Here is a 55857-nt window from a genome sequence, read left to right as displayed (position 1 = left end):
ACCGCGCTGGTCTTCGGCTTCGGCAAGGCGTCGGCGGGCGTGCTGCGCCGGACGCTGACGCTGCAGCTCGACCCCTACACGATGACGCCGCTGTGGCCCGACACCGTCTCGCTGGCCGCGCTCCAGGCGCGCCTCGGGCTCGACGCCGGGCTCTGGGACGAGAACGCTCTGGCCGAGGTCGTCAACCGGTCGCTGACCGATGCGGAGAAGAACGAGTACGCCGTCCGTGCCGGCGGCTCGTCGGTGGACGAGCTGCTCGCCCGGCCGATGTTCGCCGACCCGCTGCGCAAGCACGACTGCGCACCGGTGACCGACGGCGCGGCCGCGATCGTGCTCGCCGCCGGCGACCGGGCCCGCGAGGCCAACCAGCGCCCGGCCTGGATCACCGGGATCGCGCACAGCTCCGACGGCCTCCACCTCGGCACGCGCGACCTGACCGTGTCCGGGTCGGCCGAGCGGGCGGCCGCCGCCGTCGGCGGCACCGCGGGCGTCCAGGTCGCCGAGCTGCACGCGCCGTTCAGCCACCAGGAGCTCGTCCTGCGCTCGGCGCTCGGGCTCGGCGACGACGTCGCGGTCAACCCCTCCGGTGGGGCGCTCGCCGCCAACCCGATGTTCAGCGCCGGCGCGATCCGGATCGGCGAGGCGGCCAAGCGGATCTGGGACGGCAGCGCCGACAAGGTGCTCGGCCACGCGACCAGCGGGCCGGCCCTGCAGCAGAACCTCGTGTGCGTGATGGAAGGACGAAACTGATGGGCAAGACCCCAGCCGCCGTGGTCGGGATCGGCCAGACCCACCACCGCGCGAAGCGCGAGGACGTCTCGATGGCCGGGCTGTGCCGCGAGGCGATGGACCGGGCTCTCGAGGACGCCGGGCTGACCCTCGACGAGGTCGACGCCATCGTCCTCGGCAAGGCGCCGGACCTGTTCGAGGGCGTGATGATGCCCGAGCTCTACCTCGCCGAGGCGCTGGGCGCCGCCGGCAAGCCGCTGCTCCGGGTGCACACCGCCGGCTCGGTGGGTGGCTCGACCGCCATCGTGGCCTCCTCGCTGGTGCAGGCCGGCGTGCACAAGAGGGTGCTCACCGTCGCCTTCGAGAAGCAGTCGGAGTCGAACGCGATGTGGGCGCTGTCGGTGCCGATCCCGTTCGTCATGCCGGTGCACGCCGGCGCGGGCGGCTACTTCGCTCCGCACGTACGCTCCTACATCCGCCGCTCCGAGGCGCCCTCGCACATCGGCGCCATCGTCGCGGCCAAGGACCGCAACAACGCCCTGAAGAACCCCTACGCCCACCTGCACAACGAGGGCACCACGGTCGAGTCCGTGCTGGCCTCCCAGATGCTGTGGGACCCCATCCACTACGACGAGACCTGCCCGTCCTCCGACGGCGCCTGCGCGATGGTGATCGCCGCCGAGGACGTCGCGAAGACCTACGACGCTCCCGCCTGGATCCACGGCACCGCGATGCGCTCGGAGCCGACCTCGGCCGCCGAGCGCGACCAGGTCAACCCGCAGGCCGGCCGTGAGGCCGCGGCGGCGCTGTGGAAGGCGACCGGGATCACCGACCCGGCCCGCGAGATCGACTGCGCCGAGATCTATGTGCCGTTCGCCTGGTTCGAGCCGATGTGGCTGGAGAACCTCGGCTTCGCACCCGAGGGCGAGGGGTGGAAGCTCACCGAGGCCGGCGAGACCGCGATCGGCGGCAGCCTGCCGGTCAACATGAGCGGCGGCGTGCTCTCCTCCAACCCCATCGGCGCCTCCGGGATGCTCCGCTTCGCCGAGGCCGCCCTGCAGGTCAGGGGCCGGGCCGGCGAGCACCAGGTCGACGGTGCCCGCCGGGCTCTCGGGCACGCCTACGGCGGCGGGTCGCAGTTCTTCTCGATGTGGGTCGTGGGGTCGCAGCCGCCTTCCAACTGACCTCGTCGGGTCGGCTCGTCCTGACGAGCCGACCCGACGTGTGCTGAAGGAGTTCTGAGATGACGTATGTCGAGGTGGAGCGACCGACCGAGGACGTCGCGGTGGTGCGCCTCAACCGACCGGAGCGGATGAACTCGATGGCGTTCGACGTGGTCGTGCCGCTGGCCGCCCGGCTCGAGGAGATCTCGGCCGCCAACTCGGTGCGCGCGGTGATCCTCACCGGGGCCGGCCGCGGCTTCTGCTCCGGTGCGGACCAGAGCGGCGAGAAGGGCCGGATGCCGGGAATCGAGGGGCTCACCGCGGTGTCGGTGGCACTGCGGGCGATGGAGATCCTGGAGGACCTGATCCTCACCATCCGCACCATGCATCAGCCGGTCATCGCGGCGGTCAACGGCGCCGCGATCGGCGGCGGGCTGTGCCTGGCGCTGGCCTGCGACATCCGGGTGGCCGCCTCCTCGGCGTACTTCCGCGCGGCCGGGATCAACAACGGCCTCACCGCCAGTGAGCTGGGGCTCTCCTACCTGCTCCCCCAGGCCGTCGGCTCCTCCCGCGCCGCGGAGTGGATGCTGACCGGACGCGACATCGACGCCGACGAGGCCGCGCTCACCGGCCTGGTGTCCCGCGTCGTACCCGACGACGAGCTGATCGAGAGCTGCCTGGAAACCGCAGGCGCCATCACCCGATGGAGCCGCCCGGGCGTCGAGCTCACGAAACGTACGCTCATCGACGCGCAGAGCGCTGCAGGCTTCGAGCAGCACATGCACGGCGAGGGCCTCGGTCAGCTCCTGGTCCGCCTCCTCACCGGCAACTTCGAGGAGGCCGTGGCCGCGCGCCAGGAGAAGCGCTCACCGCACTTCCGCGACTGACCCGCAAGCGTTGCGTTGCGAGACAGGAGGCAGCGATGCTGGCGCTGACCCAGAGAACCTACGGTGGGCTCGACGCCGTCGAGATCGATGATCTCCCGGTGCCCGAGCCGACCGCCGATGAGGTGCTGGTCGAGATCCATGCCTGCTCACTGAACGGGTCCGACCGGGAGAACCTCGCCGGCTCGCCGTTCTACTCGCGCGTCGGCGGCCTGCGCAGACCCCGGCACCCGGTGCCGGGATCCGACATCGCGGGTGTGGTCTCGGCGGTAGGGCGGGAGGTGAGCGAGTTCTCCGTCGGCGACGAGGTCTTCGGGGAGCTGGCCGGTTACCGCGGCGGGCTGGCCGAGTATGTCGCCACGAAGCCGCGGCTGCTCGCGCGCAAGCCGCCCGGTTTGACGTACGTCGAAGCCGCCTCCCTCCCGCAGGCCGGTTGCATCGCCTGGCGCGCCATCGAAGGACGAGTGCATCCGGGCGACCGGGTGCTGGTCAACGGCGCGGGCGGTGCGGGCGGACCGCTCGTCGTCGGGCTGGCCAAGGCCCGGGGCGCAGAGGTCACCGCCGTCGACCGGGCCGACAAGGCCGACTTCCTGCACCGGATCGGCGCGAGCACCACCGTCGACTTCGAGGCCGAGGACTGGGCCGATCACGCCGACCACCGCGAACGCTATGACCTGATCGTCGACCTGGTCGCCCACCGCTCCCCCTTCCGCGTCCACCGCGCCCTGCGCCCGGGCGGCACCTACCGGATGGTCGGCGGCTCGACCAGGATCCTGCTCGCCGCCCTGCCTGCCCGCCCGCTCGTCAAGGCACGGACCGGCAAGGACGTCGGCGTCCTCGTCGTGCCCCAGTCGCGCGCAGACCTCGAGGCGATCACCGCGCTGGTGACGAGCGACGTCGTCACGCCCGTCATCGACAGCACGTTCCCGCTGTCCGAGGCGGTGGCGGCGTACGCACATCTCGCGAGCGGCGACAACCACGGCAAGATCGTCGTGACGATGCGCTGAGGCGCCACCCCCGTTCGGTCCATCTGAACCACGGCCTCCGATAACGTGCGGGGCCATGGAGTGCCGGACATGAGGGCGATGAACTTTGCAGGGCTCAGCAAGCTGCTCGTCGTGCCGGACGGGTTCGAGGCGCCGACGGTGCTCACCCACGGCGACCTGACGGCGCGGCCGCTGTCGCGCGAGTGCCTGGCCGATGACGTACGCGCCATCAACGCCGACATCGACCTCATCAACGCGACCCGGGGCGGCGGCTGGCCGACGGGCCCGACCTCGGAGGAGGAGGACTACATCGACCTCGTGTGGCACGAGGGCGAATGGAAGGAGAACAAGTCGTTCTCCTACGTCCTGGAGACCACGGACCTCGGCTACGTCGGGTGTGCCTATCTCTACCCGCTGGGCGTGCGGCAGGAGCTGAGCGAGGAGCTGGCGGCCCACGACGTCGACGTCAGCTGGTGGGTGACCACCGAGGCCTACGAGCAGGGGCTCTACGAGGTGGTCCATGAAGCGCTGAAGAAGTGGGTGCCGGCTCACTATCCGTTCCGCCGGCCCCACTTCTCCAACGTGGTACTGCCTCAGGCGTAGGTGACCGGAAGCTCCTTGATGCCGTTGATCCAGGCGTGACGCAGGCGGCGCGGGGCGCCGTTCGGCTTCAGGTCGGGCATCCGGTCGGCGATCACGTCGAACATGATCCGCACCTCCATCCGGGCCAGGTTGGCGCCGATGCAGTAGTGCGCACCGTGGCCACCGAAGGCGAGGTGGGGGTTGTGCTCGCGGGTGATGTCGAAGGTGTCGGGGTCGTCGAAGACGTCCTCGTCGTGGTTCCCGGAGGCGTAGTAGAGCCCGACGCGCTGCCCGGCCTTGACGAGCTGGCCGCCGACCTCCACGTCGTTGATCGCGGTGCGGTGGAAGACGGTCACCGGGGTCGCCCAGCGGATGACCTCGTCGACCATCGTGTCGGGCCGCTCCTTCTTCCACAGCTCCCACTGGTCGGGGTTCTCGAAGAAGGCCTGCATGCCGTGGGAGATCGCGTTGCGGGTGGTCTCGTTGCCGGCGACCGCGAGCAGGATGACGAAGAAGCCGAACTCGTCATCGCCCAGCGCGCCGCCCTCCAGCTCGGCGTTGACGAGCTTGGAGATGATGTCGTCCTTGGGGTCGGCCTTGCGCTCGGCGGCCAGCGTCATGGCGTACGTCAGGATCTCGATCGAGGCGGCCTCGGGGTCGGCGTCGTAGTCCGGGTCGTCGTAGGCGAGCATCTGGTTGGACCAGTCGAAGAGCTTGCGCCGGTCCTCCTGCGGGACGCCGAGCAGCTCGGCGATGGCCTGGAGCGGGAGCTCTGCGGCGACCTCGGAGACGAAGTCGCCCTCACCCTTGGCCAGCGCGTCGTCGATGATGCCGTTGGCCCGCTCGATCAGGCGCTCCTTGAGGGCATTGATCGCGCGCGGGGTGAATCCGCGGCTGATGATCTGGCGCAGCTTGGTGTGATCGGGCGCGTCGTGGTGGATCAGCATCGCGCGCTGCAGCTCGACCTGCTCGCGGGTCATGTCCGGCGCGAACCGGATGATGACACCGTTCTCGTTGGTGCTGAAGTTCTCGCTGTCCTTGGAGACGGCGAGGATGTCCTCGTGCTTGCTGACCGCCCAGAAGCCGGTGTCGAGGAACCCGGCTCGCGCCTCGGGCTTCTGCTCGATCCAGAAGACCGGAGCCGTACGTCGCAGCTCCATGAACTCCTGGAGCGGGACGCGCTCCTCGTTGAGCACGGGATCAGTCGGATCGAAATCCACGGGGAGAGCGGTCACGGGTGTGCTCCTTCGAGGTCTTTTCTGTAACACGTTCTAGTTTATCGTCACACAGTGCTCGCCGTCACACAAGAGGCTCGGTCCACAAGGGTTGCGCCAAACGAGAACACGTTCTACTTTGGGACAATCGAGTGTAACCGGTGTCACGTCATCAGGCGTGGCGGTGCGCTGCCGCGCACCAGCGACTTGTCGATACCCCCGAAGAGCGAGGTTCCATGGGCACGCCCGTCATCGTCGAAGCCGTCCGTACCCCCATCGGCAAGCGCAAGGGCTGGCTGGCCGGCCTGCACCCGGGCGTCCTGCTCGGTGCCGCCCAGGTCGAGGTGCTCAAGCGCGCCGGCGTCGACCCCGACCTGGTGGATCAGGTCATCGGCGGCTGCGTCTCCCAGGCGGGCGAGCAGTCCAACAACATGGTCCGCCGCGCCTGGCTCCACGCCGGGCTGCCGATCCACACCGGCTCGACGGTCATCGATGCCCAGTGCTCCTCGGCCCAGCAGGCCACGCACCTGATCAACGCGATGATCACCTCCGACCAGATCAAGGTCGGCATCGCCTGCGGCATCGAGTCGATGTCACGCATCCCGCTGGGCGCCAACGTGCCCAAGGACGCCGGCGACCCCCGTCCCGCGGACTGGAACATCGATCTGCCCAACCAGTTCGAGGGCGCCGACCGGATCGTGAAGAACCGCGGGTTCTCCCGCAACGAGGTCGACGAGTTCGGTCTCTGGTCGCAGGTCAAGGCGCGCCAGGCGCGCGACGCCGGCCGCTTCACGAGCCAGATCTTCGCCGTCGAGGCCCCCGTGCTCGACGAGGAGGGCAACCCCACCGGCGAGGTACGCACCGTCACCGAGGACCAGGGCATCCGCGACACCTCGCTGGACAAGCTGGCCGGCCTCAGCCCGGTGCTCGAGGGCGGCACCCACACCGCCGGCACCTCCTCGCAGATCTCCGACGGCGCCTCGGCGCTGCTGCTGATGGACTCGTCGGTCGCCTCTTCGCTGGGGCTGAAGCCTCGGGCGAGGATCGTGACGTCCAACCTCGTCGGCTCCGACCCCTACTACCACCTCGACGGCCCCGTCCAGGCGACCGAGAAGGCGCTGAAGGACACCGGGATGACGATCGGTGACATCGACATCGCCGAGGTCAACGAGGCCTTCGCCGGCGTGGTCATGTCCTGGGCCAAGGTGCACCAGGTGCCCGAGGAGAAGATCAACGTCAACGGTGGCGCGATCGCGCTCGGCCACCCGGTCGGCTCGACCGGCACCCGCCTGCTCACCGCGGCGCTGCACGAGCTCGAGCGCCGCGACGCGTCCACCGCACTGGTCTCGATGTGCGCCGGTGGCGCGCAGGCCACCGCGACGATCATCGAGAGGATCTGATCGTGCCCAAGTCCAAGGTCACTGAGGCCGAGTACGTCGTCGTCGGCGCAGGCTCGGCCGGATGTGCCGTCGCCGGCCGCCTGGCCGCGGCCGGCAGGTCGGTCATCCTGCTCGAGGCGGGCAAGAACGACAAGCACAACTACCTGGTCACCAAGCCCGGCATGATCGGTCCCCTGCACGCCGAGCCGCGGCTGAAGAAGCTCGTCGACTGGGGCTACCACACGGTCCCCCAGCAGCACGCCCGCAACCGTGAGCTCCCCCAGCCGCGCGGCAAGGTGCTGGGCGGCTCCTCCTCCATCAACGGCCTGCTCTGGGTCCGGGGCAACCGGGCCAACTACGACGCCTGGGCGGCCGAGGGCAACACCGGCTGGGACGCGGACTCGGTCAACGAGGCGTACCGGCGGGTCGAGGACTACGAGGGCGGCGGCTCCGACTACCGCGGCACGGGCGGCCCGATCAAGGTCATGAAGCACCCGCGGCCGACCGAGGCGTCGCTCTCCTTCCAGCGCGCCGCTGCCGAGACCCTCGACGTGAAGGTGCTCGACGACTACAACGGCGCCGAGCAGGAGGGCGTCTCGACGTTCCAGCAGAGCGCGATCGACGGGCTGCGCTACTCGGCCTCGCGGGGCTATCTCCACGACCAGGAGCTGCCGAGCCTGACCACGCTCACCCGTGTGCACGTCTCGAGGATCGTGATCGAGAACGGGCAGGCGAAGGGCGTCGAGATCCTCACGAAGCAGGGCCCGCAGACGATCTCGGCGACCCGGGAGGTCATCGTCTCCGCAGGCGTCTTCGGCTCCGCGCAGCTGCTGATGCTCTCCGGAATCGGTCATTCCGCCCACCTGGCCGAGCACGGGATCACCGCGATCCACGACCTGCCGGTCGGGGACAACCTGCACGACCACATGTTCGTGCCGACCACCTGGGAGATGCCGACCGCGCTGCACCACGGCACCGCCGGCTACTTCGGCAAGGCGGTCCTCAAGGAGCAGACGGTCGGGAAGTCGATCCTGGGCCACACCGTCTTCGAGACGGTCGGCTTCGTCCGCACCTCGCTGGCCACCGACGTACCCGACCTGCAGCTGCACGTCCTCCCCTGGGCCTACCCCTCCCCCAACCAGGACGCGCCGATCCGTCACGAGGTCGACCCGCGGGCGGCGCTGACGGTGATGTCGTCGCTGATCTACCCACGCTCGCGCGGGACGCTGCGGCTGCGCAACGCCGACCCGACCGCCGAGCCGCTGATCGACTTCAACTACCTCGCCGAGCCCGAGGACAAGCGCGTCCTGCTGGAGGGGGTGGAGATGATCCGCGAGATCATGGCCTCCCCCGCCTTCGGCGACCAGGTCAAGTCCGAGATCCACCCCGGCACGGCGATCGACGCCGAGGCGATGAAGGACGAGGTGACCAACCGCGCGACCTCGATCTACCACGGTGTCGGCTCCTGCCGGATGGGCGTCGACGAGCGCGCCGTGGTCGACCCGCAGCTCCGCGTGCGCGGCATCGACGGCCTCCGCGTCGCCGACGCCTCGATCATGCCGTCGATCATCGGCGGCAACACCAACGCTCCGGCGGTCATGATCGGTGACCGTTGCGCGACCTTCATTCTCGACGAAGATTCCTAGAGCCGTCCTCGACAACCGCTGATCGGAAGCAGACATGAGCACTGACACCGCGAAGACAGCAGGCGTACGCCGCCCCGACTGGATCACCGAGGAGCTGCTGACCGAGCTGGTCGCGCGGGTCCCGTCCTCGACGGGTGCGTCCTGGAAGCTCACCGAGGTCTACACCGGTGAGGTGCTGGTGGCGCTGCCGCAGTCCTCACCCGAAGACGTGGAGCGAGCCGCGGCCGCCGGACGGGCGGCGCAGCGCGAGTGGGCGGCGACCCCGCTCCCGCAGCGCCTGGCCGTCTTCAGGCGCGCCCACGAGCTGATCCTGCAGAACCAGCACAAGATCGCCGACCTCATCCAGGCCGAGTCGGGCAAGGCCCGCCGGATCGCGTTCGAGGAGGTCTGCGACCCGCCGATGGTGATCTCGCACTACCTCAGGCGGGCGCCGAAGCTGCTCAAGGACAAGAAGCGCCCGGGGGTGATGCCGGTGCTGTCGAGCTCGATCGAGCGCCACCCGCCGCGGGGCCTGATCGGGATCATCGCGCCGTGGAACTTCCCGTTCGCGACCGGCCTCTCCGACGCGATCCCGGCGCTCATGGCCGGCAACGCGGTGCTCCTCAAGCCCGACAACAAGACGGCGCTCTCGCCGCTGTTCGGGATCTCGCTGCTCGAGCAGGCGGGCCTGCCGAAGGGCCTGTTCCAGGTGGTCTGCGGCGAGGGCCCGGACGTGGGTCCGACGATGCTGGACAACGTCGACTACGCGATGTTCACCGGCTCGACCGCCACCGGCCGGGTGATCGGCGAGCAGGCGGGCCGCAACCTGATCGGCGCCTGCCTCGAGCTCGGCGGCAAGAACCCGATGATCGTCCTCGACGACGCCGACATCGACGAGACCGTCGGCGGCTCGATGTTCGCCGTCTTCGGCAACACCGGCCAGATCTGCATGCACATCGAGCGGATCTACATCCCGGACGCGATGTACGACGAGTTCCGCGACAAGTTCGTGGCCGCCGTCGAGGGGATGCGGATCGAGGCGGCGTACGCCTTCGGGCCCGACCTCGGGGCGCTGGTCTCACCCGACCACCTGGCGCGGGTGCAGTCGCACGTGGATGACGCGGTGACCAAGGGTGCCACCGTGCTGACCGGCGGCAGGGCGCGGCCCGACATCGGCCCGACCTTCTTCGAGCCGACCATCTTGGAGGGCACCACGAAGGAGATGCTGCACGGGGTGACCGAGACGTTCGGGCCGGTCGTCTCGCTGCACCGCTACTCGACGCTCGAGGAGGCCATCGAGCTGGCCAACGACACCGAGTACGGGCTCAACGCCTCGGTGTGGACCACGAACTTCAAGCGCGCGCAGGCGATCGCCGCGCGGATCGAGTCGGGCAACGTCAACATCAACGACGGCCTCGCCACCGCCTACGCCTCGAAGTCCACCCCGTCGGGCGGCATGAAGCAGTCCGGTGTCGGCGCTCGTCACGGCGACCAGGGGCTGCTGAAGTACACCGAGACCCAGAACGTCGCGACCCTGAAGAAGCAGGTCATGGGGCCGCAGGGCAAGCAGACCTTCGACGACTACGCCAAGCAGATGCAGATGTCGTTGCGGTGGATGCGGAAGCTCCACATCCGTTGACCCCCTCACGCTATGCCGAGCTGACGCGGGAGGAGCTCGCCGAGGTCGTCCGCGAGCTCCTCCTGGTCGGCCAGCTGATCGACCGCTCCGGGATGGCGTGGTGCATCTCGGCCTTCGGGCGCGAGGAGATGCTCCGGATCGCGATCGTGGAGTGGGCCGCGGCCTCGCCGATCTACACCCGGCGGATGCAGGCCGCGCTCGGCTACGCGCCGGCGGTGCCCGGGCAGGGTGACGTACCGACCATCTTCAAGGGGCTCCAGCTCGACATCGGCGCGCCGCCGCAGTTCATGGACTTCCGCTACACCGTCCACGACGCCCGCCACGGCGAGTTCCACCTCGACCACTGCGGCGCGCTGATGGACGTGGAGCCGATGGGCGAGGAGTACGTCCGCGGGATGTGCCACGACATCGAGGACCCCACCTTCGACGCCACCGCCATCGCGACCCATCCCCGCGCCCAGGTGCGTCCGGTGCACCGGCCGCCGCGGACGCCGGCCGACCGGACGCCCCACTGCCGCTGGACCGTGACCATCGACGACACCCATCCCGAGGCGGTGGCCATCCCGGAGCTCGCCGTCAACGAGCGCTCGCGGGCGGCTGGGCTGGAGCTGGCGCCGATCGACCCCGCCGAGGACGGCGCGGCCGACTATGCCGGACCGCTGGTCTCCGATCTCGACCTGGCCGCGTTCTCCCACTCCGCGCTGACCCGCATCGCCGACGAGGTGTGCCTGCAGATGGCGCTGCTCGACCGCGGCTTCACCCTCGCGCTGGAGCCACGGGTGACCTCGCCCGAGCAGCTCCTCGACATCCGCCGCAAGCAGCTGGTCGGGGTCGCCGGGATCGCCGGCTCCCGCCTGGCCCGTGTCCTCTCGCCGCCGCCGGACGAGAAGGGCGCGCTGCGACTGCTCGCGCTCCACCCGATGCTCAACCCGGCTGCGTACGTCTCGGTCGAGGCGGACGCGGACGCGCTGGTCGTGCGGCCCTCGGCCGCCGACGAGGACGGCGCCTGGGTCTCGTTGATCGGACCGGAATGGTTCGTTCCGCTCCAGGCGGCGGTGCAGGCGCTCGACCCTCACCTCGACGTCGAGGTGAGCGACCTCGAGAACGGCTGGCGGGTCGAGGTCCTACGGCGCCCCGAGCCGGCCGCCGAGGCCTCCGAGGTCGCGGTGGTGCGGTTCAGCACCGGCGCGGACTTCGCCTTCGAGCCGCGCCGGTCGCTGCCGATCACCCCGGTCTGAGCCTCGGCTCAGCGACGGCGCAGCGCGAGGACCGGGATGACCCGGTCGGTCTTGGCCTCGTAGTCGCCGAACCCGGGGCTCATCTCCTTGAACCGCTCCCAGGCCGCGTCGCGCTCGGCGCCCTTCAGCTCGCTGACCTCGACCTCGACGACGCCCTCGTCGGGGGTCTCGATCTTCGTCTCCGGGTGGGCCAGGAGGTTGTGATACCACGCCGGGTTCTCGGGCGCGCCGGCCTTGGAGGCGGCGATCAGCCAGGTGTCGGCGTCGGGATGGAGGTTGGCCACCGGCGAGACGCGCTCCTTACCGGTCTTGGCACCGGTGTGGTGAACGAGCACGAGCCCGCGCCCGAACGGCACCGAGGTCACGTTGCCGTCGTTCGAGCGGAACTCGTCGATGATCGACTGGTTCCAGTCCTTGTATGAGCTGTCTGACATGGAGTGCCTTTCCCCCGAGGAATCGGTTTTCACCCACTCTTGCAGACATCCCCAACGGGCACGGGTCAAACGCGGGCGAGTGCCGCGATCCGCACCTGCTCCTCCCGGTCGGTCACCTTCGCCCGCGGCCGGCCGATCTCCTTGCCGGACTCGCACTCGTGGGTGTCGAGCGTGTTCCAGCCGGTCTGGTCGACGACGATCACGCCGCGTTCCGCCAGCAGGTCGTCGAGGGGCGCTCCCGTGGGGTCGGCGAGCGAGCCGGCGGCGTAGTCGTCCAGGAGGGTGCGTACGGTCTCGGCGGCGCAGGCCCGGTTGGTGCCGATCACGCCGCTGGGGCCGCGCTTCGCCCAGCCCGCGGTGTAGGTGCCCTCGGCCCCGAGCACCCGGCCGGCCTCGTGGAGGAACCGGCCGGTGGCCTCCTCCATCGGGACACCGGCGACACCCGCGGAGCGGTAGCCGGTGGCACGGACGACCAGCCCGGCCTCGATCTCCTCGCCGTCGTCGAAACGCACCCCGGCGGTGGTCTCCGCGCCGAGGATCTCGGTCGGAGTGAGCCCGAAGCGGAGGACCAGCCGCTTCGCGGCGTCCGTACGCGGCCGGGCGGCCAGGTCGCGCAGCAGGTCGGCCTTCTGGAGCGCCGCGAAGGTGGCTGCACTGCGTTCGGTCAGGTCGGCCTCGGTCGGCAGGGCGCTCAGGTCCGCCTCGTCGACCACGACGTCGAGACCCGGGTCCTCGGCCAGCGCCCGCAGCTCGGGGCTGGTGAAGGCGGCGTGCTCGGCGCCGCGACGGGCGGTGACGACGACCTCGCGGATACCGCTGGCGGGCAGGGCCGCGAGCGCGGCCGGAGCCAGGTCGGAGGCCTTCAGCGCCGCCTCGTCGGCCAGCAGCAGCCTGGCCAGGTCGAGGGCGACGTTGCCGTTGCCGATGACGACGGCGCGCTCGTGGGTGAGCGGGAAGGTGAGCCCGGCACGGTCGGGATGGCCGTTGTACCAGCCGACGAGCTCAGCCGCCGACGTCGAGCCCGGCAGCTCCTCCCCCGGCAGGCCGAGGCTGCGGCCCTCGCCGGCGCCGGTGGTGTAGACGACCGCGTGGTGGGCGGCGAGCAGCTCCTCGTGGGTGACGTCGCGCCCGATCTCGACGTTGTAGCGCGTGCGCACCCGGCGATGGCGGGCCGTCTTGGCGAAGTCCGTGGCCACCTCCTTGGTGTCCAGGTGGTCGGGCGCGACGCCGTAGCGGACCAGGCCGTAGGGGGTCGCGAGGCGGTCGATGACGGTGATCTCGACGTCGCAGCGGCGGGTGGCGGCGAGCTCCTGGGCGACGTACCACCCGGCCGGGCCGGCGCCGACCACCGCCACCTTCAGCGGGCCGCCGGGGATCTTCGCTCCCTGGGGCGGCAGCGGCGCGGGCTCGTCCTGCTCACCGGTGAACTCGAAGAAGGCCGCGTTGATGTCGATGTAGGGCGCGAAGGCGTCCGGGACCTCGTAGTCCGGGAAGATCGCGTTGACCGGGCAGGCGTCCTCGCAGGCGCCGCAGTCGATGCACTCGTCGGGGTGGATGTAGAGCATCTCGGCGGCGCCGAAGCCGGGCTCGTCCGGTGCCGGGTGGATGCAGTCGACCGGGCAGACCTCCACGCAGGAGGCGTCGTTGCAGCAGGACTGGGTGATGACGTACGTCATGTGCGGCTAGGCCTCCTCGGCGGCGCTCTTCTTCGCGGCGGCCCGCTGGGCACGCCCGATGGTCTCCTCGACGACCGTGTTCATCCTGGCACCATCCGGCCACCCCGCGTAGTGACTCAGGAAGACCACGATCTCCCGGAGCTCGTCCTCGCAGAGCTCGCCGTTGGCGTACGCCGCGGGGATCTGGATCCCGAGCACGTCCGCGGCGCCCCTGCCGGCGAGCAGACCGATCAGCAGCAGCCGCCGGTCGCGCGTGGTCAGGCCGGGACGTCGCCAGATGTCGCCGAAGAGGTGGTCGGCGGTGTAGCGGAAGAAGTCGCCCTCGCCGTCGGCCATGTCGAAGCCGTAGACCTCCTCCATCTTGCGCAGGCCGTTGGCGCGCGCCTCGGGGAGGTCGGCGAACTTGTCGGTGCCCTCACTCATGTGTTCTGTGCTCATGTGTCCGTGGTTCCTTGTTCAGTGGGATGAGTCCTCGGGGAGACCGAGCCCCGGTGCCAGCCGCTCGAGCGCGAGCCGGGCGAGCGGCACCTCGACGCCGAGCTCGTCGGCGAGCGCGATCGCGAAGCCGAGGTCCTTCTCCCCCAGCGCGACCACGTGAGCGAAGACGCCGTGCCAGAAGTCGCCCTCCTCGATCGGCGCGGTGGTGTCGCGGTGCATGATCGCGCCCGGTCCTCCGGTGATCGCGTCGGTGTGGCGTACCACCTCGCCGAGCGCCACCAGGTCGAGCCCGGCCGCCTCGGCGAGGCGCTGGGCCTCGGCGGCGGCGGTGAAGGAGGCGAAGTGGAGCAGGTTGCGGGCCAGCTTGAGCCTGGTCCCGGCGCCGACCGGGCCGGCATGGACCACCTTGGAGCCCATCGCCTCGAGGACCGGGGCGGCCGCTGCGTACGCCTCGGGGGTGCCGCCCACGAGGATGGCCAGGGTGCCCTCAGCAGCTCCCATCGGTCCGCCCGAGACAGGTGCGTCGAGCACGTCGACGCCGTGGGGCTCAGCGGTCGCCGCGAGCTCGGCCGGGGTGTCCGGGGCGACCGTGGAGTGCACCAGGACCGTGAGCGGGTCGCCCTCGGGACGGTCGCCGACGGCGGCGAGCACCTCGGTGAGCACCTGGCGGACCTGGTCGTCGTCGCGCACCATCACGCTCAGCACGTCGACGGCCGAGGCCAGCTCGGCGACCGAGGCCGCGGTCTTGGCACCGGCGGCGCCGAGCTCGGCAACCGGCTCGGCGGCGATGTCGTGGACCCACAGCTCGATCCCGTCGGTGCCCGCCAGCTGGAGCGCCATCGGCCTGCCGATGTTGCCGAGCCCCACGAACCCCGCGCGGATTCCGGTCACGGGGTTCACAGCCGGAAGGTCCCGCCGCCGTCGACGGCGATGATCTGTCCCGAGATCCACGAGGACTCCTCGGAGAGGAGGAACTTCGCGGTCCCGACCATGTCCTCGGTGGTGCCGAGGCGCTTGATCGCCATGCCCTTCGTCATCTCTCGCGCCGCATCGCCGGCCTGGACCCGGGTCGCCTCGGTGTCGGTCGGCCCCGGCGCGATCGCGTTGACCCGGATGTTCATCCCGCCGAGCTCGTGGGCGAGCTGCTGGGTCAGGCCGTTGATGCCGACCTTGGCCAGGCCGTAGAAGCCGGAGTAGAGATAGGCGGCGGTGGAGGACTGGTTGACGATCGCCCCGCCGCCGCGCTTCTGCATCGCCGGGTAGACGGCTCGGGTCATCACCAGGGCGCCGTCGAGGTTCACGCCCATGAACTTCCGGTAGTAGTCCCAGTCGACGGTGATCAGCAGGTCGAAGGCCATGTCGCCGTAGATCGCGGCGTTGTTGACCAGCCCGTCGATGCCGCCGTACGCCTCGGTCGTCTCCGCCACCAGCGCCGCGGCCGACGCGTGGTCGGAGACATCGCAGCGGACGAACCTGGCGACGCCGCCGGCGGCCTCGATCTCCTTGGCGACCTGCTGCCCCTTCTCCTCGTTCAGGTCGGCGACGACGACGGCGGCCCCCTCGGCGGCCAGCCCCTTGGCGTACGCCTCCCCGATCCCCTGCGCCGCCCCCGTCACGACGACGACCTTGCCCTCAAACCTCATCCGTCACTCCTTCTTCTCCCCCGCCGAGTCGGCGCGTCCTGACATCAATCCCTGTCGAGTCGGCGCGTCCTGACATCGATCTCCGTCGAGTCGGCGCGTTATAACGAGCCGACTCGACGGGCATTTTCGTCAGGATGAGCCGACTCGGCTTCATGCGGGCTCCGCGATCAGCTTGGTCTCGAGGTACTCCTCGAAGCCTTCGACACCCATCTCCCGGCCGAGGCCGGACTGCTTGTAGCCGCCGAAGGGCGCGTCCGGTCCGAACCACTGACCGCCGTTGACACCGATCGTGCCGGTGCGGATCCGGGCGGCCACGGACTTCGCGCGCTCCAGCGACCCGGACTCGACCGAGCCGGAGAGTCCGTAGGGCGAGTCGTTGGCGATGCGTACGGCATCGTCGTCGCCGTCGTGGGCGATGACCGTGAGCACGGGGCCGAAGATCTCCTCCCGGGCGACGCGGGCGGTGTTGTCGAGGCCGGCGACGACGGTGGGCTCGATCCAGAAGCCGTCCGCCAGGTCGCCCGACCGGGCCGCGACGGCGCCGCCGGTGGCGAAGCGGCCACCCTCCTCCTGCGCGAGCGCGAGGTAGCCGAGGATCCGGTCGCGCTGGACCGCGGAGATCACCGGGCCGCAGATCGTGCCGGCATCGGCCGGGTCGCCCGCGCCGAGCGAGGCCATCGTCGCGGCGGCCGCCTCCACGGCCGCGTCGTAGGACTCGCGGGGCACCAGCAGCCGGGTGGTCAGAGCACAGCCCTGACCTGCGTGGACGGCGACCGAGAAGGCCGCCATCGAGGCGGCCGAGGCGACGTCGGCATCGTCGAGGACGATCGCCGCGGACTTGCCGCCGAGCTCGAGGAAGACCTTCTTCAGGCTGGGTGCCGCGGCCGCCATGATCGCCCGGCCGGTGGCCGTCGAGCCGGTGAAGGAGACCAGGTCGACCCGCGGGTCCTCGGCCAGCATCGCGGCCACCCGGTTGTCGCGCGGGGTGACGACGTTGAACACGCCCGGCGGGAGGTCGGTGTGCTCGGCCGCCAGGCGCCCGAGCTCTGCGGCCAGCCACGGCGTGTCCGGGGCGGGCTTGAGGATCACCGTGTTGCCCGCCGCCAGCGCCGGGCCGATCTTGGCCAGGTTGATCTGGTTGGGGAAGTTCCACGGCGTGATCGCCGCGACGACCCCGACGGCCTCCTTGCGCACCGTGCGGCGCGAGGAGATCCCCATCGTGACCCCGACACCGAGGTCGCGCTCCCACTCGTAGGACTCGGCCAGGTCGATCGTCCACCTCAACGTCTCGACGGGGGTGTCGAACTGGGGGCCGGCCACCAGGAACGCCGGCGCACCGACCTCGGCGGTGGTCAACTCACGCAGCGCCTCGGCGTTGTCGAGGATCGCCTGATGGAGCTGGCGCAGGCACCGGACCCGGAACGCCACGTCGCTCGACCAGTCCGTCTCGTCGAAGGCCTTGCGCGCGGCGGCGATGGCCGCGTCCATGTCCGCGGCCGTCGAGTCGGGTGCGCGCCCGATCTCGGCACCCGTGGCCGGGTTGAGGATGGCGTACGTCTCGCCGGAGCTCGCTACGCCGAGCTTGCCGTCGACCAGCTGCTGGGCGGGCGGGTTGGTGGGGTTCCTGGTCGTCACACGGGCTCCTGGGTCACGAAGTTCCCGGCCGCCACGGGCGGCGGCCAGACGGTCGAGGGCAGGTCGGCGAGGCGGTAGTGGCCGGGCTGCTCGATCCCGTTGAGCGACATCCGCTCCAGCAGCCCGGCGGTCGCCTTCTTGGCCTTGACGATGTCGAGGAAGGTGGTCGCCGTGGACCCGAGGTCGAACCAGTCCCGCTGCCAGGCGAACTCCAGCCCGTCGCCGTCGGGCCGCGGCGCGACGCCGAACCAGGAGCCGCCGATCCCGAGGATCTCGTACTCCTCCCCCGTCGCGTCGTCGACGATCCCGGCCCGCTGGCGCCAGAAGCCGATCACCATCGCGTTGACGTCGTCGATCACGGTCGCCTGGTAGTCGTAGTGCCAGCCCTCGAGGCCGGCCATCTCGGTGCCGAGCGCCCACTCCCGGATCTGCTCGCGGCCCACGGCCATGAAGTGCTCGTCGGGGGTGTACATCCAGCCGTACGTCGCGTCCTCGGCGTACGCATCGGCCAGCTGCGACCACTCACCCTCAACCTCAGCCTTACGGTTGAGAGCGAGCCAGTCGGCCCAGAACGCCTCGATCTCGGCGCGGTTCAGGTCAGGCATTCAGTCCTCCAGGGTGAGAGCGAAAGCAGGGCAGTACTTGACGGCCGCACGTGCCGCCACGAGCTGGTCGGCCGACGGCTCGGTGACGCGTACGACGACCTGGTAGCTGTCCTCGTCGTAGCCGAAGAGCTCCGGAGCCTCGGCAAGGCACTCCTGGTGCCCCTGGCAGAGTCCCAGGTCAGCGACGAGCTTCATGCTCGCCTCCGGTAGCGGACGCGGCAGGGCTGCTGGAGCTGGATCACCATCTTGGTGAAGTCGTCGGCGTAGGACTCCAGCGGCTGCGCGGCCTCGAAGGTGTAGTCGCGCAGGACGACCGAGAAGATCGCCTTCATCTGCATCATCGCGAACGCGTTGCCGACGCAGCGGTGCTTGCCGGCGCCGAACGGGATCCAGGTCCAGCGGTTCTGCATGTCCTCCTGGCGAGGGTCGAGGTAGCGGCTCGGGTCGAAGGACTCGGCCTTCGGGAAGTCGTCCTCGATCCGGTTGGAGACCCGCGGGGAGGCGGCGAGCAGGGTGCCGGCCGGGATCGTCTCGCCGAGCAGCTCGAAGTCCTCGCGCACCAGCCTCATCAAGATGATCAGCGGCGGATGGAGCCGCAGGGTCTCCTTCAGCGCCGCCTCCAGCACCGGGATCGAGCGCAACGCCTGGAAGCTCACCTCCGCACCGTCCGCGTAGAGGTCGTCGAGCTCGGCGACGACCTCGTCCATCACCGACGGGTTGCGGAGCAGCTCGATCATCGCCCACGACGCGGTCCCCGAGGAGGTGTGGTGCCCGGCGAACATCATCGAGATGAAGATGCCGGTGATCGTGTCGGTGTCCATCTCGATCGAGATCAGCACGTCGAGCAGGTCGCGCTCCTCGCGCGGCACCTTGCCGCGGGCGACCCGCTTGTCGATGATCGCCTGGACGAGCGCGACCAGCCTCTCCCGGGCGGCGTCGCGCATCCGGAAGTTGTCGATGTCGGCATGGGCATCGACGTACGCGATCGCGTCGGTGCCGTGCTCCAGCTCGTGGTAGTGCTGGGCGAAGGAGGAGTCCAGCTCCTCGCGGAACGGCTTGCCGACCAGGCAGGCCGAGGTGGTGTAGATGGTCAGCTCGGCGAAGAAGTCGAGCAGGTCGATCTCGCCCTCCTCGCCCCAGCCGGCGATCATCCGGCGGATCTCGGCCTCGATCGTCTGCGCGTGCCCGCGCATCATGTCGCCGCGCAGCGCCTGGTTCTTCAGCATCTGCTGCCGCTCCTCCGGAGAGGCGTCGAAGACGACGCCCTTGCCGAAGATCGGCGTCATGAACGGGTACGCCGCCGCCTGGTCGAGCACGTCGTCGGGCGCCCGGAAGAACGCCTCATTGGCCTCGGCCCCGGTGACCAGGACGACGTCCTTGTCGGCGAGGCGGAAGCGCCCGAGGTCGCCGCACTCGTCGCGGACGCGGGTGAACAGCGAGATCGGGTCGACCCGCATCTCGGGCAGGTGTCCGGTGCCGCGGATGATCTCGGGGACGCTCGGGTCCTGGTCGTCCAGGACGGTGGAGACGGTGGGGATCGTCATCGTGCCTCCTGCACAGGGGCTTCGGGGTTGACGTCGATGGTGCTGATGTGGATTCCGCGCCTGGCGGTCACGACCGAGGTGATCGCGTCGGCCAGCGCGCGGGCCTTGAGGAAGTGCGGGTGCCGCGCGAGACCCCATCTGACCCACTGCTCCAGGACGAACCCGCCGAGCTCGGCGGGCCACTCGTTGCCGATGTCGGAGTGGGTGGGGCCGGGGCGGACGATGGACGCTCTCACCCCAGTGCCTTCGAGCTCCATCTGGAGCGCGTTGACCATGCCTTCCAGGCCCCACTTGGAGGCTGCGTACGCCCCCATGAACGGCCGCGGCTTCACCGCCACGTCGGAGGAGAGGAAGACCAGGTCGCCGCGCTGCCGCTCGATCATCCCGGGCCCGAAGGCACGCAGGACCCGATGGGCGCCGAGCAGGTTGACGTCCACCTGGCCCGCGAAGGTCTCCGTGGGCACGTCGACGGTCGCTCCCGGGTGGGTGACGCCGGCGTTGCTCACCACGACCTCGACGTCCCCGAGGTCGGCGACCACCTTCGCGGCGAACTCGGCGACCGAGTCGTCGGAGGTCACGTCGAGCGGGTGCGCGACCGCCTCTCCCCCGTCGGCGCGGATCGCGGCGGCGACCTCCTCGATCCGCTCGACCCGCCGTGCTCCCAGCGCGACCGGGAACCCAGCGGTGGCCAGCGCCTTCGCTGTCTCCGCGCCGATCCCGGAGGAGGCGCCGGTGATCACCGCCGGGCGGCGCTCGGGCTGGGCGTACTTCATGCGTCCTCCCTGGATGCTGACCGAGCTACCTCGGTGAGCATCCGCCCCGTTCATCGCGTCCTCCAGGTGAACGTGACGGGCAGCTCGGCGAACCCGCGCACACTCGTGGAGTGCACCCGGACGGCGCGATCGGCGTGGACCTCGAACCCGGACGTACGCCGCACCAGCTCCGCCAGCACGACCTTGGCCTCGAGCCGGGCGAGGTTGGCACCGAGACAGAAGTGCCGGCCGACGCCGAAGCTCATGATCCGGCCGAGCTCGTCGGCGGGGCGGTGGATGTCGAAGACGTCCGGGGCGGTGAAGGCGCGCTCGTCGCGGTTGGCCGAGCCGAGCAGGACGAGCAGCTTCGACCCGGCCGGAACGACCTGGCCGTGGAGCTCGACGTCCTCGGCGACGTAGCGGGCAAGCATCTGACTGGAGGTGTCGTGGCGCAGGGTCTCCTCGATCCACGACGCCACCGGCGCGGTGTCCTCGGGATCGGCGAACACGTCGGCCAGCTGAGCCGGGTGGGCGCCCAGGTGGAAGAGCGCGTTGCCGAGCAGCTTGGTGGTGGTCTCGTTGCCGGCCACGACCATCAGGAACAGGAACGCGATCACCTCGTGGTCGAGCAGCCGCTCGCCGTCCACCTCGGCCTCGACGAGAGCCGAGGTGAGGTCCTGGCTCGGCTGCTTGCGCCGGTGCGCGACCATCTCGGCGTAGTAGCCGATCAGCTCCAGCGCGGCCGTCATCCCGGCCTCCGGCACATCACGTACGCCGTCCTCCCGGTGCACCACGAGGTCGGCCAGCCGCCGCACCTCGTCGCGGTCGGCGACGGGCACGCCCATCATCTGCGAGATCACGTCCATGGGGAGCTTGCCGGCGAGCTCCGCGATCCAGTCGGCCTCGGCACCCACCTGCGCCAGCGCGTCGAGGTAGTGGTCGGCGAGCTCCTGGATCTGCGGGGCCAGCTCACGGACACGCCGGGGCGTGAACCCCGCCGAGACCAGCTTCCGCAGCCGGGTCTGCTCCTTGCCGTCCAGAGCGAGGAAGGACATCACCCGGTGGGCGTCGGCGTTCCAGGCGCTGGCATCGAGGGAGACCCCCATCCGGTTGGAGAAGGTGACGTCGTTCTTCACCGCGGCGTGCACGTCGGCGTGACGCGAGAGCGCCCAGAAGTCGTCGGCAGCGTTGTAGTAGAGCGGGGCCTCGTCCCGCAGCCGGGCATAGACCGGGTAGGGGTCCTCGTGGAAGTCGTAGTCATAGGGGTCGAAGATCTCGGTGGTGGTGCTGGTCATCTCACTCCATCTCGACAGGCTCGATACGCGCATCTCGGCCGACGATGACGGCGACGACCGGAGCGAGCCGGTCGGCCATCTCGTCATAGGTCATCAGGCCCATGCCCGCCTGGAGCAGCGCCCCGGAGAAGGCGAGCAGCAGGGCTTCTCGCTCCGCCTCGGACGCACCCTCACCCAGCGCCGCCGCGAACCGGGCGGCGAACTCGGCCCCGATCCGCAGCCGCAGCCGCTCGACGGCGGAGTCGCTGCCCAGCAGCGCCGGCGTGACCGCCGCGGCGAGCGCCGGCTCCTCCGCGATCCGGGTGGTCAGGCTGCGTACGGCTGCCTGCACCCGCTCCACACGAGACCCGGTCTCCTCGACCGGCGGCGCCTGGGTCAGATGGCGCCAGAAGAGCTCGGCGAAGAGGTGGTTCCGGGAGGCGAGGTAGGTGTAGGCCGTGGCCGGGGAGACCCGGGCCCGCGCGGCGACCGACCGGATGGTCAGCGCCTCGTGGCCCACCTCGCGCAGCTCCTCCAGACCGGCAGCGAAAACTCGCTCGGTCGTCTCCGCCTGGCGGCTGCTCGTTGCGCTGGACACGTGTCCAGATTAGAACACGTTCTCGTTTCAGGCAAGGGGTGAACGGCACCGGATCCGGGTACCGCACCGGTATGCCGAGAACAGATGTGCTGGGCGAGGAGCTCCAGCGACAGCGCGACGTCCTCAAGCTGGTCGGCGCGACGCTGAAGGCCGCCGAGATCCCGTTCGCGCTGGCCGGCGGGTACGCGGTCTGGACCCGAGGCGGCCCCGAGAGCACCCACGACGTGGACTTCGTGCTCCCCCAGGAGTGCGTCGAGGACGCCGTGAGGAACCTGGTCGAGAACGGGATGGATCGGGTCGGCGCCCCCGAGGACTGGCTGGTGAAGGTCGGTCACGACACGGTGGTCGTGGACCTGATCCACCGGCTCCCGACCGGGCCCGTCGACGAGGAGCTGCTGACGCGGTGCACGGAGCTGCCGGTCGACTCGGTCACCATGCCCGTGATGTCCGCGACGGACCTGCTCATCTCGCGCATGCTGGCCCTGAGCGAGCATGCCTGCGACCTCTCCCCGATCCTCGGCTCCGCCCGTGCCCTGCGCGAGCAGGTCGATTGGCGGCTGGTGCGGCAGGAGGCGAAGCGGAGCCCCTTCGCGCAGGCCGCGATCGGCCTGCTGGACGCGCTCGCCATCATGGAAGGAAGCAGCATGGGAGGCGACGATGCCTGACCCGATTCGTGTGGCAGCAGTGGGTGACGTACATCTGGCCGACGACCTGCGCGGCCGCTACGCCCCGCTCCTCACCGACATCTCCGAGGAGGCCGACGTCCTGCTGGTCGCCGGAGACCTCACCCAGCACGGGACGGTCGAGGAGGCGCAGGCGTTCGCCGACGAGTTCGACGCCGCCGACGTGCCCGTCCTCGTCGTGCTCGGCAACCACGACTACCACTCCGGGGCCGAGCGGGACATCACCAAGCTGCTGGAGGAGCGGGGCGTGACCGTCCTCGAAGGCAGCTCGACCACCATCGACACCGATGCCGGCCGCCTCGGCGTCGCCGGCATCAAGGGCTTCTGCCTCGGCTTCGTCGGCCGGAGCGCCGCCGACTTCGGCGAACCCGAGATGAAGGCCTTCACCGGCCACGGCATCGAGACCGCCACCCTCCTGCGCGGAGCCCTCGACGACCTCGCCACCGAGGAGCCGGACGTGACCGTCGCGCTGTCGCACTTCTCCCCCGTCGACGACACGCTCGTCGGCGAGCCGAAGGAGATCTGGCCGTTCCTCGGCAACTACCGGCTCGGTGAGGCGATCGACGAGACGGGTGTCGACCTGGCGGTCCACGGACACGCCCATGCCGGGCGCGAGAAGGGCCTCACCCCGGCCGGGGTGCCCGTACGAAACGTCGCCCAACCCGTCATCCAGGCGGCGTTCCGTGTCTACGACGTCGTCCCCAGGAGGTCGGCATGAACGAGCAGAAGACACGAGATCTCGAGCGCGCGATCGCGACCGACCCGCGCACCCACGAGCTGGGCATCCGGGTCCAGGTACGCGGCGACCACCTCGTGGTCTCCGGCGAGGTGGCCTCCGAGGAGCGCCGGGCCACGGTGCTCGAGGTCGTCAGGGAGCACGAGCCCGGGCTCGACGTCGTCGACCACATCATGCTCAGCGCCGAGCCCGGACCGGGAGGGCCCGACCACGAGCAGATCGACCCACCCCGAAGGAGCTGATCATCGATGAACGGCACCATCGTCGCGGTCGTGGTAGGGATGATCCTGTTCTGGAGCGTCCTCACGCTCATCGCAGCGCTCCTCGACCGGCGCCGCAGCCGTCAGGTGGACGACGACCTGGCCGAGATGGACCGCAGACACCACCTGGTCGGCCGCGACCGGTACGGGAGCTTCGACCAGCGGACCCGCTGATCCCGCTCAAGCGCCCGGTGGCAGTCGGGTGAAGTCGGGCTCCCGCCCCTCGGCGAAGGCGACGAGCGCCTCGATGTTGGCGGGCCCGCCGAGCAGCTCGGCGAACTTGGCGTTCTCGAGCTCCCGAGCGGCCTCGATCCCGGGGCGCAGCGAAGCGGTCATCGTCTCCTTGACCGCCACCAGGCTGCTGATCGGCCTCGCGGCGAGCGTGGCGGCGTGGCTCCAGGCGACCTCGAGGAGCTCCTCGGGTTCGGTGACGCGCCAGACGAGCCCCATCTCGTGGGCCTCCTCGGCGCTGAACCAGTCCCCCGACATCAGCATCCAGGCGGCGTTCTGACGTCCGATCAGCCGCGGGAACAGGAAGCTGGAGGCCGCCTCCGGCGCCACCCCGAGCGTGGTGAACGGCGTCTTGAACCTCGCCTTCGTCGAAGCGAAGACCAGGTCGGCGAAGCCGAGGAGGGTCACCCCGATGCCGAGCCCCAGGCCGTTGACCGCGACGACCAGCGGCTTGGAGAACGCGGCCAGCGAGTCGACGAGGCCGATGAACCCGTGCGATGCGCCGTCGTCGGCACCCGAGGCGGTCTCCTTCATCTCGACGAGGTCGGTGCCGGCCGAGAACGCCCGACCGGTCCCGGTCAGCAGCACGACCGCCACCTCCGGATCCTCGTCGGCCTCGCGCAGCCCCTCGGCCAGGGCGACGTAGAGCCCCTGGCTGAAGGCGTTGAGCTGGTCGGGACGGTTGAGGGTCAGCGTGCGGACGCGGTCGCGGTCCTCGCTCAGCAGCAGATCAGACATGTGCGGGTCCTCCTAGCGGCCGAGGATCAGGTCGGCGGCGCGCTCCCCGATCATGATCGAGGGCGCGTTGGTGTTGCCACCGGTGATCGAGGGCATCACGCTCGCGTCGGCGACGCGCAGGCCGTCGATGCCCAGCACCTTCAGCGACGGGTCGACCACGGCGCGCTCGTCCGAGCCCATCCGGCAGGTGCCGACGCCGTGGTAGACGCTGTGCACGATGTTGGGCAGCAGCTCACGGGTCGCCTCCGGGGTGGCGTAGGACGGTCCCGGGGAGATCTCGCCCTGGCTATCCCCGAGACCCACCATCATCTCGCGCACCTTCGCGATCCCGTCCAGGAGCACCTCGGTGTCCTTGCCCGACGTCAGGTAGGCCGGGTCGAGCAGCGGGTGCGCCAGCGGGTCGGCGCTGGCCAGGCGTACGGTGCCGCGGCTCTCGGGGTAGATCAGCGTCGGCAGGATGCACAGACCGGGCTTGCTCGTCGGCGGCCGGATGGCCTTGTCGCCGTCCTGGTTCGGGAACGGGTAGACCCAGTAGAGGACGTGCAGCTGCAGGTCGGGGACCTGATCGGCCAGGGCGCTGCGTACGAACCCGAAGGCCTCGAACTGCGAGCCGGCCGCCCAGCCCTTGCGGGTGAGCCGCGACTTCGCGAAGCCGGCGGCGAAGTAGGCGGGCGTGGGCCGGCGCAGCGCCGAGTCCATCCGGAACGAGACCGGCACGAAGAGGTGGTCGTGGAAGTTGTCGCCCACCGGAAGGTCGGCGTGGACCTGGATGCCGTGGTCGCGGAGGTGGTCGGAATGGCCGATCCCGGAGAGCATCAGCAGGTGCGGGGAGCCGTAGACACCGGCCGCGACGATGACCTCACGGGTCGCCCGGATGGTCTGCTTGTCGCCGTCGGCCCCGACGACCTCGACGCCGGTGGCGCGCGAGCCCTCGATCCGAACGCGGGTGACCTGGGCCTTCGTCAGGACCAGCAGGTTGTCCAGGGGATCCTCGCGCAGGTACGCCTTCGACGCCGAGTATCTGCGTCCCTCCGACGCAGACAGCTGAACGACGCCGACCCCCTCCTGCTCCTTGCCGTTGTAGTCGTCGAGGGCACCGACCCCGAGCCGCTTCGGCGCCTCGTCGAGCCAGGTCTGCGTCGCCGGGGTGAGGTCCTTCTGGTAGCGCACCTTGACCGGTCCGCCCTCGCCACGGAACTCGTCCGCGCCGCCCTCGAAGTCCTCCATCCGCTTGAACGCCGGCAGCACGTCGTCGTAGGACCATCCGGTCGCGCCGTCAGCCGCCCAGTCGTCGAAGTTCTGGCGGTTGCCGCGCACCCAGAGCATGCCGTTGATCGAGGACGAGCCGCCCAGCACCTTGCCACGCGTCATCGGGATGACCCGGTCGAGGGCCGCGCTCTGCGGGACCGACTTGTAGCCCCAGTCGACCAGCTTCTTCAGCTGTGGCGTGGAGAGCATGGCCGCGACCGCTCCGGGGAGCTCGAGCAGGTTCTTGATCCCGAAGGCGGTGTCCTTGGTGCCCGCCTCGATCACGATCACGCTGGCACCGCTCTCGGCCAGCCTGCGGGCGGTGGCGCAGCCCGCACTCCCGGCGCCTACGACGATGTAGTCGGCTTCCATCTTCACTTCTCTCTCCCGGTGATCCCTTCCGCAAAGACTAGAACACGTTCTACTGTTGTGTCATGCGCCACGGCATCGTCCTGTTCACCTCGGACCGCGGCATCGCGCCCGCCGAGCTCGCCACCGCCGCCGAGGAGCGTGGCTTCGACACGTTCTACGTGCCCGAGCACACCCACATCCCGGTGCGCCGCGACGCCCTGCACCCCACTGGCGGCGCCGAGCTCCCCGACGACCGCTACCTGCGTACGCTCGACCCCTGGGTGACGCTCGGGACGTGCGCGGCCGTGACGTCGAGGATCGGGCTCTCGACCGCGGTCGCCCTCCCGGTCGAGTCGGACCCGATCACGCTCGCCAAGACGATCGCGACCCTCGACCACCTCTCCGGCGGCCGGGTATCACTGGGCGTCGGGTTCGGCTGGAACACCGACGAGCTCGCCGACCACGGCATCCCCGGCGACCGTAAGCGCACCGCCCTCAAGGAGTATCTGGAGGCGATGCGCGCACTGTGGACCGAGGAGGAGGCGGCCTATGACGGCGAGTTCGTCTCCTTCGGCCCATCCTGGGCCTACCCGAAGCCTCCGCAGGGCCGGATCGCGACGATCGTCGGCGCCGGCGGCGGACCCAAGACGCTGCGCTGGATCGCCCGCAACGCGGAAGGCTGGATGTCGACGCCGACCGAGGCCGGCATCGGCGACAAGGTGAAGACGCTGCAGGACGAGTGGGAGTCGGCCGGCCGCGAGGGCAAGCCCGAGGTCCGCGTGCTCGTCGCCAAGCGCCCCACACCCGAGGACCTGACCGAGTGGTCGGTGGCCGACGAGCTGATCTGGGGCGTCCCGGACGCCGAGCCGGCCACCGTCCTCACCTACCTCGACAAGCTCGCCGGCCGACTGGACCTGGCCTGACCGCCCGCCGACTCGGCGTCATCGGCTCGCGAGTACGTCATCGAGGAAAGTCACCACGCGGGCCAGGCCGGCCCGCGATGCGGGCGAGATCCCGGGCAGGGTGAGGTACGCATGGGTCGCCAGCCGCGGGCGGTGGACGGCGACCTCCACCCCGGCCGTACGCAGCGCCGCGGCGTAGCGCTCGGCGTGCGAGCGCATCGGGTCGAACCGAGCGGTGAGCACCAGCGCGGGCGGCAGACCCTCGTGGGACGACGCCCGCAGCGGCGAGGCCGCCCACTCCTCGGCGCGCGACCCGTCGCCGCCGAGGTAGTGCTCCACGATCCCGCCCAGCCCCGGGCCACGCAGGCCGACGAGATCGACGAGCGGATAGATCAGCACCTGGCCGCGGATCTGCGACTCGCCCTCGTCACGGGCACGCAGCGCCAGGACCGCCGCCAGCGTGCCCCCGGCACTGTCGCCCAGCACGGCGATCCTCGTCGGGTCGGCCCCCAGCTCGTCCGCGTTCGCCACGACCCACATCAGCACCGACCAACAGTCCTCGACAGCCGCCGGATAGGGATGCTCCGGGGCGAGCCGGTAGGCCGGTGCGACCACGACCGCGCCGGTGCGGGCCGCGATCCGGCCTGCCATCCACCGCGACTGCTCGGGCGATCCCCAGCACCAGCCGCCACCATGGAACGCCAGCACGATCGGCCGCCCCGAGGACGGGCCGGCCCGCGGGGTGTGGATGAGCAGCCGGATGCCACCGGCCCAGGCCTCGCGCACCGCCGCGCCCGGTTCGTCCGCCCCGAAGACCCAGGTCAGGCGGCGGTTCGCCAGCAGCGCCGCCCGCCGCTCACGCAGCTCGACCAACCTGTCCACACCGCGATCCTGCACGTCGACGGCGGTCCTCGCCATGACATCCGGCCGACGGGCGGCGGAACGGAGACCCACGACCAGGCCATTTATAGAACACGTTCTACTATACTGAGGTCATGAGTGACATCAGCGAGATCGAGCAGCTCAAGTACCGCTACGTACGCCTCCTCGACACCAAGCAGTGGGACGAGTTCGCCACCTGCTTCAGCGATGACGCCACCGCCGACTACGCCGGCCTCTCGTTCACCTCACCGGCCGAGCTGGTCGACTACATGCGCACCAACCTGCCCGCCGAGATCATCACGATGCACCACCTCCACCATCCTGAGATCGAGGTCGACGGCGATGCGGCCACCGGCCGCTGGTACCTCTACGACAAGGTCTTCGCCCCCGCCTTCGAGTTCGCCCTCGAGGGTGCCGCCTTCTACGCGGACCGCTACGTCCGTACGCCGCAGGGCTGGCGCATCTCCCACACCGGCTACGAGCGCACCTGGGAGCTCACCACCAGCCTGAAGGACCAGCCGCACGCGAAGTTCACCGGCCCCGGCGGACCGGCCACGCACGCCTGACGGCACCGGTAGGTTCGTGCACATGCGGATCGCCTTCGGAGCCGACGACGAGAACGAGACGACCCGAGCCGTGCTCGCCGAGCTGCGGGAGCGCGGGGAGGTCGAGGTCATCGAGACCGACTCCTGGCCCGACCTCGGCGCCGGCATCGGCCGGGCGGTCGTCGAGGGCCGCGCCGAGGTCGGCGTGGTGATGTGCTGGACCGGCACCGGCACGGCGATCGCCGCCAACAAGGTTCCCGGCGTGCGCGCCGCCCTCGCCTGGGATCCCTGGATCGCCCGCGGCGCCCGGCTGTGGAACGACGCCAACGTCTTGGCGATGAGCCTCAAGCGCCTGGCTCCCGACGTCGCGGTCGAGGTCACCCGGGCCTTCCTCGACGAGACCGACCCCGACCCCGAGGAAGCCGCCGCGATCAGCCGCCTCGGCGAGCTCTGAGCGCGAGAGGGTCGAGGCCGGAGCCAGGGCTCACCAGTTCACCTCATGACACTGCCGGGTCGGGGCGGTCTCGGTCTGGAGGGTGGCGTGCTCGATGCGGTGCCGGGTGGCGAGCGCGGTCTGAGCATCGGCCAGCACGACCTGCGCATCGCTGCCGGCGTCCAGGACGAGATGGGCGGTGGCGACGTGCATCCCGGACGTCAACGTCCACAGGTGCAGGTCGTGGACGCCGGCCACACCCGCGACCGCTTCGAGGTCGGCAACGACCTGGTCGACCTCCATGCCGTCGGGGACGTGCTGGCCGAGGACCGCCAGCACCTGACGCCCCAGGGCGAGGGCGCGTACGGCGACGAAGACCCCGATCGCGACGGCCACCGCCGTGTCCCACCACGGTTGCCCGGTGGCAGCGACCAGCAGCGCGGCCACGATCACCCCGACGCTTCCGGCCGCGTCGGCGACCACCTCGAAGTAGGCCCCCTTGAGGTTGAGCGACTCGCTCGCCCCCGCGCGCAGGAGCAGCATCGAGACCAGGTTGACGGCCAGGCCGATCGCGCCGACCACGAGCATCGCCCCGGTCTGAACCTCGGCCCCCTCCCCGATGCGGCCGACGGCCTCGAGCACCACGTACGCGGCGACCCCGAGCATCACCAGGACGGTCAGTCCGGAGGCGAACACCTCGACCCGGTAGGAGCCGTAGGTGCGGCGACCGGTGGTGTCGGCGCGGGTGGCGATCCGGGTCGCGACCAGCGCCGCACCCAGCGCGACGACGTCCGCGGTCATGTGGCCGGCGTCCGAGATCAGCGCCAAGGACCCCGACCACAGCCCGGCGACGAGCTCGACGACCAGGAACGCCGCCACCATGGCGAAGGTGACGGCCAGCCGCCACCGGTGCCGACCGCCGGCGTGGCCCACCGCGGCGCCGTGACCATGACCGTGGCCCATCAGCCGCGGTCCTGCTCGGCGGAGTCGTGGCACGCCTCCGGATCGGTGACCAGGATCAGGTCGTGCAGGTCGGCCAGCGCGTGCGCGATGCGGCCGTCGGCGAGCTCGTAACGGGTGCGCCGGCCCTCGGGGACGGCGACGACCAGGCCGCAGCCGCGCAGGCAGGCCAGGTGGTTCGACATCGACTGACGGGTCACCCCCAGCGAGTCGGACAGCTCGGCCGGGTAGGCCGGGCCCTCGCGCAGCTGCATCAGGACCCGGGCCCGGGTCGCGTCGGAGAGGGCGTGCCCGAACCGGGCGAGAGCGTCGAGCGAGGAGGTGGTGGCGGCGACCATGCCGCCACAGTACAGCGGATCATGTATTCAGAGAAACCTGAACCATGCCCGACCGATCAGCCCAGCTCCCGGTAGCTGCTGCGGAAGAACAGCAGCGGCTCGGTGCCGGCACCCTCCTCGAGGTCCAGGACGCGGCCGACGACGAGGTAGTGGTCGCCCTCCTCGTGGACCGAGTGCACGGCGCAGTCGAGATAGCCGACCGCCCCATCCAGGTGCGGGTCGCCGTGATGTGCCGACGGGGTCCAGGAGATGTCGGCGTACTTGTCCGCGGCCCGCGAGGCGAACTGGTTCGAGACGGCCTCCTGGCCGGCGGCGAGGATGTTGACCGAGAAGTGCCCGGCGCGACGGATCCGGGCCCAGGCCCGCGAGGACTTGGTCGGCGCGAAGAGGATGAGCGGTGGTCGCAGCGAGACCGAGGAGAAGGACTGGCAGGTCATCCCGACGGGCCCTTCCGCGGTCTGCGCCGCGATCACGGTGACCCCCGAGGCGAACCGGCCCAGCACCGTACGGAACCGGGCATCCGCCTCGGCGTCGGCGGGGGTCTCCGGTGGCGACGGTGGCGCCTCGAAGTCGAAGCGACCGTGGAAGGACTCGATCAGCTCCGGATGCGGCCAGCCCTCGGCGGCATCGGGAGACATCCCATCAGGCACCTCTATACGCATACCCGATCACTGGCCTACGCCGAAGTCGTGGCCCCAGTACGAGACGGCCGTGGACTCCCGGGCGACCCAGCTCTGGTCGTCGACCTTCAGCCCCTCGGTGCCGAACTCGATGTCGAAGCCGCCCGGCGACTTCACGTAGAAGGAGACCATCTCGTCGTTCATGTGCCGACCGAGCGTGGCCGAGAGCTTGGCGCCGTACTTCTTCACCCGCTCCAGCGCCCGGCCGACGTCGTCGAGCTTGTCGACCTCGAGCATGATGTGGACGCACTTGGAGTCGTTGGGGAACGGCAGGAACGCCAGCGAATGGTGGCGCGGGTTGATCCCGAGGAAGCGCAGCCAGATCTTCGTGCCGGGCTCCTTGCCGGCGAACTCGCCGGGCATGCTCATCGAGTCCCGCAGCCGGAACCCGAGCGTGTCGCGGTAGAACTCCAGCGCCTCGACGTCGTCGGAGACCGGGATCACCACGTGGCCCATCCCCTGCTCGCCGGTGACGAAGGTGTGGCCGTAGGGCGAGACCGCGGGGCGGCGCTCGTAGGTGATGCCGTGGAAGAGCTCGAAGACGTTGTCGAAGGGGTCGCGGAAGCGCAGCATCTCCTGCACCCGGCGCTCGGCGAGCTCCTCGGGGGTGCCCTCCTCCACCTCGACGCCGGACTTCTCCAGGTGCTCGCGCGCCTGGGCCAGCGCGGTGTGGTCGGCGACCTCCCAGCCGACGCAGCTGAGCTGGTCCACCTCGCCGGGCTCGATCACGAGCCGGGCCGAGACCTCGTCGATGCGGTAGTACAGATGGTCCGGGTTCGGGCCCTTGGCCGTCACCAGACCGAGGACCTTCTCCGCGAACGTACGCCACGCCTCCAGGTCGGTGCTGGTGACGCGTACGTAGCCCATGGACTTCAGGTCGATCGTCATCACTTCTCCTTGGGAGTACGTTCGCGGTGCCTCTTCAAGAACGAGACCGCGATCTCGCGGAACTCGTCGGCGGCCTCGATCTGTGCCCAGTGCCCACAACGCGGGAAGACATGCAGCTGCGCCTTGGGAATCAGCTTCAGGGCGGGGAACGCGCCGTCGAGCGGGTTGACCCGGTCCTCGCGTCCCCAGGTGAGCAGGGTGTGGTGCTTGAGCTGGTGCGCCTCGCGCCAGAGCATGCCGTCCTCGGCGGTCTCGGGGTTGTAGAAGGACCACCCCATCGACGCCATCGCCTCGCGCGCGCCGGGTGCGGTCGCGTCCGCGAACCGCTCCTCGACCAGCTCGTCGGTGACCAGCTTCTGGTTGACGACCATCGTCGAGATGAACGCCTTCAGCGCCTCGCGGGTCGGGTCGCCGGAGAAGTCCATCAGGCGCTGTACGCCCTCGGTCGGATCGGCATGGAAGAGGTTGAGCGAGAGCCCGCCCGGCCCCATCAGCACCAGCCGGCCGACCCGGTCCGGGTAGGTCAGCGCGATCCGCATGGCCGTCCCACCACCGAGGGAGTTGCCCAGCAGGTGCACCTTCTTCAGGCCCAGCTCGTCGAGCAGCGCGATCACCGCGTCGCCGGCGAAGCGGTAGTAGTTGCCCACCACCTCCGGCTTGTCGGAGGCCCCGAAGCCGGGCTGGTCGACCAGGATCGTGCGGAAGTCGGCCGCGAAACCCTCCAGCGCCGAGCCGAAGTTGGACCACGACGAGGCCCCGGGACCCCCGCCGTGAAGCATCACCAGGGGCAGCCGGTCATCCTGGGGTGCACCCAAGTCGTAGTAGCGCAGCGAGATCTCGCCGGCCGCCTCGGTCTTGATCCGAACGTCGCGGGTGACGTCCTCCTTCACCAGAGCCATCTCAGTACATCCCCGGGTCGACCTTGTGCCCGAACTCGGAGGCGCCGTACATCTGCAGCGCCCGCTCGGGATCGTTGGCGGCGTGGACCCGGCCCGCGTGGGCATCGCGCCAGGCGCGCTGGAGCGGGGTGCCGTTGGCCAGCGCCCGGCCGCCGGAGGCCTCGAAGAGCAGGTCGATCGCGTCGATCGCCCGCTGGGTGCCGAGGACCTGGTCGCGGCGGATCCGCAGCCGCTGGGTGATCGGGATCTTCTCGCCGCGGGCGACGTAGGCCTGCTGCTCACGGATGTTCCCCATCAGCAGCGCCCAGGCGGCGTCGATGTCGGAGGAGGCGGTCGCCACGCGCACGGCGGCGAAGGGGTCCAGGGAAGCCTTCTCCCCGTAGGAGGCGCGGACGCGGTTCTGCTGCATGCTCACGTGCTCCTCATAGGCGCCGCGCGCCATGCCGATGATCGGCGTGGTGATCGTCGTGGTGAACAGCGAGTGGAACTGCAGCTTGTAGAGGTCGCCGGTGTTGACCGCCTGACCGGGGCCCTTGCACCGTCCGGTCTCGGCCATCGAGAGCGTGAACGTCTCCGGGATGAAGACGTCCTCGACCACGATGTCGTTGGAGCCGGTGCCCGCCAGGCCGACGACGTTCCAGACGTCGACGATCTCGTAGCGCTCGCGCGGCACCAGGAAGGTACGGAAGTCGACCACCTGGCCCTCCTCGTTGAAGACGAGGCCGCCGAGCAGCACCCAGGTGGCGTGCGCGCAGCCGGAGGAGAACGACCAGCGTCCGGAGAGCCGGAAGCCGCCCTCGACCAGCGACGCCTTCCCCATCGGCGCGTAGGAGGAGGAGACGCGGGTGTCGGGATCCTCGCCCCAGACCGCCTGCTGCGCCTCGTCGTCGAAGAGCGCGATCTGCCAGGGGTGCACGCCCAGGACGCTGGAGACCCAGCCGGTCGAGCCGCACGCCGAGGCGATGTCGCGTACGCAGGTGTAGAAGTCGACGGGGTCGGCCTCGAGTCCGCCGAACCGGGTCGGCTGGAGCAGCTTGAAGAAACCGACCTCCTCCAGCTCCTTCACGCTCGACTCGGGCACGACCCGGAGACGCTCGGTCTCCTCGGCGCGCTCCCGGATGGTGGGCAGCAGGTCCTGCACCCCGTCCCTGACGGTCTGTGCGTCCTTGTGGGGGCGCTGTGTCGGTTCGCTCACCGCTCTGCCTTCCTGCATGGTGTCCCAGATGTCCTCGAGCAACGCGGTTCGTGCGCCGCCGATGGATCAATACTAGAACACGTTCCAGTTTTGTCGAGTCCTCGGGCGTGTTTCGTCGGCTGTCGTCTATGGTAGAACGTGTTTCAGTTCTTAGATAGCACCGCCTGATCGCACGAGGTTGAGGGAGCACCATGGGAGAGACGAACGAGGAGGTCTACGACGTCGTGGTCGTGGGCGCCGGGGGCGCCGGGATGACCGCCGCGCTGGCGGCCGCCCGCCGTCACGGGCTCGAGACCGTCGTCATCGAGAAGAGCGCGTACTTCGGCGGATCGACGTCCCGCTCGGGCGGCGGGGTCTGGATCCCGCGCAACCACGCCCTCGAGGCGGCCCATCAGAAGGACTCCCCCGAGGCCGCCAGCCTCTATCTCGAGTCGATCGTCGGCGATGTCGTGCCCAGCGACCGCCGCGAGACGTTCCTGGACCGCGGCCCCGAGGTGCTCTCCTTCGTGTGCGAGAAGACGCCGGTGCGCTTCACGTGGGTCCCCGACTACGCCGACTACCACCCCGAGGCCCCCGGCGGCCGCGGCGCCGGCCGCTCCGTCGAGCCGGTCCCGCTCGACGCCCGGGTGATCGGCTCCGAGCTCGATCGGCTGCACCCGCCCTATACGAAGTCGCCGGCCAACATGGTGGTCACCCAGGCCGACTTCCGAAAGATCAGCCTCGGGATGCGCACGATCAGGGGCCCGATCACGATGGTCAAGATCGCGGTCGCCCGCATCCTCGCCGGCCTGCTCGGCAAGAAGATGTACGCCATGGGCGCAGCGCTCGCGATCGGCCTGCGCAAGGGGCTGATCGAGGCCGGCGTCCCGATCCGCTACGAGACCGAGCTCGTCGGCCTGGTCACCGAGGGCGGCCGGGTCGTCGGCGTCGAGGTGCGCCACGGGGAGTCCGGTCCGACCAGCGTCATCCGGGCGCGCCGCGGCGTGATCCTCGGCTCCGGGGGCTTCGAGCGCAACCTGGAGATGCGCGAGAAGTACCTGCCCGCGCCGACCTCGGTCGAGTGGACCACCGGCGCCTTCTCCAACACCGGTGGCGGGATCCTGGCCGGGATCGCGGCCGGCGCGGACACCGACCTGATGGACGAGTCCTGGTGGGGTCCGACGATCCCGTTCCCGGGGCGGCCGTGGTTCGCGCTCGCCGAGCGCAACCTGCCCGGCTCGATCATCGTGAACGGTGCCGGCAAGCGGTTCATGAACGAGGCGCTCCCCTACGTCGAGGCCGTCCACGAGATCTATCGCGGTCAGGAGACCGGGATCTCGCACGTCCCGGCGTGGCTGGTCTTCGACCAGCGCTACCGCAACCGCTACATCTTCGCCGGGCTCGGCCCGGGCCAGCCGTTCCCGGGGCGCTGGCTCAAGAGCGGGGTCGTCGTGAAGGCCTCGTCCGTCGAAGCGCTCGCGGAGAAGATCGAGGTGCCCGCCGAGGGTCTGCGCGAGACCCTGGCCCGGTTCAACGGCTTCGCCGAATCGGGTGTCGACGAGGACTTCCACCGCGGCGAGTCGACCTACGACAAGTACTACTCCGACCCCACCGTCAAGCCGAACTGCTCGCTCAACGTCATCGACCAGGCGCCGTTCTACGCCGTCAAGATGGCCCCCGGTGACCTCGGCACCAAGGGTGGCCTGGTCACCGACAAGCGCGCCCGCGTACTCCGTCCCGACGGCTCCGCCATCGAGGGCCTGTACGCCGCCGGCAACGCCTCCTCCGCCGTGATGGGTCGCACCTACGCCGGTCCCGGCGCCACCATCGGACCCGCCCTGGTCTTCGGCTATCTGGCCGCCGAGGACTGCGCTCTGAAGGAGGGCAACTGATGCCCATCGACCCCACCAAGGCCATCGGCGCCTCGCTGCCGTCCCAGGCGTTCTCGTGGACGTCGTCCGACGTGCTGCTCTACCACCTCGGCATCGGCGCCGGGTCGCGTCCCGGTGACGCGACCGACCCGGCCGCGCTGCGCTACACCCTGGACTCCGAGGCGCTGACCGTGCTGCCGTCCTTCGGGGTCGTGGCACCGACCTTCCACGTCACCGAGCCGCCCTCGCTCGACCTGCCGGGCTGCGACATCGACCTGGCCTCGGTGCTCCACGGCTCCCAGGAGATCAGGGTCGACGGCCCGATCCCCACCTCCGGGGACGCCACCGTCTCGACCCGGATCGCCGAGGTCTGGGACAAGGGCAAGGCCGCCGTCATCGTCCAGGAGGGCGTCGCCACGACCCCCTCCGGCGACCCGCTGTGGACGGTCCGGAGCTCGATCTTCGTACGCGGGGAGGGCGGCTTCGGGGGCGAGCGTGGGCCCTCGACCTCGCTGCCGGTTCCCGACCGCGCGCCGGATGCGGTGGCGGCGTACGACGTCACGGAGCAGCAGGCGCTGCTCTACCGGCTGTGCGGCGACCGCAACCCGCTGCACGCCGACCCCGGCTTCGCCGCGAAGGCAGGGTTCCCGAAGCCGATCCTGCACGGGCTGTGCTCCTACGGGATCGTGCTGCGCGAGGCGACCGGGCTGCTCCTGGACGGCGACGCGACCCGCGTGGCCGGGTTCGGGGCGCGGTTCGCGGGGGTCGTCTTCCCCGGCGAGACGATCTCGATCGAGGCGTGGGACGAAGGCCCGAAGATCCTGGTGAGGGCGACGATCTCGTCGGATGACCCCGCTCGCAACGGTGCGCCCGTCCTCGCCGACTGCTACCTGGAGGCGACGGCATGAATGGAACAGCACTGCCGGCCGTACTCTCCCCCGCCGACGTCGAGGAGCGTTTCGGTGGCTGGTCGGAGGAGACCGACGTGATCGTGGTCGGCTTCGGCGTGGCCGGCGGCGCCGCGGCGCTGGAGGCGGCCCGGTCCGGGGCCCGCACGATCCTCCTGGAGCGTGCGGCCGAGCCCGGCGGCACCTCGGCGATGGCCGGCGGCCACTTCTACCTCGGCGGCGGCACCGCGGTGCAGAAAGCGACCGGGATCGAGGACTCGGCCGAGGAGATGTTCAACTACATCCACGCGGTCTCCAAGGACCCCGAGGACGACAAGATCCGGGCCTACTGCGACGACTCGGTCGAGCACTTCGACTGGCTCGAGGCGCTCGGCTTCGAGTTCGAGCGCACCTTCTGGCCCGGCAAGGCCGTCATCCAGCCCGGCACCGAGGGGCTGATGTACACCGGCAACGAGAAGGTCCACCCGTTCCGCGACCTCGCCGTCCCGGCTCCGCGCGGCCACAAGGTGCCGGTCCCGGGTGACACCGGCGGCGCCAAGCTGGTCGTCGATCGGATGGCCGACCGGCTGGCGGAGACCTCGGCGGCGATCCGCTACGAGACCGGTGCCACCAACCTGGTGATCGAGGACGGGCGTGTCGTCGGCCTGGCCTGGCGCCGGTTCGAGGAGCGCGGCGCGATCCGGGCCAAGGCGGTGGTCCTCGCCGCCGGCGGCTTCGTCGGCAACGCCGACATGGTCGCCGAGCACACCCCCCGGCTCGGCGAGAAGCTCTTCCCGCTGGCCTCCACCTACGACGACGGTCTCGGGCTGCGCCTGGGTGCCTCGGCGGGCGGCCGCTGGCGGTTCATGGACGAGCCGTTCCAGACCGCGCCGTTCTACCCGCCCTCGATCCTGCTCACCGGGATCATCGTCAACAAGCACGGCAAGCGGTTCGTGCCCGAGGACTCCTACCACGCGCGTACGGCCGCCTTCGTCATGGAGCAGCCGGACTCGGCCGCGTTCCTGATCGTCGACTCCGAGCACATCGAGCACCCGAAGATGCCGCTGTGCCCGTTCATCGACGGCTGGGAGACGGTCGAGGAGATGGCGGCCGGCCTGGGCGTACCCTTCGACGCCCTGAACGCGACCCTGACCTCCTACAACACCCACGCCGCCGACGGCGAGGACCCCGAGCTCCACAAGGCGCCGGAGTGGACCGAGCCGCAGGACACCGGCCCGTGGGGCGCCTACGACCTCTCCCTCGGCAAGGCGCTGTACGCCGGGTTCACCATGGGTGGTCTGGCGACGACCGTCGACGGAGAGGTACGCCGCGAGGACGGCTCCGCGATCGCGGGCCTCTACGCCGCCGGCGCCTGCGCGGCCAACCTCGCCCAGGACGCCAAGGGCTACGCCTCCGGCATGCAGCTCGGCGACGGCTCCTACTTCGGACGACGCGCCGGGAGGCATGCTGCCGGGCTGGGCTGACGGAGCCGGGTGACGGGCCTCACAGGGCGGGCGCTTCCGGTGAGGCCCCTCGTCGGCCGGCGCCGGCGCTGGGCTAGTCTTTACCGACGCGCACCAGGCGGACTGTTGCCATATCACATATCTGCCCGGACGTGAATGGCTTCGGTAAAAATTGGGACCTTGGACCCTACGCGCGCGGAGAGCTCGGCTGGTTATGTATACGCGACGCCACGGGCATCGCCGGTGCTGGCTCACCCGACGCGTCCGCAGGCCATCGTTCCCCACTCGACGCCTGTCGCCGAACTAGCCGAAAGGAATCCCCATGTTCGACTTCCGGAGCCCGGCCGGCCTCATGGTCATCGCCGCCCTGGTCGTCATCGCTCTCGTGGTCGTCGGCGCTATCGCCGGCAACAGCCCCTCCTGATCCTGAGCTTCCTGGCGAGGAAGCCACCGGCCCCGGCTCATCGAGCCGGGGCCGCGACTGTTCTCGGCTCAGCGGGTGAAGACCGCCACCGTCCGGCCCGGCACCGTGAAGGTGCCCGAAGCCGCCTCGAACGAGGACTCCTTCACGATCTCGTCGGAGCCGTCCGCCTGGGTCGGGTGCAGCCGGTAGCCGGCACCCTCGGCCTCCTTCACCGACTGCTGCTGCGTCGTCGTGGTCGCGTTGAAGACGACCACGAGGTCACCCAGTCGCATGGTGATGACCCCCGGCGTCTCGTCCTTGCCCGAGAGCGGGAAGCCGAGCTCCTCCTGGACCTGCCCGGTGGTGGCCAGGTGGAAGGCCGGCTCGGCCGTACGGATCCTCAGCAGGTCCTGGTAGGCGGCCGAGGCATCCTCGATGTCCGAGCAGCCGGGGACGGCGGCCGAGGCCAGCAGCGGCTTGGCGTAGGGCCACTTGTCGCGGTTGTCGGTGGCCGGCGGCAGACCGCGGCCGAAGCCGTTGCCGTCCTCGCAGTCCCAGTGGATGGCGTTGAACCAGTCCCCGGAGTCGTAGGAGTTGCGGTCCAGCGACTTCGAGCGCAGCAGGTCGGTGCCGGCCTGGGAGAGCGCCGGGCCCTGCGAGAGCGCGGCCGTCGCCATGGCCAGCACCTGCATCCGGGAGCGGTCCGCGGCGCTGGTCGAGGCGGGCAGCTTGAAGGTGAGCGCGTCGAAGAGCGACTCGTTGTCGTGGGCGTCGGCATAGGCGAGCGCGTCCCCGGGGGCGGCCGCATAGCCGGCCGGTGAGCCGTTGTAGTCGACCTCGGCCCCCTTCACCTGGCGGCCCTCGGTGTCGGTGAAGGAGTAGTCCGCGAGGTTCCCGGACAGCCCGACCTTGATCAGGTCCTGGTAGTGCAGCAGCCGGGCCCGCTGCTCCGCCTCGGAGCCGTTGGCGGCCGAGGAGTTGGGGTCGGTGAAGAGGCCGCTCGCGAAGCCCTGGACACCAGGGTCGGCGTCGAACGGGCCGCCGCCGCGTACGGCGTCTCGGGCTCGGTCGCTGAAGGTGGCGATACCGGTGCCGGCCATGTTCTTCTGGGTCGCCTGCACGAAGCGGGCGTCGTCGGCGATCTCACCGAAGTTCCAGCCCTCGCCGTAGAGGATGATCTTCTTGCCGTCGACGCCGTCCTTCTCGAGGGTGAGGGCGTCGAGCGCCTTGCGGACGGCCAGGATGTTGGCCTTGGGGTGGTGCCCCATCAGGTCGAAGCGGAAGCCGTCGACCTTGTACTCCTTGGCCCAGGTCACGATCGAGTCGACGACCAGCTTGCCCATCATCGCGTTCTCGGGGGCGGTGTTCGAGCAGCAGGTGGAGTTGGCCACCGACCCGTCGGCGAGGAGCCGCTGGTAGTAGCCGGGCACGATCCTGTCGAGCACCGACGTCTTCGCCTGGCCGCTGCTGGTGGTGTGGTTGTAGACCACGTCCATGACCACGCGCAGACCGTCCTCGTTGAGCGACTTGACCATCTGCCGGAACTCGACGGTGCGGTCGGTGCCGTCCGGGTCGGTGGCGTAGGAGCCCTCCGGGACGGTGTAGTGGTAGGGGTCGTAGCCCCAGTTGTACGCATCGCCGGCGGCTGCCGCGGCGACGCACTCCTGCTGCTTGTCGCTGTCCGCGGCGTACAACTCGAGATCGCAGTCGGGGGTGGTCTGGTCGGCCTTCTCCTCCGGGATCGTGGCGATGTCGAAGGCGGGCAGCAGGTGGACGTACGACGTGCCGGACTCGGCCAGCTTCCGCAGGTGCTGCGAGCCGTCGCTGTCCTTGTCGGCGAAGGCGAGGTAGCGGCCGGGGTGGTCGCTGGTCTCGTCCTCGACGGAGAAGTCGCGGATGTGGAGCTCCTGGATCTGGGCGTCCTTCATCGCCACGGCCTTCGGCTTCCTCAGCGTGGTCCAGCCCTTGGGGGCGAGCGACCGGTCGCCGAGGTCGACGACCAGGCTGCGCTCGGAGTCGGCGGTGAGCGCGACCGAGTAGGGGTCGGTGACCTTGTTCGTGACCAGCTTCTGCACGCTCGGCGCCCACACGGTCACGAGGTAGCGGTACTCCTGGCCGCGCCAGGCCGAGGCGGAGCCGGTCACCGACCAGACGCCGCTGGCGTCGTCACGGCTCATCCGCACCGACCTGCCGTCGAGCTCGAGCTTGACCGCGTGGGCCGTCGGTGCCCACACCGACAGGGTGACATTGCCGTTCTTGAACACCGGCCCGAGCGAGGCCTTCGTCGCCTTCGCGGCGTAGACGTCGTCGAGGATTCCCTGCGTCTGGACGCCGGTGCCGGTGACCAGCGCGCCGTTGCCGAGGCGCTGGGTGAGCACGACCTGGCCGGCGAGCGCCTCGCGGATCCGGTCGCGGTCGCGTGGATCCACGGTGAAGGCGGTGTACTCCTTCAGGTGCGGGAACCGCGCCTTCTGCGCCTCGCTCAGCGACGCGGCCCGGAGCCGCAGCCAGCGGCCCTCGCTGCTGAGGGCACCGTCCTCGACGCCGATGCCGCCGTCGCGGTCGTAGACCAGCTGGGTGGACAGCGCCGAGCCGCTCGCCATCTCCTTCGGCAGCACGACGGTGGTCTCGTCGATCCACTGCGCCTGCGCCTTGCTCAGGTCGAGGTCGGGGGCCGAGCCGACCGAGGGCAGCAGATAGCCGGTGTCGCCGGAGTTGAGCCAGACCTCGTGGCCGTACGTGGTCAGGTCGAGCGAGCGGTCGTTGGGGATGTCCTTCTCGTCGCCCTTGTGGACGATGTAGTTGAGCGCGGTGGCGCCCTCGACCAGCGGCACCTCGAAGGTGACGCCGTAGGCGTCCTCGCCGGTGGGCTGCAGCGGCTTGGACCACTCGGTCGGGGTGGCGGCGCCGGTCCAGGTGTGCAGGCCCCAGCCGTCGTAGTCGCCGTCAGGACGGTGGACGTGGATGACTGCCTTCGAGGTGTCTGGCGCCGGGTAGACCCCGTCGGGCCTGGTGGTCTGCTGGCCGTCGCTGCCGGCCTCGACCCAGACCTCGCCGGTCTCGGCGAGATCGATCGTCCGCTCGCCGCCGTCGGCGGTGCCGTCCTTCTCGAGCGTGTACGTCACCGAGGAGGCGCCGTCGGGGAGCTTCACCCACGCGAAGGCGCCGTAGGCGTCGCGGCCGCTGAACCCGCCGCTCTGATCGCCGGACTTCAGGGTCCAGCCGGTGTAGTCGCCGTCGGCGCGCCGGTAGTGCACGACCGCGTAGTCCCGGTCGACGGCGCTCGGGTTCTCGGCCTCGGGTGCCGCTCCGGCCGTGGTCTGGGCGAGGTCGCTCGCGGTGCGCCCGTCGCGGTCGACGACCACGGCCTTGTAGCGCAGGGCGGCGCCTTCGGCGACGGTCGCGGGGACGTACTGGGTGATCTTGTAAGGGGCGTGGTCGACGGAGCCGAGCGTGCGCCATCTCCCGTTGCCGACCTGGGCGGCGAAGACCACGCGGGCACCGGAGGTCTCCCCCGGGTCGGCGGTGAGGGTGAGCGTGCCGGCGGCGCCGGCCACCGGGGCGGTCAGCGAGAGCGTCGGCTTCGCGCCGGCCTTCGGGAGCTCTGTATCCGCGCGCAGGACGACCGAGGAGAGCGCGGGCACGGTCACGGTCACCTTGCCGTCCTCGGCGGTCTCGGCGGCGTCGCCGCCGTAGATCGCCTCGAAGCTGGCCGACTCCACAGACAGCGTGACCGTCTTCGCCTCGGTCGCGTTGTTGACCGCGACGACGTACTCGCGGTCCTCGCCGGTGCGCGAGAAGGCGTAGACGGAGTCCTCGGCGTGAAGCTCCTTCTGGGTGCCGTCGGTCAGCGCCGGGTGGTCCTTGCGGAGCTTCGCCAGCGCGGCGATCGCGGTGTAGAGCGGGTGGCTGGTGTCGTACGCGTCCACCGCGTGGGTGCGGTCGGTGCCGATCTGGTCGTCGTCGAGGTAGTCGGCGACCTTCGAGGCGAACAGCGTCTGACGGGCGTCCTTGTCGCCACCGGCACCGGTGAAGCCCTGCTCGTCGCCGTAGTAGACGACCGGGTTGCCGCGGGAGAGGAACATCAGCTCGTTGGCGAGCCGGGCGCGCCGAACGAGCTCGGCGTCGGTCGCGTTCGGGTGATCGGCCGCGAGGAAGGTGCCGATCCGGCCCATGTCGTGGTTGCCGAGGAAGGTCACCTGCTCGTAGGCGTTGGCCTTGTCGGTGGCGTACTTGTAGTCGTCGGCGAACACCGTGGCCAACCGTTCGGCCGGAGCGCCCAGCGAGGTGTAGGCGCGGGCCGCGTCCTGGAACGGGAAGTCGAGCGTGGCGTCGAGACGGCCGCGGGTGACGTACGGGGAGGTGACGTCGCTGTCGGCAGAGTACACCTCGCCGAACATGAAGAAGTCCTCGCGACCCTGCTTCGCGGCGTACGCATCCAGGGCGGTCGCCCACTCGGTCCAGAAGTCGAGGTCGACGTGCTTGACGGTGTCGATGCGGAAGCCGTCGATGTCGAAGTCGCGGACCCACCGCTGGTAGATCTTCGTCATCCCCTCGACGACCTCGGGACGCTCGGTCCACAGGTCGTCCAGGCCGCTGAAGTCACCGTAGGTGGTCGACTCGCCCTCCCAGGTCGAGTCGCCCCGGTTGTGGTAGAGCGTCGGGTCGTTGAGCCAGGACGGCACCATCTCACCGGTGTTCGCCGGGGTGTAGGGGAACGAGTCCTCGTCGACCTTCACGCCGTCGGAGGCCGGGTCGGCGTCGTCGAAGGGGCGGCCCTCGGCGTCCAGGTAGGGGAAGGCGCCCTTGGGACGGTAGCCGTACGTCTTCTCGGCGTAGTCGACGGTGTCGGCGGTGTGGTTGGTGATGACGTCGAAGAAGACCTTCATGCCCTTGGCGTGGGCCGCGTCGACGAGCGTCTCGAGGTCCTCGTTGGTGCCGAAGTGGGGGTCGACCTGGGTGAAGTCGGTGATCCAGTAGCCGTGGTAGCCCGCCGAGGCGTTCGCGCCCTCGCCCTGGACGGGCTTGTTCTTGAAGATCGGCGCCATCCAGATCGCGGTGGTGCCGAGACTTTTGATGTAGTCGAGCCGCTCGGTCAGGCCCTGGAGGTCGCCGCCCTGGTAGAAGCCCTTGTCGGTCGGGTCGAACCCCGTCGACATCCGGGAGCCGGTCAGGCCGCCCTGGTCGTTGCCGGTCTCGCCGTTGGCGAACCGGTCGGGCAGCACGAAGTAGAACTGCTCCTTCGTCGCGTCGTGACGGGCCGGCTCGGCGGCCAGCTTCGCGTCCGAGGGTGGCTTCGGCGGGGCGGCGGTCGCCGGGGCCGATGTCGCCGTCTGCAACGCCGTGGCGAGCAGTGCGGTCGCGAGCGCGGTCGCGACCATCCGGGGCGCGCCGTGTGCGCCACTTCTTCGATTCACCGGTGAGGCCTCTCTGGGTTGTGCGGGGTCAGGTGGCCGACCGTCCGGCACCCCTGGGTGCCGGTGCCGGACGGTCGGCGCAGGGGTTCAGCTGCAGGTCATCGCGCCGACGTGCAGCGCGAGGGCCGTGTTGGACCCGAGGGTGGCGGTGAACTGACCGGAGCCGTTCACGGTGACGTTGTTGCCGGTCTGCACGTCGCAGTAGGTGCCTGCTGCCAGCGACGTCTGGAAGGTGCGGGTCAGCGAGGAGGACTCGTGGTTGATCGCGACGTACGCCTTGCTGCCGCGACCGAACGCGATCTGGTCGCCGCCGTTGTCCCACCAGTTCGTGACGGACTGGCCGCGGGCGATGTTGCGGAAGGCGACCATCTTCTTGATCTCCGGCCAGGCGTGCTGGCACTTCCAACCGTCCTGCCAGCAGGCGGTCACCGCGCCGCCGTTGGGCGGTCCGGCGTCCTTGTCGCTCCACTCGTAGCCGGAGTTGATGTCGGGTGAGCCGTACGGCCAGGCCAGCATGAACACGTTGGCCAAGGTGTAGTTGGCGCCGTCCTTGTAGTTGAGCGTGTCGCCGCCGCGCTCGGTGTCGTGGTTGTCGACGAAGACGGCCGAGCTGCCCGAGGCCATGTAGCCCCAGCCCTCGCCGTAGTTCTTCAGGTAGGCGAGGTTCTCGTTGTTGAAGACGCGCTTCAGGTCGCGGGCGTAGCGGAACTCCTGGACGTCGCCGTTGCCGAGGTACTCGCTCGGTGAGACGGCCTCCCCCGCGCCGTAGATGGCCTCCTGCTTCCAGTACACGCCGGGGTTGCTCAGCCGGGACTTGATGTTGGCCAGGTCGGAGGCGGCCATGTGCTTGGCGGCATCGATCCGGAAGCCGTCGACGCCGAGCGAGAGCAGGTCGTTCAGGTAGCCGGCGATCTTGCCGCGGACGTAGTCCTCGCCGGTGTCCAGGTCGGCGAGGCCGACCAGCTCGCACTCCTGGACGTTGGTGCGGTCCTGGTAGTTGCTGATCGTGGCGGTGCAGTTGTCGAGGTCGTAGCTCGAGTAGAGGCCGGGATAGGCGTACTTGCTGTAGGACGAGCCGCCGGTGCCGGTGCCCGAGCCCGCGGCCATGTGGTTGATGACGGTGTCGGCGACGACCTTCACGCCGGCGGCGTGACAGGTGTCGATCATGTTCTTGAAGGCGGTGCGGTCGCCCAGCCGGCCCGCGATCCTATAGCTGACGGGCTGATAGGACGTCCACCACTGCGAGCCCTGGATGTGCTCCTGCGGCGGTGAGACCTGGACGTAGCCGTAGCCGGCCGGGCCCAGCGTGCTGGTGCACTCCTTGGCCACCGAGGCGAAGTTCCACTCGAACATCACCGCGGTGACGTCCTTGCCTCCTGGCGGCGCGGCCTGTGCGGGGGTGGAGAACGGGATGGTGAGCGCGGCAGCGGCTCCCGCCGAGAGGGCAAGTGCGGCAGCCATGGCCCTTCTCCCGATGAACTGTCTGGCCATGGTTCCTCCTGCGTCGAAGGCTGAATCTTGCTGCAAGATCTTGCAGAGAGACCGTAGAGTGATCGTCATCACACGTCAACCCTCAGGAGTGCATAGAGAGAACTTGCACCGCCAGAAAGGGATCTGACGGTGCAAGCGTTTGCGCAATCTTTCAGCGCGAGGTCAGGAGGAGGTCAGCACCAACCCGCTCGTGGGTACGCCGGTGCCCGCGGTGACGAGCACATGCGCGGCGTCGGGGACCTGGTTCACCGAGGTGCCGCGCACCTGACGTACGCCCTCGGCGATGCCGTTCATGCCGTGCAGGTAGGCCTCGCCGAGCTGGCCGCCGTGGGTGTTGATCGGGAGGCGGCCGCCGAGCTCGATGGCGCCGTCGCGTACGAAGTCCTTGGCCTCTCCTCTGCCACAGAAGCCGAGCTCCTCGAGCTGCATGAGTACGTAGGGGGTGAAGTGGTCGTAGAGGACGGCGGTGTCGATGTCGGCCGGGGTCAGGCCGGACTGACGCCAGAGGTCCTTGGCGACGACGCCCATCTCCGGGATGCCGATCTCGTCGCGGTAGTAGGAGGTCATCACGTACTGGTCGGCGGCGCTGCCCTGGGCGGCCGCGGCGATCTGGACCGGTGGGTGGGGCAGGTCGCGCGCCCGCTCGGGGCTGGTGACGACGATCGCGACGGCGCCGTCGGACTCCTGGCAGCAGTCGAGCAGGTGCAGCGGGTCGGCGATCATCCGGGAGGCCTGGTGGTCCTCGAGCGTGATCGGCTTCTGGTAGAAGAACGCGGCGGGGTTGGTTGCGGCGTGGCGACGGTCGGCGACCGCGACGGCACCGAAGTCTTCGCTGGTCACGCCATAGTCGTGCATGTAGCGGCGCGCCTGCATGGCGACCGTCGCCGCCGGTGTCGAGAGGCCGAGCGGGTAGGTCCAGGAGTTGTCGATGCCGTTGGTGTTGACCTGCTGCGCAGCCCAGGGCTGCACCTGACCGAACCGCTGCCCCGAGCGCTCGTTGAAGCCGCGGTAGGCGACGACGACGTCCGCGACCCCGGTCGCCACCGCCATCGCGGCCTGCTGGATCGTCGCGCAGGCCGCGCCGCCGCCGTAGTTGATCCGGGAGAAGAACCTCAGATCACCGAGGCCGAGCTCGCGCGCCAGCGCGATCTCGGAGCTGGTGTCCATGGTGAACGTGGTCAGCCCGTCGACGTCGGCCGGCGTGAGGCCGGCGTCCTTCAGGGCTGCCCTGGTCGCCTCGACGCTCAGCTGGAGCTCGGACCGCCCGGACTCCTTGGAGAACTCGGTGGCACCGATCCCGACGATCGCGGCCTTGTTGCTGAGGGTCGTCATGCGCACTCCCTAGGTCGCGATCGGGGTAGTCCGGTAGCGAACTGTCTATTACCGGCGAGTATTTGGACAGTTCGCTCCCGGACTACCCCGCCGTCGGCGCTCATGCGGCGACCCTCACGGTCCCGGTCACATGGGCACCGAGGGAGACCGAGCCGGTGACCTTGATGGTGGCGACGCCGTCGGTCACCTCGGTGACCTCGCCGGAGAACGACAGCGTGTCGTAGGGGTAGGCGGGCGCGCCCAGGCGGATCGAGATGCCCTTGATCTGCACGTCGGTCCCCGCCCAGTCGGTGATGTAGCGCTCACAGAGCGCTGTCGAGGTCAGGATGTTCATGAAGATGTCCTTCGAGCCGGCCGCCTGGGCACGGTCGCGGTCGTGGTGCACGTCCTGGAAGTCGCGCGTCGCGAGCGCGGTCGAGACGACCAGCGTCGGGGTGATCGGGAGCTCCCAGGTCGGGATCTTCTCGCCGGTCTCGAGCTTCATGGCCGCCTCCAGATCGGGAGCGTCAGCTCCTCGTCGATCGTGTTCCAGTCGACGACCAGCCGGTCGCCGATCCTCAGGGCATCCTCGCCCTCGGGCGGCACGCCGGTCACCTCCGCCACGATGCGTACGCCTTCGGGCAGGTCGAGCAGGGCCACCACCAGCGGGAGCTCCTTGCCGGGGAGCTTCGGGGCATGGATGACGGTGAAGGAGTAGACCGTGCCCTCGCCGCTCGCGACGACATGACCGCGGTCGTAGGCCTCGCAGCTCAGACACGCGGGTCCCGGCGGGTGCCGCAGAGCACCGCATGCGTTGCAGCACTGGATCCGCAGCTCCTGATTGGCGGTGCCCTCGAAGAAGTACGCGTTGTCCCGGCCGATCACCGGCCGCACGGGGCCGCTCATGCCGCGCCGCCCTTGGCCTTGGGGATGAACTTGAGGACGCGGAACAGCATGGTCGCGACCCGCTCCTCGCCGACGTACCAGGTGCTTCTCGAGGTCACGAAGTAGCCGACGCCCATCCCGGTGCTCTTCGGGCCGACGACCGAGTCGAGCGCGGTCGTGACGCGGACCTGCTCGCCGACGCGGAGGTAGCGGTCGTAGCTCTGCTCGGAGTTGGTGCCGAGGACGCCGTGGAAGCCGGCGTCGGTGAGCACGTTCATCATCGCGTGCAGCGGATCGCGGTCGGGATGACGACCGCCCTGGCCGTACATCGTCCACACCTGCGCCATCGACGGCGGTGCCTCGCCCTGCTGGAAGCGCTCGGACTCCAGGCCCATCGCCTCGAGCCAGTTGTTGATCGTGGGCTGGTTGACCAGGTCGCGAGCCTCGCGCTCGGCGGCCTCGCCCCACGCCTCGACCTCCTCGGCGGCGGCCATGATCTTCTCGTGGATCGCGTCGTCGACCAGCGTCTGCTTCTCGCTCATCGCGGCACCCTCGGCATCCCGAGACCGAACATCGCGATCAGCTCACGCTGGACCTCCTGGACGCCGCCACCGAAGGTGAGCACCAGGTTCCGCTTCGCCTGAGCGTCGAGATAGTCGAGCAGGCTCCTCGTGACCGGTTCTCCGGGATCGCCGTGGCGGTGGACCAGCGCGATCAGGTCGGCGAGCAGGTGCTGGACCTGATCGGCGGCGAAGACCTTCGAGGCGGACGCGTCCGCGACCTCGATCTCGCCCGCCTCGGCCGCTCGGGCCACCTCCCAGTTGAGCAGCTCGTTGACCCGGAAGACGGCGGTGGTCTTCCCGATCAGCGCGCGTACGTCCGGGCTGTCGGCGACACCCTGGGCCGTGGCCCAGCGCAGGACCCGGTCGCGCAGACCCTCGATCCGCCCGGCGGGGCCGAGCATGACGCGCTCATGGTTGAGCTGGGTCGTGATCAGCTTCCAGCCCTTGTTCTCCTCCCCCACCAGCATGTCGACGGGGACGCGGACGTCGTTGAAGTAGGTCGCGTTGACGTGGTGGGAGCCGTCGGCGGTGATGATCGGGGTCCAGGAGAAGCCCGGGTCGGTCGTGTCGACGATCAGGATCGAGATCCCCTTGTGCTTCGGGGCGTCCGGGTCGGTACGTACGGCCAGCCAGATGTAGTCGGCGGCGTGACCGCCGGTGGTCCACAGCTTCTGGCCGTTGACGACGTAGTGGTCGCCGTCGCGCTTGGCCGTGGTGCGGAGCGAGGCGAGGTCGGTGCCGGCCTCGGGCTCGGAGTAGCCGATCGCGAAGTGCACCTCGCCCGCCAGGATCCGGTTGAGGAACATCTTCTTCTGCTTGTCGGTGCCGTAGCGGATCAGCGTCGGTCCGACCGTCTGCAGGGTGACGGCCGGCAGGTGCACGTCGGCGTACTGCGCCTCGTTGGCGAAGATCGTCTGCTCGACCTCGCCGAGGCCGTGGCCGCCGTACTCCTTGGGCCAGCCGACCCCCATCCAGCCGTCGTCGCCGAGCTGCTTGATGAGCTTCTGGTACGTCGGGCCGTGCCGGTCCCAGGAGCCCTCGGGCCCCGGGTCGCCCGGCTCGCCGTCATGGGAGAGCCCCGCGAAGTAGGCCCTGACCTCGGCCTTCAGCGACCGCTGCGCCTCGGTCAGCTCGAGGTTCTTGGCCTCCTCGGTCTCGACGGGGACCGACGACGCCGGGGTGTCGAGCAGGTGGGCGATGTCGGTGCCCCAGGTGGTGAACCCGAGCAGCGGATAGGTCACGTCGACCCCCATGCCGCCGTGGAGGTGGTGGCAAGTGCGGAAGGCGGACGGCGCGACCTGGCTGGCCCAGTAGGCGGCGACCTTCAGGTCGACCGTGGCGGCTCTCCGGTCCGCGACGGCGGCGACCGCGTTGTCGGCGGCGAGATCGAGCGTGCGGGAGGTGACGTAGACGTCGGCCATCTGCAGCGCGACCGCCTGGAACTGCGCGAGGGCGCGGCCGAACTGCTGCCGGTCCTTCACGTAGGCGGCGGTGAGATCGCGCGCACCGGCGAGCACGCCTGCGGCGCACACCGCGAGACCGGCGGCCGCGAGAGCGGTCAGGGCCTCGAAGGCACCCTCGCCCAGGGGGTCGGCCGGAGCATCCTCGAGCACGACGGTGTGCTGCGGCACCTCGCCCGACGCGCTCGCGGGCGCCAGCGTGACGCCCGGCCCGTTCGGGTCGACGAGCACCACCACCGGTTCACCGGTCTCCGCGGAGGTCGCGGTGACCAGGAGGTGCGAGCTCTCGGCGGCGTACGTCACCCCGGTCCGGCGCCCGCTCACCGTGCCGTCCCGATAGGTCGCCGACGGAGCCTGGGGCCGTCCCGGCTCGAGCCATGCCGGGGTCAGCAGCGTCTCGCCGCCGGCCACCCCGGGCAGGATCGAGGCCTGCTGCTCCGGCGTGCCGTGGCCCGCGAGCGTCAGCGCGCCGACGGCGAGCGTCTCCCAGACCGGCACGCGGACCGCATGGCGACCCGCCTCCCGCAGCAGCACGGCGATCTCGGTGAGGCCGAACCCCTCACCACCCTGGGCCTCCGGCACGGGCAGTGCGGTCAGGCCGGCGCTCGCCCAGGCCGACCAGTCACCCCGGTCGGACTCGCGGGCAAGGACCTCGGCCACCACGCTGCGTACAGCATCGAGCGTCTCGTCTCCCATGCCGAAACTGTAACGTGTTCTACTTCGAGGCGCGAGGGTCGGCCTTCAGATTCAGAGGATCAGGTTGCCCAGATCGCGGACGATCTGCTGACCGATCTCGGCCGCGCCCTGGTTCGCCCCCACGACGGCACCGGTCGCGATCCCCGCGACCACACCCTTGAGGTAGTTGATGCCGCGGCGTACGACCGTGCGATCAGGCTCCTCCTTGGCCACCTCCGCCAGGACCGCCCGGCCTTGGACGACGGCGTCGTTCAGGTCGTCCTCGGGGAGGCCGAGGGCGCCGAGCTGCTCCAGCACCTGGGCCACGACCGTCGCGATGTCCTCCCCCGCACCCACCGAGATGGTCTGACGCTGGACGCTCTTGTGGTTGCCCATCGCCATCTGACCGTTCAAGTCCCCGAAGAACATCGGCTCGTTGTAGATGTTCCCGCCGTCACCGCTGCCGCTCATCGATCTTCTCCTCCACGTTCCTGGATCTGCTCCACCGACTCGTTGCCCATGGCGATCTGCCCGCTGAACTCCTTGAAGAACATCGGGGTGTTGTAGATGTTCGTCACCTGCGCCACGATCTGGTCCTTCGCGCTCGCCGCGCTGGTCGTGACCGTCCGGAGCGAGGAGGTCAGCCCGACGACACGTACGTAGTCGTTCTTGGTCACCGCGAACCCGGCGGCCGCCGTCACGGTGCACCCGGCGATCTGGCCGCTGCACGTGTCGAGCAGACGGAAGCCGATGTCCGCGGCGTCCTTCACCGTGGTGTCTCGGACGTCGACGAAGGCGTCATGGAGCCCGATGACGCCGATCGCACCTGGGCTCAGGAGCCGGCTGCCTTCGAGCACCAGTGTGCCGGTGGCCATCGCGATCATCCCGAACGACTCCAGGTCGCGCAGCTCGGAGCTCTTCACCACCAGGCTCGCCGAGCCCTGGACGCCGGCCCCGGCCCCCGAGTCCGCCACGACGCTCTCCGAGATCGTCAACCGGGCCTCGTCCACCACCGAGACCGCGAGCGGGCGGCACTCGCTGAGCCTCGACCGGTCGAACCTCCCCGCCGAGGTCCCGCGGGCGTCCAGCCCGACCGGGGTGTCGGTCACGATCAGCTCCTCGAAGGTCGCCGACGAGGCCCCCAGGAGCCTGACACCGGCGAAGCTGAGCCGATTCAGCCGACAGTCCCGGAAGCGGCTCTCCGCCCCCTCGACGACGATCCCCACCGAGGCGCCCTCGATCGTGCAGCGGCTGATGTCGACCGCTCCCCAGCGGCCCACGTCCGCGCCGTCGCCCTTGACGAAGACCCCGATCGCCCCGGGATCTCGGATGACGCAGTCGGTGAAGGTTCCAGCGCCTCGCTCGGAGACGTTGATGCCGGTCTCCACGCAGTCCAGGAACGCGCAGTCGATCACGGTCGGATTCGCACCCGAGCGCGACGAGAAGGCATGCCGGGCCTGGCGCACCGTCACGTTGCGTACGCTTCCGGCCGCGCCCTCGGCGAAGCCGATCGCGGTGCCCGTCTCCTCGATGATCGTGCCGTCGATCTCGGCCCGCGCGGCAGCGCCGATGACCGCGATCATCGTGTCGTGACAGGAGACGAAGCGGCCCGAGAGGATCGTCACGGACGAGCCTGCCTCGACACGCACGGCGCTGTGCCGAGGCCGCTCGATGCGGCAGTCGCGAACATCGAGACGAGCGCCCTCGATCACCGCGATCGCGTTGTCCGGACAGTCGAGGAGCTCACAGCTCTCGACGGCCCCCACGGCTCCGGCGAAGAGCACCCGTCCACCGCGAAAGGTGGAGTCGCGCGCCTCGACCCGGGTGCCCGGGGCAGCCCACAGCGCGATGTGGCCGCGGGTCTCGACGTCGATGTCGTGCGCCTCGAGCGACCCACCCCGACAGACGACCGCCTCCCCGGCATCGGCTCGGAACCGCAGTCCCGAGAGTCTCACCGCGCCGTCGCTGTCGAGCACCTGGCCGACGGTCGAGCGGATCGTCACCGATCCGGGCTCCCGGGCGACCAGCGACACGTTTCCACGCACGACCAGCTGCTCGTCGTAGGTCCCCGGCTCGATCAGGATCCTGGTCTCCCTGAGCGAGCCGGCAGCCTCCGCGAGGGCAGACCCGATGGTGGGATGGCCACGTCGCGCGCGGCCCGTCACGCGCATCGTCCTCACCGACAAGGCGCCGCCTCCCTGGGTACAAGGTCCGACCCGGGCAGCCTAGCGGCTCACGGCCGCGAGGAGGCGGACTATCGGGGCAGGCCGAGGATCTGCTCGGCGGCCACGTTGCGGAGCACCTGGGTGGTGCCGCCCGCGATCGAGAGGCAGCGGGTGAGCTGGGACTCGTGCAGGTCCGCGCGCACCTGCGGGTCGTCGGCGAGCGCCAGCGGACCGAGCAGGTCGACGACGAGCTCGGCGGCGTCCTGGCGGTTGCGTACGGTCAGGAGCTTGGCCACCGACGACTCCGCGCCGGGGCCGCGACCGGCGAGGGCCTTGAGCGTGGAGCGGACGCCGAGCAGCGCGCAGACCGTGGAGAGGGCAACGGCGTGGCCGACGCGAGCGAGGTCGGCCTCGCCCCGACTCGTCGCGAGCGCGACGGCGCGCTCGACGCTGCCGCCGAGGTTGGTCGAGGCCATCGCGACCCGCTCGTTGGCCAGCGTCGTACGGGCCAGGCGCCAGCCGCCGTCGACCTCGCCGACGACGAGCTCGTCGGGCACGAGGACGCCGTCGAGGAAGACCTCGTTGAAGAGTGCGTCCCCGGTCAGCTCACGCAGCGGGCGGACGTCGATGCCCTCGCTGCGCATGTCCACGAGGAAGTAGGTGATCCCCTTGTGCTTGGGGACGCTCGGGTTCGTGCGCGCGAGGCAGATCGCCCAGTCGGCCTCGGCCGCGAGCGAGGTCCACACCTTCTGGCCGGTCAGCCGCCAGCCGCCCTCGACGCGCTCGGCGCGGGTGGCCAGCGAGGCCAGGTCGGAGCCCGCGCCGGGCTCGCTGAAGAGCTGGCACCAGACGATGCCGCCGCGCAGCGATGCCTCGACGAACCGCTCACGCTGGGCGTCGGTGCCGTGCTTCAGGATCGTCGGCACCGCCCAGCCGGCGATCTTGATGTCGGGACGGACCACCCCTGCGGCCGCCAGCTCCTCGTCGATGACGAGCTGCTCGACAGGACCGGCACCGAGGCCGTACGGAGCGGGCCAGTGTGGCGCGAGCAGGGCCGCGTCGACGAGCGCATCACGACGCTCCGCCTCGGGAAGCGCGGCGATCGCGGCGACGCTCTCCTGCACCCGGGGCCGTGTGTCCGCGTCCTTGCCCTCGAGGTCGACCCGGACCGAGCGGCGGGTCCCGGCCACGGCGTGCCCGGCCAGCGCGACCGCGTGGGCGTCGCCGCCACCGAGGAGGCTGCGCAGGGCGACCGCGCGGCGCAGGTAGAGGTGGGCGTCGTGCTCGAAGGTGAAGCCGATGCCACCGAGCATCTGGATGCAGTCCTGCGCCGACCGGACCGCGCCGTCGAGCGCGGTGACGCCGGCGACCTCGGCCGCGAAGTCCCACTGGACGGCGTCCTCGTCGTCGGCTGCGGCCGCCGCATCCCAGGCCGTCGCGGCCACTGCCTCGGCGGTCTCCAGCATCTGTGCGCACAGGTGCTTGATCGCCTGGAACGACCCGATCGGCGCCCCGAACTGCTCGCGCACCTTCGCGTACTCCACGGCCGTCGTCAGGCACCACTGCGCGATCCCGGAGGCCTCGGCGGCAGCCAGCGTGAGGGCCGTACGCCGCACCGCCTCGCCGCGCAGGCCCGGGATCTCGACGGCCTCGCCGGCGTCGATGTCGACGTGCACCTCGGCGACCCGCCTGGTCAGATCGGGACCCACATGAGGGCGTACGTCCACGTGCTCCGCCGCCACGAAGAACCAGCGCTCCTCGCCGTCGGCTCCACGGGCACCGAGCAGCAGCCGGGCGGCTCCACCGCCGTCGTAGACCACGGGAACCGTTCCGCGCAGGCGCTCGCCGAGCTCGAGGACCGGGTCGAGCGCGATCCCGCAGCCACCGGCGGCGACGGCGCCGACCACGTCGTCGAGCCCGGCGGCTCCCGCATGGAAGGCGGCCACCGCGCTGCCGAGCAACGGGGCCGGAAGCAGCTCATGGGCGCACGCCTCGAGCGCGACCGCCGCATCCAGCAGGGTCCCTCCGCCACCGTTCGGCTCGGGCGCCGCGATTGCGGCGACACCGTACTCCTCGACACCTCGCCACACCTCGCCGAAGTCCGCGTCCGCGGAGCCCTCGGCAGCACGGGCGAGCGCGATGCCACCCAGCCCCTTGGCCCAGTCGCGCAGGCTCTCGCTGAGGGCTTGGTGGTCGTCGGTGATGCCGATCGGCACAGGAACCTCCTACTATTTCCGCGGCCTTCTGGAATAGAGACTGATGTAGAACGTGTTACAAGTCTAGACTCACGGAGGAACGTGTTTCACTCTCGGGCGCCGATGCGGTTAGCCTGAGATCCACAGATCGAGATCCGGTCATAGTCCTAGGGGGGACAACCAGTGACGTCCGTCAGCACGGAGCCACGCGACACCAACGGCCAGACCCCGGCCACCGCACCCACCGGCGGTTCCGCGGCTCAGCGGGAGCGCCGCCGGCGCATCCTCGACGCCACGATCACGCTCGCCGCCGAGGGTGGCTTCGACGCCGTGCAGATGCGCGCCGTCGCCGAGCAGGCCGAGGTCGCGCTCGGCACCCTCTACCGCTACTTCCCCTCGAAGATCCATCTGCTGGTCTCCGCGCTGGCGCGCGAGTTCACCAAGGACGTCGACCGCTCCGCCGTCCGCGCGACGCCGGGCGACACCGCCCACGAGCGGATCATGTACGTCCTCAACCGCCGCACCCGCGCCCTGCAGAAGCAGCCCAAGCTCACCGAGGCCCTGGTCCGCGCCTTCATGTTCGCCGACCAGTCGGTGACCGGCGAGATCCACGAGGTCGGCACCAGCCTGACCACCGTCATCGCCCGCGCCATGCACGGCACCCCCGACCACGGAGAGGTCACCGAGGAGGAGGCCGCCATCATCCGGATCATCTCCGATGTATGGCTCTCCGCTCTCATCTCCTGGGTCACCGGCCGCATGGACGCCGAGGACGTCGAGAAGTCCATCGACGTCGCCGTACGCCTCCTGCTGCGCTGAGTCGCCGAGGCGTCACGTAGGTCGGTCGAGGCGTCACCTAGGTCGGTCGAGGCGGCATCGCGGTGACGTGTCGAGCGACGTACGTGACGTCTCGGGCTAGTTGCAGTCGTCCGGTTTTTCGAAGCTCGCCGACTCCTCGGGTGTCATCGCGCGGTCGCAGCTGCCGTTCCAGGTGCGATCGTACGGATGGCCCTCGGCCCAGCCGGTGATCGCGAACGATCGGTCGCCGGGGGCTTTGATCGTCATCGTCTCGCGCTTGCCGTGAT

General features: G+C 70.2%; 53 protein-coding genes (2 of these 53 running past the window's edge). 20 read left to right on the top strand and 33 right to left on the bottom strand.

The window, feature by feature from the left end; genetic code table 11:
* The 5 genes from ACZ6WN_RS14705 to ACZ6WN_RS14685 all read left to right on the top strand — a co-directional run.
* A protein-coding gene (locus ACZ6WN_RS14705) for a thiolase domain-containing protein (RefSeq protein ID WP_465865489.1) crosses the window boundary here: on the top strand, positions 1-750 show its 3' portion. 306 nt of this gene lie to the left of the window's left edge; the window shows 750 of its 1056 coding nt (coding positions 307-1056); the start codon falls outside the window, past its left edge; the stop codon is at positions 748-750.
* The gene (locus tag ACZ6WN_RS14700) at positions 750-1913 is read left to right on the top strand and encodes a thiolase domain-containing protein (RefSeq protein WP_465865487.1); all 1164 of its coding nucleotides are present in this window, start codon (positions 750-752) and stop codon (positions 1911-1913) included. Before ACZ6WN_RS14705 ends, ACZ6WN_RS14700 begins: the two co-directional genes overlap by 1 nt.
* 59 nt (positions 1914-1972) lie before the next feature.
* A complete protein-coding gene (locus ACZ6WN_RS14695; RefSeq protein WP_465865486.1) occupies positions 1973-2779 on the top strand; it encodes an enoyl-CoA hydratase in 807 nt (268 codons plus the stop codon).
* Positions 2780-2814: 35 nt separating this feature from the next.
* On the top strand, positions 2815-3783 hold the full coding sequence (locus ACZ6WN_RS14690; RefSeq protein WP_465865484.1) for an NAD(P)-dependent alcohol dehydrogenase: 969 nt from the start codon (positions 2815-2817) through the stop codon (positions 3781-3783).
* Between the two features lie 78 nt (positions 3784-3861).
* Complete coding sequence (locus ACZ6WN_RS14685; RefSeq protein ID WP_465865483.1) at positions 3862-4365, top strand: GNAT family N-acetyltransferase; 504 nt, start codon at positions 3862-3864, stop codon at positions 4363-4365.
* Here the strand turns inward: ACZ6WN_RS14685 and ACZ6WN_RS14680 are convergent.
* Positions 4356-5579, bottom strand: a complete 1224-nt coding sequence (locus tag ACZ6WN_RS14680) for a cytochrome P450 (RefSeq protein ID WP_465865481.1) — start codon at positions 5577-5579, stop codon at positions 4356-4358. The two genes, ACZ6WN_RS14685 and ACZ6WN_RS14680, sit on opposite strands and share 10 nt — an antisense overlap.
* Before the next feature lie 215 nt (positions 5580-5794).
* Here ACZ6WN_RS14680 and ACZ6WN_RS14675 point away from each other — a divergent pair, with 215 nt between their 5' ends.
* From ACZ6WN_RS14675 to ACZ6WN_RS14660, 4 genes are read left to right on the top strand one after another with little or no spacing between them, the layout of a single operon-like run.
* Positions 5795-6958 (top strand): steroid 3-ketoacyl-CoA thiolase, encoded by a 1164-nt coding sequence (locus ACZ6WN_RS14675; RefSeq protein ID WP_465865480.1) that lies wholly within the window; start codon positions 5795-5797, stop codon positions 6956-6958.
* A gap of 2 nt (positions 6959-6960) precedes the next feature.
* Positions 6961-8583: a GMC family oxidoreductase gene (locus ACZ6WN_RS14670; RefSeq protein WP_465865478.1), complete on the top strand. Its 1623-nt coding sequence runs from the start codon at positions 6961-6963 to the stop codon at positions 8581-8583.
* A gap of 34 nt (positions 8584-8617) precedes the next feature.
* Positions 8618-10201: a succinic semialdehyde dehydrogenase gene (locus ACZ6WN_RS14665; protein ID WP_465865476.1), complete on the top strand. Its 1584-nt coding sequence runs from the start codon at positions 8618-8620 to the stop codon at positions 10199-10201.
* Positions 10198-11439, top strand: a complete 1242-nt coding sequence (locus ACZ6WN_RS14660; protein WP_465865475.1) for a hypothetical protein — start codon at positions 10198-10200, stop codon at positions 11437-11439. Before ACZ6WN_RS14665 ends, ACZ6WN_RS14660 begins: the two co-directional genes overlap by 4 nt.
* 8 nt (positions 11440-11447) lie before the next feature.
* On the opposite strand, the gene ACZ6WN_RS14655 is transcribed toward ACZ6WN_RS14660, so the two are convergent.
* From ACZ6WN_RS14655 to ACZ6WN_RS14600, 12 genes are all read right to left on the bottom strand, one after another.
* Positions 11448-11873 (bottom strand): nitroreductase/quinone reductase family protein, encoded by a 426-nt coding sequence (locus ACZ6WN_RS14655; RefSeq protein ID WP_465865473.1) that lies wholly within the window; start codon positions 11871-11873, stop codon positions 11448-11450.
* Positions 11874-11938: 65 nt separating this feature from the next.
* Positions 11939-13549: an FAD-dependent oxidoreductase gene (locus ACZ6WN_RS14650; RefSeq protein WP_465865471.1), complete on the bottom strand. Its 1611-nt coding sequence runs from the start codon at positions 13547-13549 to the stop codon at positions 11939-11941.
* 6 nt (positions 13550-13555) lie between these two features.
* Positions 13556-13987 (bottom strand): carboxymuconolactone decarboxylase family protein, encoded by a 432-nt coding sequence (locus ACZ6WN_RS14645; protein WP_465865470.1) that lies wholly within the window; start codon positions 13985-13987, stop codon positions 13556-13558.
* An 18-nt stretch (positions 13988-14005) separates the two neighbouring features.
* A complete protein-coding gene (locus ACZ6WN_RS14640; protein WP_465865468.1) occupies positions 14006-14887 on the bottom strand; it encodes an NAD(P)-dependent oxidoreductase in 882 nt (293 codons plus the stop codon).
* The gene (locus tag ACZ6WN_RS14635; protein ID WP_465865467.1) at positions 14884-15630 is read right to left on the bottom strand and encodes an SDR family oxidoreductase; all 747 of its coding nucleotides are present in this window, start codon (positions 15628-15630) and stop codon (positions 14884-14886) included. Before ACZ6WN_RS14635 ends, ACZ6WN_RS14640 begins: the two co-directional genes overlap by 4 nt.
* A 150-nt stretch (positions 15631-15780) precedes the next feature.
* Complete coding sequence (locus ACZ6WN_RS14630; RefSeq protein WP_465865466.1) at positions 15781-17265, bottom strand: aldehyde dehydrogenase; 1485 nt, start codon at positions 17263-17265, stop codon at positions 15781-15783.
* A complete protein-coding gene (locus tag ACZ6WN_RS14625; RefSeq protein WP_465865465.1) occupies positions 17262-17870 on the bottom strand; it encodes a hypothetical protein in 609 nt (202 codons plus the stop codon). The genes ACZ6WN_RS14630 and ACZ6WN_RS14625 overlap by 4 nt, the downstream gene beginning before the upstream one ends.
* Entirely contained in the window at positions 17871-18065 is a 195-nt protein-coding gene (locus ACZ6WN_RS14620; protein ID WP_465865463.1) for a ferredoxin, read from the bottom strand. It abuts the gene before it with no gap.
* Positions 18062-19414, bottom strand: coding sequence for a cytochrome P450 (locus tag ACZ6WN_RS14615; protein WP_465865461.1), 1353 nt, complete (start codon positions 19412-19414; stop codon positions 18062-18064). Before ACZ6WN_RS14615 ends, ACZ6WN_RS14620 begins: the two co-directional genes overlap by 4 nt.
* The gene (locus ACZ6WN_RS14610; protein ID WP_465865460.1) at positions 19411-20187 is read right to left on the bottom strand and encodes an SDR family oxidoreductase; all 777 of its coding nucleotides are present in this window, start codon (positions 20185-20187) and stop codon (positions 19411-19413) included. Before ACZ6WN_RS14610 ends, ACZ6WN_RS14615 begins: the two co-directional genes overlap by 4 nt.
* A 50-nt stretch (positions 20188-20237) precedes the next feature.
* Entirely contained in the window at positions 20238-21461 is a 1224-nt protein-coding gene (locus ACZ6WN_RS14605; RefSeq protein ID WP_465865458.1) for a cytochrome P450, read from the bottom strand.
* A gap of 1 nt (position 21462) precedes the next feature.
* The gene (locus ACZ6WN_RS14600; protein ID WP_465865457.1) at positions 21463-22038 is read right to left on the bottom strand and encodes a TetR/AcrR family transcriptional regulator; all 576 of its coding nucleotides are present in this window, start codon (positions 22036-22038) and stop codon (positions 21463-21465) included.
* 71 nt (positions 22039-22109) lie between these two features.
* Here ACZ6WN_RS14600 and ACZ6WN_RS14595 point away from each other — a divergent pair, with 71 nt between their 5' ends.
* From ACZ6WN_RS14595 to ACZ6WN_RS14580, 4 genes are read left to right on the top strand one after another with little or no spacing between them, the layout of a single operon-like run.
* Positions 22110-22703, top strand: coding sequence for a nucleotidyltransferase (locus ACZ6WN_RS14595; RefSeq protein WP_465865455.1), 594 nt, complete (start codon positions 22110-22112; stop codon positions 22701-22703).
* Positions 22696-23439: a metallophosphoesterase family protein gene (locus ACZ6WN_RS14590; protein WP_465865453.1), complete on the top strand. Its 744-nt coding sequence runs from the start codon at positions 22696-22698 to the stop codon at positions 23437-23439. Before ACZ6WN_RS14595 ends, ACZ6WN_RS14590 begins: the two co-directional genes overlap by 8 nt.
* The gene (locus ACZ6WN_RS14585) at positions 23436-23699 is read left to right on the top strand and encodes a BON domain-containing protein (RefSeq protein ID WP_465865452.1); all 264 of its coding nucleotides are present in this window, start codon (positions 23436-23438) and stop codon (positions 23697-23699) included. The genes ACZ6WN_RS14590 and ACZ6WN_RS14585 overlap by 4 nt, the downstream gene beginning before the upstream one ends.
* 6 nt (positions 23700-23705) lie before the next feature.
* A complete protein-coding gene (locus tag ACZ6WN_RS14580) occupies positions 23706-23891 on the top strand; it encodes a hypothetical protein (protein WP_465865451.1) in 186 nt (61 codons plus the stop codon).
* Between the two features lie 6 nt (positions 23892-23897).
* Here ACZ6WN_RS14580 and ACZ6WN_RS14575 read toward each other — a convergent pair whose 3' ends face one another.
* Positions 23898-24686 (bottom strand): enoyl-CoA hydratase/isomerase family protein, encoded by a 789-nt coding sequence (locus tag ACZ6WN_RS14575; RefSeq protein ID WP_465865449.1) that lies wholly within the window; start codon positions 24684-24686, stop codon positions 23898-23900.
* Positions 24687-24698: 12 nt separating this feature from the next.
* On the bottom strand, positions 24699-26306 hold the full coding sequence (locus ACZ6WN_RS14570) for a GMC family oxidoreductase (protein ID WP_465865448.1): 1608 nt from the start codon (positions 26304-26306) through the stop codon (positions 24699-24701).
* A 62-nt stretch (positions 26307-26368) separates the two neighbouring features.
* On the opposite strand from ACZ6WN_RS14570, the gene ACZ6WN_RS14565 reads away from it, so the two are divergent.
* The gene (locus tag ACZ6WN_RS14565) at positions 26369-27208 is read left to right on the top strand and encodes an LLM class F420-dependent oxidoreductase (protein WP_465865447.1); all 840 of its coding nucleotides are present in this window, start codon (positions 26369-26371) and stop codon (positions 27206-27208) included.
* A gap of 18 nt (positions 27209-27226) precedes the next feature.
* Here ACZ6WN_RS14565 and ACZ6WN_RS14560 read toward each other — a convergent pair whose 3' ends face one another.
* On the bottom strand, positions 27227-28069 hold the full coding sequence (locus ACZ6WN_RS14560; protein ID WP_465865445.1) for an alpha/beta hydrolase: 843 nt from the start codon (positions 28067-28069) through the stop codon (positions 27227-27229).
* Between the two features lie 113 nt (positions 28070-28182).
* On the opposite strand from ACZ6WN_RS14560, the gene ACZ6WN_RS14555 reads away from it, so the two are divergent.
* Positions 28183-28635, top strand: a complete 453-nt coding sequence (locus ACZ6WN_RS14555; protein ID WP_465865444.1) for a nuclear transport factor 2 family protein — start codon at positions 28183-28185, stop codon at positions 28633-28635.
* Between the two features lie 22 nt (positions 28636-28657).
* Entirely contained in the window at positions 28658-29068 is a 411-nt protein-coding gene (locus tag ACZ6WN_RS14550; RefSeq protein ID WP_465865442.1) for an RpiB/LacA/LacB family sugar-phosphate isomerase, read from the top strand.
* A gap of 30 nt (positions 29069-29098) precedes the next feature.
* Here ACZ6WN_RS14550 and ACZ6WN_RS14545 read toward each other — a convergent pair whose 3' ends face one another.
* Genes ACZ6WN_RS14545 through hsaA form a run of 6 tightly spaced genes read right to left on the bottom strand, consistent with a single transcriptional unit; the run spans position 29099 to position 34007 of the window.
* Positions 29099-30010, bottom strand: coding sequence for a cation diffusion facilitator family transporter (locus ACZ6WN_RS14545; protein ID WP_465865441.1), 912 nt, complete (start codon positions 30008-30010; stop codon positions 29099-29101).
* Positions 30010-30345 carry an ArsR/SmtB family transcription factor gene (locus ACZ6WN_RS14540; protein ID WP_465865439.1) on the bottom strand — a complete coding sequence of 112 codons (336 nt, stop codon included), beginning with the start codon at positions 30343-30345 and terminating at the stop codon, positions 30010-30012. The genes ACZ6WN_RS14545 and ACZ6WN_RS14540 overlap by 1 nt, the downstream gene beginning before the upstream one ends.
* Before the next feature lie 56 nt (positions 30346-30401).
* Entirely contained in the window at positions 30402-30983 is a 582-nt protein-coding gene (locus tag ACZ6WN_RS14535) for a flavin reductase family protein (RefSeq protein ID WP_465865438.1), read from the bottom strand.
* A 30-nt stretch (positions 30984-31013) separates the two neighbouring features.
* Positions 31014-31913 carry an iron-dependent extradiol dioxygenase HsaC gene (gene hsaC / locus ACZ6WN_RS14530; RefSeq protein WP_465865436.1) on the bottom strand — a complete coding sequence of 300 codons (900 nt, stop codon included), beginning with the start codon at positions 31911-31913 and terminating at the stop codon, positions 31014-31016.
* On the bottom strand, positions 31913-32812 hold the full coding sequence (gene hsaD / locus ACZ6WN_RS14525) for a 4,5:9,10-diseco-3-hydroxy-5,9,17-trioxoandrosta-1(10),2-diene-4-oate hydrolase (protein ID WP_465865435.1): 900 nt from the start codon (positions 32810-32812) through the stop codon (positions 31913-31915). Before hsaD ends, hsaC begins: the two co-directional genes overlap by 1 nt.
* Before the next feature lies 1 nt (position 32813).
* A complete protein-coding gene (hsaA, locus tag ACZ6WN_RS14520; RefSeq protein ID WP_465865433.1) occupies positions 32814-34007 on the bottom strand; it encodes a 3-hydroxy-9,10-secoandrosta-1,3,5(10)-triene-9,17-dione monooxygenase oxygenase subunit in 1194 nt (397 codons plus the stop codon).
* Positions 34008-34198: 191 nt separating this feature from the next.
* On the opposite strand from hsaA, the gene kstD reads away from it, so the two are divergent.
* Genes kstD through ACZ6WN_RS14505 form a run of 3 tightly spaced genes read left to right on the top strand, consistent with a single transcriptional unit; the run spans position 34199 to position 38228 of the window.
* Positions 34199-35878 carry a 3-oxosteroid 1-dehydrogenase gene (kstD, locus tag ACZ6WN_RS14515; protein WP_465865431.1) on the top strand — a complete coding sequence of 560 codons (1680 nt, stop codon included), beginning with the start codon at positions 34199-34201 and terminating at the stop codon, positions 35876-35878.
* The gene (locus ACZ6WN_RS14510) at positions 35878-36765 is read left to right on the top strand and encodes a MaoC/PaaZ C-terminal domain-containing protein (protein WP_465865430.1); all 888 of its coding nucleotides are present in this window, start codon (positions 35878-35880) and stop codon (positions 36763-36765) included. Before kstD ends, ACZ6WN_RS14510 begins: the two co-directional genes overlap by 1 nt.
* Positions 36762-38228 (top strand): FAD-binding protein, encoded by a 1467-nt coding sequence (locus ACZ6WN_RS14505; protein WP_465865428.1) that lies wholly within the window; start codon positions 36762-36764, stop codon positions 38226-38228. The genes ACZ6WN_RS14510 and ACZ6WN_RS14505 overlap by 4 nt, the downstream gene beginning before the upstream one ends.
* 471 nt (positions 38229-38699) lie before the next feature.
* Here the strand turns inward: ACZ6WN_RS14505 and pulA are convergent, their stop codons facing one another.
* From pulA to ACZ6WN_RS14455, 10 genes are all read right to left on the bottom strand, one after another.
* Positions 38700-44027, bottom strand: coding sequence for a pullulanase-type alpha-1,6-glucosidase (gene pulA / locus ACZ6WN_RS14500; RefSeq protein WP_465865426.1), 5328 nt, complete (start codon positions 44025-44027; stop codon positions 38700-38702).
* Between the two features lie 87 nt (positions 44028-44114).
* Positions 44115-45488, bottom strand: coding sequence for an alpha-amylase (locus ACZ6WN_RS14495; protein ID WP_465865424.1), 1374 nt, complete (start codon positions 45486-45488; stop codon positions 44115-44117).
* A 192-nt stretch (positions 45489-45680) separates the two neighbouring features.
* Positions 45681-46850 carry a lipid-transfer protein gene (locus tag ACZ6WN_RS14490; protein WP_465865423.1) on the bottom strand — a complete coding sequence of 390 codons (1170 nt, stop codon included), beginning with the start codon at positions 46848-46850 and terminating at the stop codon, positions 45681-45683.
* Between the two features lie 100 nt (positions 46851-46950).
* Positions 46951-47334 (bottom strand): MaoC family dehydratase, encoded by a 384-nt coding sequence (locus ACZ6WN_RS14485; protein ID WP_465865421.1) that lies wholly within the window; start codon positions 47332-47334, stop codon positions 46951-46953.
* Positions 47331-47735 carry a Zn-ribbon domain-containing OB-fold protein gene (locus ACZ6WN_RS14480; RefSeq protein ID WP_465865419.1) on the bottom strand — a complete coding sequence of 135 codons (405 nt, stop codon included), beginning with the start codon at positions 47733-47735 and terminating at the stop codon, positions 47331-47333. The genes ACZ6WN_RS14485 and ACZ6WN_RS14480 overlap by 4 nt, the downstream gene beginning before the upstream one ends.
* The gene (locus ACZ6WN_RS14475; protein WP_465865417.1) at positions 47732-48256 is read right to left on the bottom strand and encodes an FAS1-like dehydratase domain-containing protein; all 525 of its coding nucleotides are present in this window, start codon (positions 48254-48256) and stop codon (positions 47732-47734) included. Before ACZ6WN_RS14475 ends, ACZ6WN_RS14480 begins: the two co-directional genes overlap by 4 nt.
* Complete coding sequence (locus ACZ6WN_RS14470; protein ID WP_465865415.1) at positions 48253-50433, bottom strand: acyl-CoA dehydrogenase; 2181 nt, start codon at positions 50431-50433, stop codon at positions 48253-48255. Before ACZ6WN_RS14470 ends, ACZ6WN_RS14475 begins: the two co-directional genes overlap by 4 nt.
* Positions 50434-50484: 51 nt before the next feature.
* Positions 50485-50883 (bottom strand): hypothetical protein, encoded by a 399-nt coding sequence (locus tag ACZ6WN_RS14465; RefSeq protein WP_465865414.1) that lies wholly within the window; start codon positions 50881-50883, stop codon positions 50485-50487.
* The gene (locus tag ACZ6WN_RS14460; protein WP_465865412.1) at positions 50880-52577 is read right to left on the bottom strand and encodes a right-handed parallel beta-helix repeat-containing protein; all 1698 of its coding nucleotides are present in this window, start codon (positions 52575-52577) and stop codon (positions 50880-50882) included. Before ACZ6WN_RS14460 ends, ACZ6WN_RS14465 begins: the two co-directional genes overlap by 4 nt.
* Positions 52578-52666: 89 nt before the next feature.
* The gene (locus ACZ6WN_RS14455) at positions 52667-54793 is read right to left on the bottom strand and encodes an acyl-CoA dehydrogenase family protein (RefSeq protein ID WP_465865411.1); all 2127 of its coding nucleotides are present in this window, start codon (positions 54791-54793) and stop codon (positions 52667-52669) included.
* Between the two features lie 162 nt (positions 54794-54955).
* On the opposite strand from ACZ6WN_RS14455, the gene ACZ6WN_RS14450 reads away from it, so the two are divergent.
* The gene (locus ACZ6WN_RS14450; protein WP_465865410.1) at positions 54956-55591 is read left to right on the top strand and encodes a TetR family transcriptional regulator; all 636 of its coding nucleotides are present in this window, start codon (positions 54956-54958) and stop codon (positions 55589-55591) included.
* 96 nt (positions 55592-55687) lie between these two features.
* On the opposite strand, the gene ACZ6WN_RS14445 is transcribed toward ACZ6WN_RS14450, so the two are convergent.
* Positions 55688-55857: the final stretch of a hypothetical protein gene (locus ACZ6WN_RS14445; protein WP_465865409.1), read on the bottom strand. The gene runs 670 nt beyond the window's last position; 170 of the gene's 840 nt are visible here — the last part of the coding sequence; the start codon falls outside the window, past its right edge; its stop codon occupies positions 55688-55690.

The organism is Nocardioides sp. NPDC054178, from assembly GCF_055585005.1.
The sequence above is the reverse complement of the archived record's forward strand: the minus strand, read 5'-3'. Positions and strand labels throughout refer to the sequence as shown.

Excerpts from the sequence above, each read along its gene's own strand:
- ACZ6WN_RS14700 (WP_465865487.1), top strand. The coding sequence starts at position 750 with ATGGGCAAGACCCCAGCCGCCGTGGTCGGGATCGGCCAGACCCACCAC.
- ACZ6WN_RS14695 (WP_465865486.1), top strand. The coding sequence starts at position 1,973 with ATGACGTATGTCGAGGTGGAGCGACCGACCGAGGACGTCGCGGTGGTG.
- ACZ6WN_RS14690 (WP_465865484.1), top strand. The coding sequence starts at position 2,815 with ATGCTGGCGCTGACCCAGAGAACCTACGGTGGGCTCGACGCCGTCGAG.
- ACZ6WN_RS14685 (WP_465865483.1), top strand. The coding sequence starts at position 3,862 with ATGAACTTTGCAGGGCTCAGCAAGCTGCTCGTCGTGCCGGACGGGTTC.
- ACZ6WN_RS14675 (WP_465865480.1), top strand. The coding sequence starts at position 5,795 with ATGGGCACGCCCGTCATCGTCGAAGCCGTCCGTACCCCCATCGGCAAG.
- ACZ6WN_RS14665 (WP_465865476.1), top strand. The coding sequence starts at position 8,618 with ATGAGCACTGACACCGCGAAGACAGCAGGCGTACGCCGCCCCGACTGG.
- ACZ6WN_RS14655 (WP_465865473.1), bottom strand. The coding sequence starts at position 11,873 with ATGTCAGACAGCTCATACAAGGACTGGAACCAGTCGATCATCGACGAG.
- ACZ6WN_RS14650 (WP_465865471.1), bottom strand. The coding sequence starts at position 13,549 with ATGACGTACGTCATCACCCAGTCCTGCTGCAACGACGCCTCCTGCGTG.
- ACZ6WN_RS14645 (WP_465865470.1), bottom strand. The coding sequence starts at position 13,987 with ATGAGCACAGAACACATGAGTGAGGGCACCGACAAGTTCGCCGACCTC.
- ACZ6WN_RS14635 (WP_465865467.1), bottom strand. The coding sequence starts at position 15,630 with ATGAGGTTTGAGGGCAAGGTCGTCGTCGTGACGGGGGCGGCGCAGGGG.
- ACZ6WN_RS14625 (WP_465865465.1), bottom strand. The coding sequence starts at position 17,870 with ATGCCTGACCTGAACCGCGCCGAGATCGAGGCGTTCTGGGCCGACTGG.
- ACZ6WN_RS14620 (WP_465865463.1), bottom strand. The coding sequence starts at position 18,065 with ATGAAGCTCGTCGCTGACCTGGGACTCTGCCAGGGGCACCAGGAGTGC.
- ACZ6WN_RS14615 (WP_465865461.1), bottom strand. The coding sequence starts at position 19,414 with ATGACGATCCCCACCGTCTCCACCGTCCTGGACGACCAGGACCCGAGC.
- ACZ6WN_RS14610 (WP_465865460.1), bottom strand. The coding sequence starts at position 20,187 with ATGAAGTACGCCCAGCCCGAGCGCCGCCCGGCGGTGATCACCGGCGCC.
- ACZ6WN_RS14605 (WP_465865458.1), bottom strand. The coding sequence starts at position 21,461 with ATGACCAGCACCACCACCGAGATCTTCGACCCCTATGACTACGACTTC.
- ACZ6WN_RS14595 (WP_465865455.1), top strand. The coding sequence starts at position 22,110 with ATGCCGAGAACAGATGTGCTGGGCGAGGAGCTCCAGCGACAGCGCGAC.
- ACZ6WN_RS14590 (WP_465865453.1), top strand. The coding sequence starts at position 22,696 with ATGCCTGACCCGATTCGTGTGGCAGCAGTGGGTGACGTACATCTGGCC.
- ACZ6WN_RS14585 (WP_465865452.1), top strand. The coding sequence starts at position 23,436 with ATGAACGAGCAGAAGACACGAGATCTCGAGCGCGCGATCGCGACCGAC.
- ACZ6WN_RS14580 (WP_465865451.1), top strand. The coding sequence starts at position 23,706 with ATGAACGGCACCATCGTCGCGGTCGTGGTAGGGATGATCCTGTTCTGG.
- ACZ6WN_RS14575 (WP_465865449.1), bottom strand. The coding sequence starts at position 24,686 with ATGTCTGATCTGCTGCTGAGCGAGGACCGCGACCGCGTCCGCACGCTG.
- ACZ6WN_RS14570 (WP_465865448.1), bottom strand. The coding sequence starts at position 26,306 with ATGGAAGCCGACTACATCGTCGTAGGCGCCGGGAGTGCGGGCTGCGCC.
- ACZ6WN_RS14565 (WP_465865447.1), top strand. The coding sequence starts at position 26,369 with ATGCGCCACGGCATCGTCCTGTTCACCTCGGACCGCGGCATCGCGCCC.
- ACZ6WN_RS14555 (WP_465865444.1), top strand. The coding sequence starts at position 28,183 with ATGAGTGACATCAGCGAGATCGAGCAGCTCAAGTACCGCTACGTACGC.
- ACZ6WN_RS14550 (WP_465865442.1), top strand. The coding sequence starts at position 28,658 with ATGCGGATCGCCTTCGGAGCCGACGACGAGAACGAGACGACCCGAGCC.
- ACZ6WN_RS14545 (WP_465865441.1), bottom strand. The coding sequence starts at position 30,010 with ATGGGCCACGGTCATGGTCACGGCGCCGCGGTGGGCCACGCCGGCGGT.
- ACZ6WN_RS14540 (WP_465865439.1), bottom strand. The coding sequence starts at position 30,345 with ATGGTCGCCGCCACCACCTCCTCGCTCGACGCTCTCGCCCGGTTCGGG.
- ACZ6WN_RS14535 (WP_465865438.1), bottom strand. The coding sequence starts at position 30,983 with ATGTCTCCCGATGCCGCCGAGGGCTGGCCGCATCCGGAGCTGATCGAG.
- hsaC (WP_465865436.1), bottom strand. The coding sequence starts at position 31,913 with ATGACGATCGACCTGAAGTCCATGGGCTACGTACGCGTCACCAGCACC.
- hsaD (WP_465865435.1), bottom strand. The coding sequence starts at position 32,812 with ATGGCTCTGGTGAAGGAGGACGTCACCCGCGACGTTCGGATCAAGACC.
- kstD (WP_465865431.1), top strand. The coding sequence starts at position 34,199 with ATGGGAGAGACGAACGAGGAGGTCTACGACGTCGTGGTCGTGGGCGCC.
- ACZ6WN_RS14510 (WP_465865430.1), top strand. The coding sequence starts at position 35,878 with ATGCCCATCGACCCCACCAAGGCCATCGGCGCCTCGCTGCCGTCCCAG.
- ACZ6WN_RS14505 (WP_465865428.1), top strand. The coding sequence starts at position 36,762 with ATGAATGGAACAGCACTGCCGGCCGTACTCTCCCCCGCCGACGTCGAG.
- ACZ6WN_RS14495 (WP_465865424.1), bottom strand. The coding sequence starts at position 45,488 with ATGGCTGCCGCACTTGCCCTCTCGGCGGGAGCCGCTGCCGCGCTCACC.
- ACZ6WN_RS14490 (WP_465865423.1), bottom strand. The coding sequence starts at position 46,850 with ATGACGACCCTCAGCAACAAGGCCGCGATCGTCGGGATCGGTGCCACC.
- ACZ6WN_RS14485 (WP_465865421.1), bottom strand. The coding sequence starts at position 47,334 with ATGAAGCTCGAGACCGGCGAGAAGATCCCGACCTGGGAGCTCCCGATC.
- ACZ6WN_RS14480 (WP_465865419.1), bottom strand. The coding sequence starts at position 47,735 with ATGAGCGGCCCCGTGCGGCCGGTGATCGGCCGGGACAACGCGTACTTC.
- ACZ6WN_RS14475 (WP_465865417.1), bottom strand. The coding sequence starts at position 48,256 with ATGAGCGAGAAGCAGACGCTGGTCGACGACGCGATCCACGAGAAGATC.
- ACZ6WN_RS14470 (WP_465865415.1), bottom strand. The coding sequence starts at position 50,433 with ATGGGAGACGAGACGCTCGATGCTGTACGCAGCGTGGTGGCCGAGGTC.
- ACZ6WN_RS14465 (WP_465865414.1), bottom strand. The coding sequence starts at position 50,883 with ATGAGCGGCAGCGGTGACGGCGGGAACATCTACAACGAGCCGATGTTC.